This window comes from Kribbella sp. NBC_00382 (assembly GCF_036067295.1).
Lineage (GTDB): Bacteria > Actinomycetota > Actinomycetes > Propionibacteriales > Kribbellaceae > Kribbella.
On the sequence record NZ_CP107954.1, the window covers coordinates 450,463 to 506,139 of the forward strand.

Here is a 55,677-nt window from a genome sequence, read left to right on the forward strand (position 1 = left end):
GCGTGGTGGACGATCGTGGCGCCGGTGGCGGTCACATCGTCGAGCAGGTCCGCCGGCGGCTCACCGAAGATCCACACGCCGCGGCCGGGCTGGGCGATGGCGATCGGGCCGTGCCGGTAGTCCATGGCCGGGTAGGCCTCGGTCCAGGCCGACGCTGCCTCGCGCTGCTTCAGACCGGCCTCATGCGCCAGCCCAATGGTCCAGCGGGTGCCCAGGTACGTGACCTGATCCAGCTTGGCCAGCTCATCCACGTCGATCGTCAGGGCGACCTCGGCATCCGCGGCAGCCTGCGACAGGTCCTGCCCGAGCGATGCCCGCAGCAGCGCCAACGTGGTGGTCGCGAACCGGGTCTGTACTACGGACTGCTCGTCGGCGAAGTCGAGCATGATCGTGTGATCGGCCAGCTCCACGATCGGCGACCCCGGCGTCGCGGTGATCGCGATCGTCGGCAGCGACGTGTTGCGGATCAGGTCGAGCACCTCGGTGGTCGTACCGGACCGGCTGATCACCACGATGGCGTCGTACTCGCGGCCGGCCGGGAACTCCGAGCCGGCGAACGCGTCGGTCAGGCCCTGGCCGAGGTCCTCGCGCAGCGCGGCGTACGCCATCGCCATGAACCACGACGTGCCGCAGCCGACGGCGGCAACGCGCTGCCCGGCCGTGGGCAAAGCGCCACCGTACTGCGCGAAACCGGCGGACACCTGCCGCCACAGCTCGGGCTGAGTGGCGATCTCAGTGCTCACGAATGGCGTGTCGGTCATGTCGTCTCCGGAGATGTAATGGTCGAAACTGCTCGAACGTGATCGAATGGTGCCAACCGGCAGCCGTCCGGCTGACCGATTGTGTGAAGGAGGAGCCCCGGGTGAAGCGTTATGAACGCCTGAATACGTTGCTCGAATCGCTGGCGGAAAAGGGAGCGATCGATGTCGACGAGCTCGCGGAGCAGCTGCACGTCTCCGCGGCGACCATCCGGCGCGACCTGGACCACCTGGGAAAGCAGCAACTTCTGACCCGTACCCGCGGCGGCGCGGTCGCCAACGCGGTCTCCTACGACCTGCCGCTGCGCTACAAGACTGCGCGTTTCGCGTCGGAGAAGCAGCGGATCGCGCAAGCCGCGGCCACGCTGGTCCGGCGCGGCATGGTGATCGGGATGAACGGCGGAACCACGATCTCCGAGGTGGCGCGCACGCTGGCGACCCGGCCGGAGCTGTCCGCCGAGCACGGTGAGCCCGCCTTCACCCTCGTCACCAACGCGCTGAACATCGCCAACGAGCTGATCGTCCGCCCGCACGTCAAGATGGTGCTCACCGGCGGCGTCGCCCGGCCGCAGTCGTACGAGATGATCGGCCCGCTGTCGCACCGGATCCTGGCCGACCTGTCGCTGGACATCGCCTTCATCGGCGTCGACGGGATCGACGAGACCGGCGCCACCGCCCATCACGAGGGCGAGGCGAACATCAACCAGCTGATCGTCAGCCGGGCCGCCAAGGTGGTCGTGGTCGCCGACTCCAGCAAGCTCGGGCAGCGCGCGTTCGCCCGGATCTGCGAGCTGAGCGAGATCGACACGCTCGTCACCGACGCGCAGGCCGACGAGTCGCAGCTGTCGATCTTCAAGGAAGCCGGGATCGACGTCATCCGGTCCTGACATCTGTCCGCACCTCCCTCACTGGGTGATTCCTGCCTAGTCAACACGATCATATCTGCTCGTGGCTAGTAGTTACGAGCAGGAGTGCGCAGCGTCAGCGCGGGAGGCGCGGTTCAGGACATGCGGGACGCTAGGCTTCGCCGTAGATGAGTACCGCAATGGCATCGATCGAGGAGGGCATCATCGCCACGGGCATCGACCCCACGTCCTGGGCCTACGCCGAGGACTACACCGGTGAGGACGAAGTCGTCACGGGTGCACGGGCGAGCGCCGAGGACAGTGGCATCTCCTCGATCGGCCCCGGTGCCGCCTCCGCGCTGAGCATGCTCGCCGCCGCAGTGGGTGCGAAGGCAGTCGTCGAGATCGGTACCGGTACTGGCGTCTCCGGCCTGGCGCTGCTGCGCGGCATGCGCGCCGACGGCACGCTGACGACGGTCGACCTGGACGCGGAGAACCAGCGGCTGGCCCGCAAGACCTTCCTTGACGCCGGCGTGCCGTCCAACCGCTTCCGTCTGATCGCGGGCTCGGCCCTGGACGTCGTCACTCGGTTGACCGACGGCCACTACGACCTGGTCTTCTGCGACGCGGACAAGCGCGAGTACACGGCGTACCTGCACGAGGCACTCCGCCTGCTCCGCCCCGGCGGCGTCGTCGCCTTCGACAACGCCCTGCTCCGTGGCCGGGTCGCCGACCCGTCCCACCGCGACCCCGACACCACGGCCGTCCGCGACCTCATCCGGGCCATCCGCGACAACGACGACCTGACCTCAGCCCTGCTCCCCACCAGCGACGGCCTCCTGGCCGCCGTCAAGCGCGCCTGACACCTACTCCTGGGCCCAGCCGGCGAATCTGCTGATCTCGGCTGTGACGTGGGGCCAGGCGCTGCTCAGGGGGTCGATCAGTTCGTAGTGGCCGACGCCTTCTACCCGGACGAGTCTGGCGGTGGGGTGGGCGGCTGCGTAGGACTCCGAGACCTCGAGGGGCACTCTGGCGTCGGCAGTGCCGTGGATGATGGAGACCGGCATGATCGGGGCGGGCAGGTGGACCGGGTCCAGGTCGTTGCGGACACCGCCACCCAGGAAGTCCTGTACTGCGGTCTTGTCCAGCTCTAGTTGGTCGGCCATCAGCAGGTCGGCTACTGGAGCCAGGGCGACTACCCCGCGCATGCGGATCGGGTTGAAGGTCGCTGCGGCCCAGAGAGCCAGCTGGCCGCCGGCGGAGTGCCCGGCTAGTACGAAACCTGCAGTGAGGTCCATGAGGTCGGGCAGGCGGTCTAGGGCGTCGCGGACGTCGGTAGCGGTGGCGTCTGGGTTGCCGGGCTCGCGGCGGTAGTCGATCGACGCCACCGGCCAGCCCTCCTCAGCCAGCGCTTCGCCGAGCGGGCGCGCATGGGTCCGGTCGTACTCCGGGCGCCAGAACCCACCGTGCAGGAAGACGATCGCCGGCCGGTGATCCTTCGCATGCCAGACGTCGACCATCTGCTCGGGGTACTGGCCGTAGGCCAGCTCCTCGTCCGGATCACGGGCCTCGCGGGTCAGTACAGAGCGGTCCTCAGTCATCGAGACCTCCCAGCATGCGGTTCCCAGTCATCAGGGCCTCCCAGTTCGGTCCCCCAGGAAACGTACTGCGTTCTCTGACAGCAGCTTGACCTGCTGAGCCTCCGAGAGCCAGTCGGCCCGCCGGACGACCTCCCCGACGGGTCGCTCACCCAGTGGATACGGATAGTCACTACCGACCATCACGTGGTCCTCGCCGAGGGTATCGACCAGTAACCGCAAGGCCGATTGCTCAAACACGACGGTGTCGACGGAGAAGCGCCCGACGTAGTGGCTCGGCGGGTGCTGCGACTTGCCCCGTACTACGTCGCCGCGGCGCTGCCAGGCGTTCTCCACCCGGCCCAGCCAGAAGGCGAAACTCCCACCGCCGTGGGCGAAGCAGATCCGCAACGACTCGGGCAGCTCGTCGAAGGCGCCGCCGAGAATCATCGCCAGCAACGAAAGATGCGTCTCCGCAGGCATGCCGGTCAGCCAGCGCGCCATCCATCGGTCGAGGCGCGGGCCGCCCGGCATGTCCCACGGATGCACGAGCACCGGGGCGCCGACCTCGGCGCAATGCTTGAGAAAGGCAACGATCCCGGCGTCGTCGAGGTCCTTGTCGCCCACGTGGTTGCCGATCTCAACACCCACGTGCCCCGCAGCCAGACACCGATCCAGCTCCTCACACGCCGCATCCGGATCCTGCAACGGCACCTGACAGAACGGCACCAACCTGCTGTCACCGGCAAGCGTCTCGAGTGTCAAATCATTGAAGATCCGCGAAACCTTGACCGCCTGATCCGCCGGGCGCTCATACGCAAAGAACACCGGCGTAGGCGAAACCACCTGCAGATCGATGCCATCGGCATCCATATCCGCCCGGCGCGTCGCCGGATCCCAGGTCTGCGCCCCGATCGGCCGGAACTCGCTCTCCCCCACCATGATCATCGCGTCCCGCTCAGAATCCACCCGCAACCACGGCCACCCCTCACCCCCACAAGCTGAGGCGAGGTCCGGCCACCCCTTCGGCACGAGGTGCGTGTGCACATCCACCGCTCGCGTCATGCGCTCCGCTCCCCCACCGCGCGCATCGCCGCGCAGCGGCGATGCGCGCGGTTCTTTGCTTTTGGCATCAGGCCTTGCCGGGGTGAAGGGTTCCGCAGGATGGGCAGGTGCGGGCTTCTTCGCTTTCGTAGAAGGCTTTGAAGACCGGGGGGAGGTCTTCGACGATGTCGTTCACCTGGAGCTCGACCTCGTGCACGATCGCGTTGCAGTTGGCGCAGTACCAGCGGAACTTCTCCAGCGTGCCCTGTTCGCGGACTCGTTCGATCACCAGGCCGATCGAGTCCGCGTCGCGCTGGGGAGAGTGCGGCATGTTGCGCGGCAGCATCCACATCTCGCCCTCGTTGATGTCCACCCGGGCCGGCCCGTCGTCGGTCTGCACGTCGACGTGCATCGTGCCCTTGATCTGGTAGAAGAACTCCTCGTACGGATCGACGTGGAAGTCGTTGCGCTGGTTCGGGCCGCCGACCACCATCGTGATGAAGTCGTCGCCGGTCGGGAACATCTGCTTGTTGCCCACCGGCGGCTTGAGCAGGTGCTTGTTCTGCTCGACCCACTCGGGGAAGTTCGTCGACTCCAGGTTCGCCATCGTCTTCACCTCTCCTTGACCGCTGCGACTGCTTGGATCTCGATCAGTAGCTGGGGATGCGGCAGCTGATGCACCGCGACCGTCGTCCGGGCCGGCCCACCCTCGTCGAAGAACTCGCCGTAGACCTCGTTGTACCCACCGAAGTCGTTCATCGACACCAGGTACGTCGTCACGCTGACCACGTCCTCCAACCCGGCCCCGACCGCGCTCAGGATGTCCCGGATGTTCTCGAGCACAGCCCGCGTCTGCACCCGGATGTCCAGCGTCGTCGTCCCGAACTCATCCACCGACGCCCCGGCAATCGTATTGTCCGGCAGTCGACTGGATGTCCCCGATACAAACGCGAACCCGCCCGCCACCTTCACATGCGGGAACCGCCCGCGCGGCGTCGCCTTCCCCGCCACCACTTTCGCGTCGCTCACGACAACTCCACGCAGACGTTGGTCAGTTCCGAGTAGAAGTGCAGCGAGTGGTTGCCGCCCTCGCGCCCGATACCGGAGAGCTTGGTACCACCGAACGGCGTGCGCAGATCCCGCAGGAACCACGTGTTGACCCAGACGATCCCGACATCGAGCGCCGCCCCGGCCCGATGCGCCCGCCCGACGTCCCGCGTCCAGACCGTTGCCGCCAGCCCGTACTGCGAATCGTTGGCCAGGGCAAACGCTTCGTCCTCGGTGTCGAACGGGGCGATGTGGCAGATCGGACCGAAGATTTCCTCAGTGTTGGTGCGCGCCCCAGCGGGCAGCCCGGTCACCACGGTCGGTTGCACATAGCAACCGTTGTCGCGAGCGTCGCCGAAGGACGGAACACCGCCGCCGGTGAGCACTTCGGCGCCTTCGGCTCGCGCCAGGTCGTAGTACGAGAGAACCTTGTCGCGATGGGTCTTGGAGATCAGCGGCATGTTGACGGTGGCCTCGTCGGCGGGCCAGCCGAAGGTGAGTTCGGCGGCGCGGGCGGCGAGGCGGGTACTGAACTCCTCGAAGACCGGGCGTTCGACGTACAGGCGTTCGGTGCACAAGCAGACCTGGCCGCCGTTGGTGAAGACCGAGCGGACGGATCCCTCGACCGCCGCGTCCAGGTCGGCGTCAGCGAAGACCAGTCCGGCGTTCTTACCGCCCAGCTCGAAGGACACGGCCTTCACCCCGTCGGCTGCGACCTTGGCGATCGCGGAGCCTGTGGCGGACTCGCCGGTGAAGGTGATCGCGTCGACGCCCGGATGCTTGGTCAGAAACTCACCGGCCGAGGACGGCCCGAAGCCGTGCACAAGATTGAAAACCCCATCCGGTAATCCGGCAGCCGCCATCACCTCGGCGAGAACCGTCGCCGACGAGGGCGTCTCCTCCGAAGGCTTCACCACCACAGTGTTGCCACAGGCAAGCGCCGGCGCCACCTTCCAGGTGAGCAGCAGCAACGGCAGATTCCACGGCACGATGATCGCGACGACCCCCACCGGCTTCCGCACCGCGTAGTTCAACGCCCGCCGCCCATCAGCCAGCGTGGTCGTGAACGACTCGGTCGAAGCAGTAGTCGCAAAATCCGCGAACGACCGGAAGTTGGCCGCACCTCGCGGGATGTCGAGCGTCCGCGCCTGGCTGATCGACTTCCCGGTATCGCCCACCTCGGCAGCCACCAGATCGTCGAAGCGCCGCTCCAACTCATCAGCCACCCGCCGGAGCACCACCGCCCGCTCCTGCTCGCTCATCCGCCCCCAGGGCCCTTTCAAGGCAGCCCGAGCAGCGTCGACGGCGGCATCCACGGTCGAGGCATCAGCCTCGGAGACGTCGAAGATCTGCTCTCCGGTCACCGGACTGACTTTGGCGAACGTCGAGCCACCCTCGACAAAAGAGCCACCGACAAAATTCCGCAACAACCCAACAGACGACGGCTGCCCGGTCAGCAGGCCAGGCTGCCACAAATCACTCATCGCGAGCCCCGGCCGGAGCGGGCGATCCGGGCGGCGGCGCCGATCACGCCTGCGCCTAGGAGGACGGCGGCGGCCAGGAATTGGTGTTGGCGGTGGACTCTTTGCTGGACTTCGGCGTACGGGGTGGTGGAGAAGGAGACCAGTTCGTAGCGGGAGACGTAGCGGCCGGGGAGGGCTCGTTCCAGGGCATGTTCGATTTGTTTGCCGAGGCGGAAGACGGGTGAGGTGACCTTGTCTCGCATTTCTACGAAGTTGTCGAGAGCCATGGCCGCGATGGCCTCGGTGTTTTCTCGGCGGCGGTGTTCGTACAACGGCAGGGCTCTCGCCCAGGAGCCGCCGGTGTCGGCTAGGCAGCGGTCCAACTCGACTACGTCTTCGAAGGCGCAGTTGGCGCCCTGGCCGTAGAAGGGGACGATCGCGTGGGCTGCGTCGCCGATCAACGCGGTACGGCCGTGGGCTTGCCAGGGTTGGGCGTGGACGGTGCCGAGTACTCCGACCGGGTTCTGCAGGTAGTCGTCGACCAGTGAAGGTGCCAACGGCAACAAGTCGGGATAATGCGTACGGAAATGCGCCTCGATCGAGATGCGGTTGCTCAGGGCATCGAAATCGCCGGCCGGCCAGAAGAGCGTGCAGGTGAAGGAGCGATCCGGGTTCGGCAACGCGATCATCATCGACGTGCCGCGCGGCCAGATGTGCAACGCACCGGGATCCAAGGCGAACGAGCCATCCACCGCAGGGATGCTCAACTCCTTGTAGCCGTAGTCGAGGAAGTCCACCGACTCCCCCACAGCGCCTTCGGCCAGCAACTGCTCCCGTACTGCCGAGCCGGCCCCATCAGCACCCAGTACTACGTCCGCCGACACCTTCACCTTGCCGGTCGGCGTCTCGAAGACCATCGACCCGGTGCACGAATCCAGCTCCACCAGCCGATGCTCGAAGAACACCGAGACCCCGGGAGCCGCAGCCGCCGCGTCCAGCAGCGCGTTGTTCAGCGTCCCGCGGCTGATCGAGTTGATCGCCCGGTCCCCCGACGCGCTGTACTGGTGAAAGTCCAGCTCACCGGCGACGGGATGGATCATCCGCCCCTTCATCGGCAGCGCGTCGGCCATCACCGAATCGACCAGCCCGATCCGGCGCAACGCGTCCAGCCCGCGCTCGGAGATCGCCAGGTTGATCGACCGGCCCCGCTCGGGTTGCCCCGCTCGCGGGTCCGGGCGGCGTTCGTACAGGGCGACCGACAGCCCGCGCCGCGCCAGATAACACCCGAGCAGACTGCCCGCCAGGCCGGCACCGACGATGGCTACACGTTCAGTCATGCATTCTCCGGAACGGCTTGAGCCAGCGCCTCCACTGCACGCCAGCAGTCGTGGTACAGCGAATAAAGGGGTACGGGGGCAAGCCGCAGTACGTCGGGTTCGCGGGCGTCGGCGATCACGCCGTGGTCGAAGCGCAGCGTCTTGGCCAACGCGCCGGCCCGCAGCCCGCCGCCGATCCGCAGCGAGAGCTGAGCACCCCTTCGCGAAGGATCGGTCGGCGTGATCACCTGCAGAGGCCGTGTCGAGGTGATGCCGGCGAGCAGCTTCTCCAGGTACGCCGTCAACCGCAGGCTGCGCTCGCGGAGTACGGAGATGCCGACCTTGTCGAAGATCTCGAGCGAGGTCCGTACCGGGCTCATCGAGAAGATCGGCGGGTTGGACACCTGCCACGCGTCGGCCGACGCCGGCGGCCGCGACTCGGCAGCCATCTCGAACCGCGACGCCTCCTCTGTACTCCACCAGCCCTCGAACCGCGGCAGGCCACTGGCCAGATGCCGCTCGTGCACGAAGGCGCCGGCCAGCGCGCCCGGACCCGAGTTCAGGTACTTGTACGAGCACCAGGCGGCGAAGTCCACGTCCCACTCGTGCAGCGCCAGCGGCACGTTGCCGACGGCGTGCGCGAGATCCCACCCGACCACGGCACCCGCCGCACGACCGGCAGCGGTGATCGTCGGAATGTCCATCAGCTCGCCGGTCAGGTAGTTGACGCCGCCTAGCAGGACCAGGGCGACGTCCGGGGCTGACACGGCGGCGAGCACGTCTTCGGTGTGCAGTACGTCCTCGCCAGCTCGCGGGCTGAGACGGACCACCGCGTCATCAGGTGAGTAGCCGTGGAACGCGGCCTGCGAGCGTACGGCGTAGCTGTCCGACGGGAAGGCCGCGTCCTCGATGACGATCTTGAAGCGGTCTGCTGTCGGCCGGTAGAAGGAGACCATCAGCAGGTGCAGGTTGACCGTCAGCGAGTTCATCACGACGGTCTCGGTCGGCAACGCACCAACCAGCCGAGCAGCCGGCTCGGTCAGCAACCCGTGGTACGGCAACCACGGGCGCGAGGCGTCGTGGTGCCCCTCGACGCCCCAGCGTCCCCAGGAGTCGAGGTCCTCCATCAGCTCGACCCGGGTCGCCTTCGGCCGCAACCCGAGCGAGTTGCCGGCGAAGTACGCAACCTCCGGATAGCCCCCGGACTCCACCGGCGGAATGTCGAACAACTCCCGCCACCCCGGATCGCCCTCGTCGAGTGCGACCGCAGCAGCCTCGGCCTCCCCCGGATCCACAATCCAGTCCGGTTTCACCCAGTTCGGGGTCACGGTTCGATGACCGTGTCTTTTCCGATGGCTGTCACGCCGCCCTTGCTGACGGTGAAGCCGCGTTCGCGGTCACGGTCCGGGTCGATGCCGATCTCGACGCCGGCCGGCACGATCACGTTCTTGTCCAGGATGACGTTCTTCAGGACGGCGTTCGCGCCGATCTTGCAGTTGTCCATGATGACGGCGTTCTTGATGTTCGCGCCCGCGAGGACGATCACGTTGGCGCCGAGTACCGAGTGGTCGACGGTGGCGCCGGAGATGATCGAGCCGGCGCAGACGATCGACTCGCCGATGGTCGCGTTGTCGGTGAACTTGGCGCCGGGCAGCTGCGGGTGCGAGGTGAAGATCGGCCAGTCGGAGTTGTACAGGTTGAAGACCGGCTGGATCGAGACCAGGTCCATGTGCGCCTCGTGGTACGAGTCGAGCGAACCGACGTCGCGCCAGTACGACCGGTCCCGGTCGAGCGCGCCCGGTACGTCGTTGTCCTTGAAGTCGTAGACCCCGGCCTTGCCCTCGGCAACCAGCATCGGGACGATGTCGCCGCCCATGTCGTGCCGCGACGCCGGGTTGGCGGCGTCCTTGCGGAGCGCCTCCACCAGTACGTCGGTGCTGAACACGTAGTTGCCCATCGACGCGAAGGTCTCGTCCGGCGAGTCCGGCAGGCCGGGCGGGTCGGCCGGCTTCTCCAGGAACTCCGCGATCGTGTGGCCGTCCTCGGCGGTCTTGATCACGCCGAACTCGGACGCCTCGACGCGCGGGACCCGGATCCCGGCCACCGTCACGCCGTTGCCGCGCGCGATGTGGTCGGTCACCATCTGGGAGACGTCCATCCGGTACACGTGGTCCGCACCGAACACGACGATGATGTCGGGTTTGGCGTCGTTGATCAGGTTCATCGACTGGTAGATCGCGTCGGCGCTGCCCTGGTACCACTGCGGGCCGAGCCGTTGCTGGGCCGGCACACAGGTGACGTAGTTGCCGAGGAACGTCGACATTCGCCAGGTGATCGTGACGTGTCTGTCCAGCGAGTGCGACTTGTACTGCGTCAGCACGCACAAGCTGCGGATGCCTGCGTTGACCAGGTTGGACAGCACGAAGTCGATCAGGCGATAACTGCCCCCGAACGGCACGGCCGGTTTGGCCCGGTCCGCCGTGAGCGGCATCAGCCGCTTCCCCTCGCCACCGGCCAGCACGATTCCCAGAATTTTCGGTGCCTTCGCCATGTCCGCACCTTAGCTTTCCAAGACCCTTTGCATAAGACAGTTGAGTGTGTCGTGACACTAGGTGCATGCCGATGCTCGTCGAACCCACCACTGCTGTTCACCGATCTTTCCTCGAAGCTTGGGACGAGCTGAGGTCTTCGGAGGAGCGCTGGATGGGTGCGAGCGGGTTCCGCGAGCGCTGGAGCCGGGAGCGGGCCGAGGACCCCGCCGAGTTCGCGCGGATGGTCGAGGCGATCCGCGCGGACGCTGACGAGAGCGTTTCGCCGCCGCCCGATCTTGTGCACCAGACAACCCTCTGGTTCGTCGACGACGGCGTCGAGTGGCTCGGGCGGCTGGCCATCCGGCACACCCTGACGCCGCCGCTGCTCGAGCTCGGCGGACATATCGGGTACTGCGTACGCCCCTCCGCCCGGCGCCGCGGCCACGCCACCCAGATGCTGCACCAGTCCCTGCCGATCGCCGCCCGGCTCGGCATCGATCCCGCCCTGGTCACCTGCGACGCCGACAACGAGGCCTCCCGCAAGGTCATCCTCGCGGCCGGCGGCGAACAGGAAGACGAACGCCACGGCAAACTCCGCTTCTGGGTCGCCACCCGGATGTCGTGAAGCCCCCACCGCGACATTTCAGGGGTTAACCCCTGAAATGGTGGGTTGCCTGCCCAGGTTCTCGCTAGGCAACCCACCAGCTCAGGGGTTAACCCCTGAAATGTCGGGCTGCTGGGAGCGGGAGGTGAAGGGGTGGTGTGGCTTATGGTCGGGGGATGAAGATCGCGATCCTGACGCGTGAGTTTCCCCCCGACGTCTACGGCGGGGCTGGGGTGCATGTGGACTTCCTCGTCCGCGAGCTGCACAAGCTGCTCGACGTCGAGGTGCACTGCATGGGAGAACCACGGGCCGGCGCGATCGCGCACTCCGAGGACGATCCACGCATCCCGCACGCGAACGCGGCGCTGCGTATCCTCTCGACCGACCTGACCATGACGGCGTCTGTGGGCAGCGCTCAGCTCGTCCACTCGCACACTTGGTACGCGAACATGGCCGGGCACTGGGCCAAGCTCCTGTACGGCATCCCGCACGTGGTGACGGCCCACTCGCTGGAGCCGCTGCGCCCGTGGAAGGCCGAGCAGCTCGGCGGCGGGTACCGACTGTCGAGTTGGGCGGAGCGTACGGCGTACGAGGCTGCTGATGCCGTCGTCGCGGTCAGCAACTCCACCCGGGACGACATCCTCGCCAGCTACCCGGCGATCGACCCGGCCAAGGTGCACATCATCACCAACGGCATCGACTCGGACTTCTACCACCCGGACCCGTCGACGGCAGTGCTCGAGCGCCTCGGCGTCGACCTCAGCCGGCCGTACGTGACGTTCGTCGGCCGGATCACCCGCCAGAAGGGTGTACCGCACCTGCTGCGCGCCGGGATGCAGCTCGACCCGTCAGTGCAGCTCGTACTGCTGGCAGGCGCGGCCGATACCCCCGAGCTGAAGGCCGAGACCGACGCCCTCGTCGACGAGCTCAAGGCCACCCGCGACGGCGTCTTCATCGTCTCGGAGATGCTGCCGCGCCACGAGGTCCGCCAGGTGCTCACTCACGCGCTCGCGTTCTGCTGCCCGTCGGTGTACGAACCGCTCGGCATCGTCAACCTCGAGGCGATGGCGTGCGAGACCGCCGTCGTCGCCAGCGCGGTCGGCGGCATCCCCGACGTGGTCGTCGACGGCGAGACCGGCACCTTGGTCCCGTACGACGAGAACGACCCCATCACCTTCGAACGCCAACTGGCCGAAGGCATCAACGACCTGGTCGCCAACCCCGGTAAAGCCGAGGCGATGGGCAAGGCCGGCCGCACCCGAGCCATCGCCGACTTCGGCTGGGACGCCGTCGCCAACCGCACCGTCGAGCTGTACCAATCGCTGATCTAGAGAGCGGACCGCCAGCACACACCAACCCGGCAAGAACTGCGTGCCGGCGGCAGCGCTGAGCGTGAGCCAGCTGAGGTCGGCGAGGTTGGTGTGTGGCGGGCGTCCGGGTCTTAGCCGATTCCGGCGGTCGGTGCTTCGCCTGTCAGCCAGGTGGTGAGCAGGCGGGCGCCGGCGCCGGTGGCGCCCAGGGAGTACTCGTACTCGTCGCGCGGTGATTCGGCGATGCTCGACAGGTCGAGGTGGGCCCAGGGCAGGCCGCCGGTGAAGGCCTTCAGGAAGAGGGCGGCGGTGATCGAGCCCGGTCCCTTCGAGCTGTTCACCGAGTCGGCGATCGGGGTCGAGATCAGGTCGGTGTAGACGTCCGGCAGCGGCATCCGCCACAGCCGCTCGCCCGACACCTCACCCGCGCCGGCCAGCTGCGCCGCGAGCCCGTCGTCGGTGGCGAACAGTCCGCCGTACAGCATCGAGCCGAGCGACACCTTGATCGCGCCGGTCAATGTCGCGATGTCGACGATCGCGTCGGGCTTCAACTCGTTGACCGCATAGGCGAGCCCGTCGGCGAGTACCAGCCGTCCTTCGGCGTCGGTGTTCTTGACCTCGGTCGTCCGGCCGCCGTAGTGCCGGATCACGTCGTCCGGCCGGTACGCCGTGCCCGACGGCATGTTCTCGGCCGAGCAGATCAGCCCGGTGACCTTGACCTGGGCACCCAGCTCGCGCAGGGCCGACATCGTCGCGATCACCGAGCCGCCCCCGGTCATGTCGCGCTTCATCGACACCATGCCCTCGCGCGGCTTCAGCGACAGGCCGCCGGTGTCATAGGTGATGCCCTTGCCCACCAGGACGACGTACGGGGTGTTCTTCGTCGCGCCGGCCGGCGTGTAGTCGAGGCGGATGAAGCGCGGCGGCCGGGTCGAGCCCTTGCCGACCGCGAGGATGCCGCCGAAGCCGTCGGCGGCGAGCTGCTTCTCGTCCCACACCTTGACCTCGAGGCCGGTCTGCGCGGCGAGCTCGGTCGCGCGGGCGGCCATCCAGGCCGGGTCCTTCTCGTTCGAGGGGGTGGTGGCGAACTCGCGTGCCAGCCACCCGGTCCGGCCGATGACCAGGCCGCGCTGGACCACGGCGGCGCGGTCGAGGTCGGTACCGTCCGTCAGCACCACCCGCTCGACCAGCGGCTTGCCCACGTCGACCGTCTTGCGGGTGAACGTGAACGACCCGAGCGCGATCCCCTCGGCGAACGCCTGGAGCCCCTCGTCGTCGATGCCCTCAGCAACGACCGTGGTCAGCTCGTCCTTGCCCCGGCCGAACCGCGCGATCGCCGCACCGGCGTGTCGCAGCTCCGCCGCGGTGCCGTCGCCGGCGCCGACCAGCAGCACCTCGGTGACCTCACCGGTCAGCAGCGGGTACGCCGCGGTCGCTCCCGCCGCCGCGCTGAACCCTGTCGCGCGCTGCGCCTCGAGCAGCCGGTCGAGGTCAACCCCGAGCCGCTCACCAGCCTCCTTGGCCGCGGCCGGCAGACCCGCCTGGCCGGCCACGATCACCCAGGTCCGCGACCCGTGCACGGGGAGCCCCGGCTGCCAGACGACGGCAGGCAGAGTCGGGAAGCTGTTGCGGGCGCTGCTGCGGCGAGCCACCTTGGTCGTCCTCACTGTTTTGATCAAAGGAAAGTGTCGATGTCACCGTAACGACCCCGGCCGGTGCCGGAAACGGCACCCACCGGGGTCGTGGAGTTATGGATGCACTCACCTGGAGCACACCGGAGAATCGGATCAGCCGACAACGGCTTTGAGCGCGTTCCCCAGCTCGGTCGCCTCATCGGCGTTCAGCTCGACGACGAGCCGACCGCCGCCCTCGAGCGGAACCCGCATCACGATGCCCCGGCCCTCCTTGGTGACCTCGAGCGGACCATCGCCCGTCCGCGGCTTCATCGCCGCCATGCGCGCACCCCTTCCCTCATTGGATACTGCCCTCTTCGGTGTTGAGCGACGACACCACGCGGGCCCTCCGTCGCCGGTGCCCGTGCGGTGATGCGCCGTCGGCGCGCATCGCAAAGTGTGTATCTCGACCCATTATCCCCGATCCTGGGCCAGAGCCGTGCACCATACGGCAGACTCAGGTCTCGTGCATGCCCGTTCAGCCCTCTTCGACCTGTACGGCGACCACCTGCGCGCGCGTGGAGCGCAAGCACCGGTGGCCGCTCTGGTCCGGCTGCTTGCCCCACTGGGTGTACATCCACCGGCGGTCCGGACCGCCGTGTCGCGGATGGTCCGGCAGGGCTGGCTGGAACCGGTACGGATCGACGGGCAGCCCGGTTACGCGTTGACGTCCCGGGCGCGTCGCCGCCTCGACGACGCCGCGGTCCGGATCTACCGAACCGAGGCCGACGGCAACCTTCCGCCGGACGGTGAGAGCCACCCCGCCGACCCACCGGGCGGGTGGGACGGGCACTGGCATCTGGGCATCCTGCGCGAGGTCCCGAACGCCCGCCGGCGCGAGCAGCTGGCGAGCCAATTCGCCTTCCTGGGTTGGGCTCCGCTGTCCGACGCGGCCTGGGTCGGCCTGCGCAACGACGCCGAGGTGGACCAGATCCTCGGCCTGGAAGGGATCGCCGCCGACCGGTTCCGGGCGCCGATCGACGACGACGCGGCCGAGTTCGCCCGCCGGGTCTGGAAGCTGGACGAGCTCGGCGCGTCGTACGACTCCTGGCTGAAGGACGCGAAGGCGCTGGTCGACAGCGCCGGCGACGACCTCACCGACGAGCAGGCGTTCGCCGTCCGGTCGGAACTGCTGCACGAATGGCGCAAGTTCCTGTTCCTCGATCCCGGCCTGCCGGCCGAGCTGCTGCCCACCGATTGGGCCGGTACCAGGGCGGCCGCGTTCTTCGACTTCCACGCCACCCGGCTGGGCCACGCGGCCGGGCGTTTCGTGGACAACTGCCTGACCGTTCACTGATCTTCTTCACCGAGTGTTGGGAGCCCGCAACGATGAGTGACTCTGTTCTGTACGACGTGGCCGAGGGCGTCGCGACGATCACCCTGAACCGGCCGGACGCGATGAACGCGTTCGACACCCCGACCAAGGTGGCGCTGCGGGACACGGTCCAGGCGGCCGCGGCGGACGACGCCGTCCGGTGTGTCGTGCTGACCGGCACCGGCCGTGCCTTCGGCGTCGGGCAGGACCTGAAGGAGCACATCCGGCTGCTCGCGGCGAACGACACGGACGCGCTGTGGAGCACGGTCCCCGACCACTACGCGCCGATCGCGCTGGCGCTGGCCGAGATGCCGAAGCCGGTGATCGCCTCGGTCAACGGGGTCGCCGCCGGGGCCGGCGCGTCGATGGCGTTCGCCTGCGACTTCCGGGTGGTGGCCGAGACGGCGGGCTTCAACTTCGCGTTCGCCGGGATCGCGCTGAGCTGCGACACCGGCATCTCGTGGACGCTGCCCCGGCTGATCGGGACGGCGCGTGCTACCGAGTTGCTTTACTTCCCGCGGACGATCCCGGCCGCTGAGGCGCTCACGCTCGGGCTGGCGACTTCCGTAGTACCGGCTGAGGAGCTCGTTTCGGCGACGGCCGAGCTGGCGACGAAGCTCGCCAATGGGCCGACCGTCGCGTACGGATCGATCCGGCAGTCGATCGCGTACTCCGCGACGCACACGCTGGCCGAGTCGCTCGCCTTCGAGGGCGGCAAGATGCAGCTCACCGGCGACACCGAGGACCACCGCAACGCGGTCGCGTCCTTCGTCGCGAAGGAGAAGCCGACCTTTCACGGCAAGTAGTCCCCGCACGTACCGCGGCCCGGAAACCCACCTGGGGTTTCCGGGCCGAGGCGCTGTTCAGCTGAAGATCAGCGGATGGTCTGGAAGGTGCTCAGACCGGTCTTGCCGTTGGCCCACAGCTGGTTGACCCGGTTGCGCTCGTTCGTGTTCGGGTAGGCGTTGGTGCAGGACGTGCCGGGGCCGCCACCGGACATCAGCTCGCTGCACGGACCGGAGTAGTGGTCCGGCAGGCCGAGCACGTGGCCGGTCTCGTGGGCGACGATCCGGGTCTTGTTGTACTGCTGCGCCTGGGCGAAGTCGATGAAGATGTAGCCCCGGCCGTGGCCGTTGGTGGACGCGTAGGACCCGCGCGGGTCGTTGCCCTGTGTGTAGTAGAAGTCGTACGAGCCGCTGGTGACCTGCTGCAGCTTGACGTTGGCGACCGACGAGTTCCAGATCGACGTCGACTGCGAGATCTGGCTCGAGAACGACGACGCGTTGTTCCGGTACCGGACGGTGACCGCGGCGAGCTTGTTGCCGCTCTTGGCCTGCTTGGCCGTCGCGGACTTCATCACCGCGTCGTAGAACGCCTTGTTGGCGGCCGCTTCGGCCGGCGAACCGGCGTAGGTCGAGACGGTGGTCGCCTCGGCGCGCTCGGGGGCGGGAGCGGCGGTCGCCTGGCCGGCCGCGGCAGCGGAGAAGCCGAGGGCGGCGGTGGCCAGAACGGCCAGGGAGGAGAGGAGCTTGCGATGGGGCATGGGCGGGCCTCATTCGTTTCTGGGGCGGAGAGCGATCCGTGGACTACCGAACGCGACTGACCCAGAAGAGATACCAAGTGGCGGCATTTTCCGCACCAGGACGGTAAATAACCGAGGGTATTCCTGCACCCACCCTTGGTTATTCCTGAAAAGCCTCCGGGTAACCCGGCGTTTGAGACCGCTCACAGAATCTCAGCGGTAAAGGGTGGCGGCGATCCGGGCGAGCGAGCGGATGGGCGGGGTTCGGTTGGTACTCGACCAGGCGAGCACGAGATGGCTGGGTTGGCGATCGCTGAGCGGCACGATGGTCAGGCCCGGCGGAAGGTCGTGCCCGAGCGGCGCGATGCCCACGGTGCCGTTCCAGAGCACGGACTGCATGCATTCGTGAACCGTCCGCACGATGGGGCCGCCGCGGCTGTCTCCGCGATGGCGGTCGGCGTCGCGGAGACGGTCGGTGGCACGCGCGCCGATCGGCTCGCCGGTCCAGTAGGCGCGCCAGCGGGGGTCGGCGCCTTCGGGGAGGCGGAACCAGGGGCGGTCGGCCAGGTCGGCCAGGGTGAGCGACTCACGGTCGGCCAGGGGGTCGTCGGTTCGTAGGACTGCGCCGACCGGGTCGGAGCGCAGGACCTGTGTTGCGATGCCAGTGTCGTCGAAGGGCGAGCGGGTGATGGCGACATCCACCAGGCCGGTGCGCAGGCCGATGGTCGGGTCGGTGAAGTCGGCCTCGTGGATTCGCACGGTGATACCGGGGTGCTGTTCGCGGAAGGCGGCGATGAGGTCGGGGCCGGCCTGCTCGACACTGTCGCCGAGCGTGCCGATGGTGATCGTGTCGGCGCCCGCGGCGATGGCGACTCTCGATCTCAGTTGGTCGAGCTGCTTGAGGAGGAGTCGCGTTTCGTCGTACAGGGCGCTGCCTGCGGGAGTGAGTGTGACGCCTGCCGGGGAGCGGGTCAGCAGGACGGCGCCGAGGTCGGTCTCGAGTTGTTTGATGGCGCGGCTCAGCGGCGGCTGGGTCATCGCCAGCCGTGCGGCGGCGCGGCCGAAGTGGAGTTCCTCGGCGACGGCGACGAAGTAGTTGAGGGTCCGCAGGTCCATCACCAGCGACGATACCCGGAAGGTATCGGGGCATCCGGACTGGACTTGGACGACGGCCGCTCCCCCGCGCTGAACTGAACGGGACGCGAAAGGAGTCCTGAATGGACCTGCACGACCTGGAGTTGCCCGAGCCGATCGTCGATGTCGCCGGGGCGCGGGAGATCGGCCGCGATCTGGTGGTGATCCCGGACCGGAGTGTGCCGCTCGTCCCCAACATCGGCGTGATCGGCGGTACGGAGGCGGTGCTCGTCGTGGACACCGGGATGGGGCCGCGGAACGCGGAGCAGGTGCTGGAGTTCGCGCTCGAGTACGCCGCCGGGCGACGCCTGTACCTGACCACGACGCACTTCCACCCCGAGCACGCGTTCGGCGCCGCGGTCTTCGCGGGCGAGGCGAAATACCTGGTCAACCAGGCCCAGGCGGACGACCTGGCGGTCAAGGGACCTGGGTACCTCGAGATGTTCCGTGGATTGGGCGAGACCGTCGCGCAGGCGCTGACAGGTGTCGAGCTGGTCCGGCCGGACACCGTCTACTCCAACAGCTACGCCCTGGATCTCGGTGGGCGGGTGGTCGAGTTGCGGGCTACTGGCCGCGCTCACAGCAAGGGCGATCAAGTGGTGAGCGTGGATGACGTGCTCTTCACTGGCGACCTGGTCGAGGCGGGGCAGTTCGCGATCTTCCCGTGGTTCCCACCGCATGATGTCGACGTGTCGGGGACCCGGTGGTTGGCGGTGATGCAGAGGCTGGCCGATGCCGAGTCGGTGCGGACCGTCGTACCGGGGCATGGTGAGGTCGGTGGCGCTCAGCTGCTGGCTGATACTCGCGACTACCTCGAACTGCTCCGGGACGAGACCTGGCGCCGGCGCGACTCGTCCATGGACGAGGAGACGATCGTCGCCGAGGTCACCGACGTGATGCTACGACGTCATCCCGACTGGACCGGCCAGGACTGGATCGCCTCAGGCGTTCACTGCCTCTGCGCGGACCACGGCTAGCGGGCGATGCAGTCCGCCAGGTGGTCGTTGACGATGCCGGTGGCCTGCATCAGGGCGTAGCTGGTGGTCGGGCCGATGAAGACGAACCCCTTCTTCTTCAGGGCTTTGGCCATCGCGATCGACTCCGGCGTGGTGGCCGGGACGTCGCCCATCGCCTTCGGCGCCGGGCGATCGGCGGGCTGGAACGACCAGAGCAGCTCGGTCAGCTCGCCGGGCTCCAGCGCGAGCAGGGCGCGGGCGTTGGTGATGGTGGCGTTGATCTTCAGCCGGTTGCGGACGATCCCCGGATCGCCCATCAGGCGGTCGAAGTCCTTCTCGCCGTACTCCGCGATCCGCTCCGGGTCGAACTGGTCGAAGGCTTTGCGGAAGTTCTCCCGCTTCCGCAGGATCGTGATCCAGGACAGGCCGGACTGGAACCCCTCGAGCGTCATCCGCTCGTACAGGCCGTGGTCGTCGCGGATCGTCTTGCCCCACTCGTCGTCGTGGTACGCGATGTACTCCGGCGCGGAGGTGGCCCAGCTGCAGCGGGGTTGCCCGTCGGGGCCGATCACGGTCATCGCGCGACCACCGCGGCGAGGCGCTTGAGCGAGATGCGCATCATCAGCTCGAAGGCGGGGCGGATCAGCGGCCAGGCGGTACGGCCGTTCCAGTCCATCAGCGCGTCCCAGGCGGCCTGCGGGTCGAGAGGCAGGTCGATGGCGGCTTCGGCGTGGCAGGACATCAGTTGGGTCGCTGGACGGCGCTCACATCGGGTGCGGCGCTGTGCCGGCCGCGCGACTGACCATCCGCATCGGTCTCGTCCTCGTCGTCGTCAGCATCGGAGTCTGGGTCGGCCTCAGCGGGCGGGGTGGCGGCGGCGTTCTCGGCGAGGACCTCTTCGGAGTACTCGGGAGGGGGCTCTTTCGCCGTGAACCAGGACTCCGGTTCGGCTTCCTCCGTGGTGTGGACGAGCTCCTGCAGCATCGGCGGAAGCGGCACCGGAGCCTGCGGCTGGCCGTCGAGCGCAGACGCCGGCTCCTCCTCGAACCAAGACTCAGCCGGTACGTCGTCAGCCGCCGGCGCAGCAGGTGCCTCCGTGCTGGCCGCTGCGGTGGGTTCAGCAGGTGCCTCGGCGGTGGTTGCCGCTGGGGTTGCCTCTGGCTCGGAGGCAGCTGCGGGCTGCTCAGCGGGCTGCGCTGGGACCGCGGCTTGTTCGGAGGTGGGGAAGTCGCCGCCTACGAGGATGGGCTTGTTGTAGCCGGTGTCGTCGAAGTCGGCGGGCTGGTAGTCGGCGCGGGCGGTGAAGCCGGCGCCTTCCGGGCCGTGGATGATCGGGCTGACGGCTCGCTCGAGGTCGGCGATCCGGCGGTCCCGTTCGGCCACCTCGCGGGCGACCCGTTCGAGCAGGGTGTCGACCTCGTCCATCCGGTAACCCCGCAGGCCGACGCCGAAGCGGGCCGTCTCGAGGTCGTCGGCGGTGAGCGCTTGCCGCGCCGGCACCGTCATATCCGGCCGGTCGTCGTACGCCGGGGCCATCGCGCCCCACCGTCCGGAGGCAACGACGGCAACAGCCCCGATCAGGAGCACGACAATCAGCCCGAAGAACCACATCACGTGACCGATCGTGCCATGCCGACGGACAACCCCGCACAACCACGGGCCGGTCGCCGGTTGTCAACCCCCAGTTTCACCCGCGGCACCAGCCGGGCCGACCCACGAATCAGCTGCCGTCCGAGCCGAGCCGACGGGTCTCGCGGCGCTCCCGGGCCTCGGGGCTGTCGGCCTCGGCGACGTCGCGGGCGGCGGCCGCGGCAGCCTCCTCAGCGGCCGCGTCGGCCATCTCGCCGGCCTTCACGATGTAGCTGATCGCCTCGTCCACGTCGTCGGTGATGGTGAACATCTCCAGGTCCGCCGCCGAGATCTTGCCGTCGGCAAGCATCGTCTCGCGCAGCCAGTCGGCCAGCCCGCTCCAGTACGACGTCCCGAACAGCACCACCGGGAACGACGTCACCTTACGCGTCTGCGCCAGCGTCAGCGCCTCGAACAGCTCGTCCAGGGTGCCGAACCCGCCCGGCATCACGACGAACCCCTGCGCGTACTTCACGAACATCGTCTTGCGGGTGAAGAAGTACCGGAAGTTCATCCCGATGTCGACCCACTCGTTCAGCCCGTTCTCGAACGGCAGCTCGATGCCGAGCCCGACCGACATCCCGCCGGCCTCGGAGGCGCCCTTGTTCGCCGCCTCCATCACACCCGGCCCGCCACCGGTGATCACCGCGTACCCGGCCCCGACGAGCTTGCGCCCGAACTGCTCGGCCGCCGCGTACATCGGGTCCTCGGGCTTGGTCCGCGCCGATCCGAACACGCTGATGGCCGGCCCGAGCTCGGCCAGCATCCCGAAGCCCTCGATGAACTCCGACTGGATCCGCAGCACCCGCCACGGGTCGGTGTGCACCCAGTCCGTCGGCCCGCGGCTGTCCAGCAGCCGCTGCTCGGAGGTCGAGTGCTGCACCTGGTTGCGGCGCATCACGACAGGCCCCCGCTGCTGCGAGCCCTGCGGACGGTCGGGGTGGATCGATGGTTCGGTCATATGTCCAGATTAGTGGGCGCCCGCACCAGAGACCGGTCGAAACCCTACGACGTCAACCAAGTCCTCAACCGTTGTTCACACTGCTCGATCTCCGCCTCGGGCACGAACTCGTCCTGCTTGTGCGCGTACAACGGGTCGCCCGGCCCGTAGTTCACGGCAGGCACCCCGAGCGTCGTGAACCGCGCGACATCGGTCCAGCCGAACTTCGGCTGCGGCTCACCCCCGACCACCTGCAGGAACGCGGCCGCCGCCGGCCGCTCCAGCCCCGGCAGTCCGCCCGGCGCGGAGTCGGTCACCACCACGTCGTACCCGGCGAAGACCTCACGCACATGCGCCTCAGCCTCGGCCTCCGACCGGCTCGGCGCGAACCGATAGTTCACCGACACCGTGCACAGATCCGGTACTACGTTCCCCGCGACACCGCCGCTGATCGCGACCGCGTTGAGCCCCTCGCGGTACTCCAGCCCGTCGATCGGCACCCGCCGCGGCTCGTACGCCGCCAGCCGGTTGAGGATCTCCCCGGCCGCGTGGATCGCGTTCTTGCCCATCCACGAACGAGCCGAGTGGGCCCGCTCGCCACGCGTCGTCACGTCGACCCGCATCGTGCCCTGGCAGCCGGCCTCGACGACTGCGTTCGACGGCTCCATCACGACCGCGAACACACCCTCCAGCAGCTCGGGATGCGTCTGGGTCAGCTTGAACAGCCCGTTGCGCTCCGACTCGATCTCTTCGCAGTCGTAGAAGACATACGTGATGTCGCGGTTCGGCTCGGTCAGCGTCGCGGCCAGCCGGAGTCCGACCGCGACACCGCCCTTCATGTCGCAGGCGCCGAGCCCGTGGATCAGCCCGTCCGCGCGGCGAGCCGGCAGGTTGTCGTTCAGCGGGACGGTGTCCAGGTGCCCGGCGACGACGATCCGCTCCGCACGCCCCAGCTCGGTCCGCGCGACGACGGTGTTGCCGTGCCGCGAGACGGTCAGATGCGCGTATCCCGACAGCGCCGACTCGACCGCATCGGCCAGCTCCTCCTCGGTGCCGCTGACCGACGAGATGTCGACCAGGGCGGTACAGAGGTCCGGGCCGGACAGGGACAGATCAAGCTTCGCCATCAGAATCCTCGGTCGCTGGTGGAAGGAACACACAGAACTCGTTGCCCTCGGGATCGGCGCAGACGTGCCAGCCGATCGTGTCGTCCTTGGGCCGCAGCAGTGTCGCACCTGCGGCCAGGATCGCGTCGAGGTCGTCCGCTGTGATGTCCCAGTGGATCCGGTTCTTCACCGTCTTCGGCTCCGGCACCGGGTTGAAAACCCAGTACTTGAACGGCAGCCCGGGCACGTCCTCCAGCCAGTACCAGGGCTTGTCCGGCTGATGCCCGACCTCGCCACCGACCACGCCGGCCCACCAGCGCGCCTGTGCCCCCGGGTCGGCCGAGTCCACCACCAGCTCCATCAACCGGTACTCCGTAGCCTTCTCGCGCACGAATCCGCAGAACTCGCCGCCTTCGGGATCGGCCAGTACGGCCCAGTGCTGCTGCTCCGAGATCGGGCTCAGCACCGTCGCCCCGGCGCGCTCCAGTTCCTCGATCGAGGTCGTGTGCACGTCCAGATGAACCCGCTGCTTGACCGTCCGCGGCTCCGCCACCCGATTGAGCCAGATCGTCTTCTCCGGCCGGTTCCCGACCAGCACCTCCGGATTGTCCGCGGGCGAGGTCAGGCCGAGCAGCCGGCCCCAGAACGACGTCATCACACTCGGGGACCCCACGTCGATACACAGGTCCTTGAATCGCCCCAGGCTCATAGATCCGAGGCTAATGCTTGTCCCGCGTGCTTTCGCTGATAGTGACGATTGACGCGCTCACGGTTGCCGCAGGACGGGGAGCACCAGGTCTGGCGCGGGTCGTCCTGGAGGAAGTACTTGACGCAGCGAGCCGCCGGGCAGGCTCGGAGCCGGAGCCGCTCAGGTCCGGCGAGGAAGTCGATCCCCGAGCGGCCGATGGCGCCCACGAGGAGATCCAGCGGGTCGGATGACTCAGGAGACCACCGCGTCACAGGCTCGCCTTCCTCAGGCCAGTCGAGGTGAGCGGTCCCGAGCTTGTCGGCGGCCTCGTTCAACCTCCTCAGGGCCGCGGCCGGATCGAGCAACCTGCTGGCATCGGCCTTGCTCGGCAGCGCCGGGCTGACGGCCCGGGCAAACAACGAACGCACCGCCCGCCGTACGCCGACCAACTGCTCCCGGACGCCGTCGTCGACCACGAGCAGCGAGGCATCAAACGACCGCCCCAGAACCTCCCCCACCAGCGAGGCATTCGCCTGAACCCACGCCTCCGCCAGCTCCACCGTCGCCAGGCCGTCCGCGACGCCACCCTGGCCGTCATGCCGGATGGTCGCAGCTATCTCGAAGGCGAGTGGACCCACGATCCGCATACTATCGCCTCTAACGGCAAAATTAGATCTACCATTAGGCGGATGCATGAGCAACCTCCGGACCCGGCTGCGCGCGGTACCGACACTGACCGGCAAGCCACCGGCTTTCGATCCGGCGCAGACGCCGGGCGAGCCGCACGGGTTGTTCGTCGACTGGCTGACGACCGCGATCGACAACGGCGTACCGGAGCCTTGTGCGACCACGCTGTCCACGGTCGACGAGACCGGGCGTCCGTCGGGGCGGATCCTGATTCTCAAGAACGTGGACGAGCGGGGCTGGCAGTTCGCGAGCAGCGCGGGCAGCCGCAAGGGGCGCGAACTGGCGACGCACCCGCTGGCCGCGTTGACGTTCTACTGGGTGCCGCTCGGTCGTCAGGTGCGGATCACCGGTACTGCGACGCCCGCCGACCCGGCCGAATCCCTGGCTGACCTGATGGCGCGCCCGCCGTCGGCCCGCACGCAGGCCGACTGGACTCTCTACACGCTGGACGCCGACGAGGTGGAGTTCTGGCAGGCCGACCCTGATCGCAACCATTTGCGCCTGCGCTACGACCGGTCATCCGACGGCGCTTGGACGAAGGGCCTGTTGTGAAGCCTCCGATCGAAGCGTCGGTCAACCGACTCAACGCCCTCCTCGTCAACCTCGACGAGCAAGCTGTCCGGGCGCCGTCGGGGCTGCCGGGGTGGTCGCGTGGGCATGTGCTGACGCATCTTGCGAACTTCAGCGAGGCGATGACGCGTCAGGTCGAGGAGGCACTGGCCAGCCGGCTGGTCGAGATGTACGACGGTGGCCGTCCGGCTCGCGATGCCGCGATCGAGGCGGGTGCCGGCCGGTCCGCTGACGAGCTGACGAATCACGTGGCGACGGCGAGCGCCGGGTTGCTGGCCGCTTGGGGCAAGGTCGACGACTGGTCGCGCCCGGTGCTGCATCGCAACAGCGATCTGGCTGCGACCGTCTACGCCGGCTGGCGGGAGTACGAAGTACACACTGTCGATCTCGCGCTGGAGTCCACGTCCGACGACTGGTCCGAGGAGTTCTGCCTGCATCTGCTCGACTTCCTCCGGCCGCGGACGCCCGACGGAGTCCACCTGGTTCTGGACTCGGGCGACATGCGCTGGGAGAACGGCACCGGTGAAGACCTCGTCCTCACCGGCAAGCTGACGGATCTCACCGCCTGGTTCGCCGGACGGCCACATTCGGTCGTCGGCGACCTTCCCGACCTCAACCCCTGGCCCTGACAATCGGAACCGTGGATCCAGAGCTGCGCGCGGCACTCGCCGCCGACCGGGCCGGTACGGCGGAACGGATCGCCGCGCTCACCGCCGACCTGGAGACGATCATGGAGGCGTCCCGCCTGGTCGCCACCGACGACGAGCACGATCCGGAGGGCTCGACGATCGCCTTCGAACGCTCCCAGACGACGACCTTCCTCGACGACGCCCGCAAACACCTCGCGGATCTCGACAGCGCTCTCCAGCGGCTCGAGGCCGATGACTACGGGTACTGCGAGGTCTGCGGCGATGCGATCGCGGCCGACCGGTTGATAGCCCGGCCGGCCGCGCGCACCTGCATCGGCTGTGCGACCTGATCAGCCGACCGTCAGGCACTCACTTCAGTCCGGTGGTCTTCATCGCGTCGACCAGGCGTTTCTGGCCGGCGACGAAGACGACGACGGTCGGGATCGCGGCGATGACCGCGGCGGCGAGGATCAGGTTCCAGGCTGAGGCGTACTGGCCTTGCATGCCGGCGATACCGAGCTGGATCACGCGGAGGTCGGGGTTGCGGGTGATGGTGAGCGGCCAGAGGAAGGCGTCCCAGTTGGCGAGGAAGAACAAGACGGACAGGCTGGCGAGGACCGGGCGGCTCAGCGGCAGGATGACGCTCCAGTACCGCCGCCAGTAGCCGCAGCCGTCGAGGTCGGCCGCTTCCTCCAGCTCCCGTGGGATGTTGAGGTAGTACTGGCGGAGCAGGAAAATGCCGAAGGCATGGAAGATGCTCGGCACGATCAGCCCGGCGTCACTGTCGAGCAGGCCGAGTTGCTTGGCCACCAGGAAGAGCGGCACGAGGATCACCGGCAGCGAGACGAGCAGCGTCGACATGATGCCGGAGAAGATGATCCCGCGCCCGGGGAAACGTAACCGGGCAAGGGCGTAGGCCGCCATCGAGTGGAAGAACAACGCGACTACGGTGACGATGACCGAGACGATCGCGCTGTTCAGCAGGAAGCGCGGCAACGGGATCTTCAGCAGCCCGTACTGGAGATTGTCGAGCGTCCAGGTCGACGGCCAGGAGAGCCAGTACGTGAGCCAGGATCGGGAAGAACCTAGTCCTCATCGAAGCGGCCTCCTCGGGTGACGGCGAACATCACGCCGGTACAGAGGATGAGCAGCCCGACAACCACGGTCGTCAGCGCCGCGGCGTACCCCATGTTGTTGAAGGTGAACGCCTGCTCGTAGATGTAGATGACAACCGTGCTCGTCGCCCGCGCCGGCCCGCCCTTGGTCAGCACGTAGACGAGGTCGAACGCCTGCAGCCCGGTCACCGCGCCGATCGTCGAGTTGACCACGACGAAGAAGCTGGTCGGCCGGAGCAGCGGCCAGATGACATACCGGAACCGCTGCCACGCACTCGCACCGTCGATCTCCGAGGCATCTTCGAGTTCCTTCGGTACATCCTTCAGGCCGGCCAGGAAGACCAGCATCTGGTACACAGTTGGCGCAGGCGACGCCTTTTGCGGGTCACTCGCCGCTTCCCTGGCCACCGGCACGACGCTGGCCGACGCAGTACGCCTCGCCAATGCCGCAGGTGCTCTGGCTACAACGATGGACGGCGCAGCCACCTCCTGCCCCGACCGCTCTGCAGCCGTGGCCTTGCTGGACTCGTGAGATCCTGGTGCCGTCCGGACGGCGGGTAGGCATCCAGCGGGGAGCGAGTATGACGACGATCTACGACGTCGCGCGTAGATCTGGCGTATCGCCGGCCACCGTGTCGCGGGTTCTCAGTGGCCGCCGGAACGTGGACCCGGAGCTGTCCGAGAAGGTTCGCGCGGCGGTGGCGGAGCTCGGCTACCGGCCGAATGGGGTCGCGCGGAACCTGCGCCGGGCCAGCACCAACCTGTGGGCCGTCGTCATCTCCGACATCGAGAACCCGTTCTTCACCTCGCTCGTCCGCGGGCTCGAGGACGTCGCGCAGACCGAGGGCTATCACGTCGTACTGTGCAACTCCGACGAGGATCCGGCCAAGGAAGCGGCGTACGCCTCCGCGGTACTGACCGAGCAGATGGCCGGCGTCGTAATCTCCCCGACCTCCACCGCCGAGGGCGTCGAACTGCTCAGCGGCGCTAAGACTCCCATGGTCCTGATAGACCGTCGGGTCGAAGGCGTCGAGGCCGACACCGTTCTGGTCGACAACGAACACGGCGCCGCTGAAGGCGTGAAGCATCTGATCGACGGCGGCTACCGCCGGATCGCCTGCATCACCGGCCCGCGCCGGGTCAGTACCGCGATGGACCGCCTGGCCGGCTACCGCTCGGCCCTCCGAACCGCAGGTATCCCCTACGACAAGGACCTGGTCCGCCACGCCGACTTCCGCGAGGCGGGCGGATTCGCCGCGATGGAAACCTTGCTCGACCAGCCCGAACCCCCCGAAGCCCTCTTCGTCGCCAACAACCTAATGACCGTCGGCGCCCTCGAATGCCTGGCAAAACGAGGCCTCCGAGCCCCCGACGACATCGCCGTAGTCGGCTTCGACGACATCCCCTGGGCCGACCTGGTAGTCCCCTCCCTCACCACAGTCGCCCAACCCACCTACGAACTAGGCCGCACCGCAGGCCAACTCCTCAAAGACCGAATAGCCACCCCCGGCCGCCCACCCTCCACAGTCACCCTCCGCACAGAACTCCACATCCGAGCCACCTCAGCCCCCAAGAAATCCTGACCTCCCCTGCTATTCTCAGTTCTACGAGGCCTTCGATGGCCGCGGAGAGAACGCCAGGTCTGCTGCCAGACCCTCCCGGTACCCCCGGGCTGCGGCGCTCCGGACCATCGAAGGCCTCGTCGCTCGTCAGAGCCCCTCGCCAGGCCACCACGGGTACGCCTCCATCAACCCCGGGACGGCTATCACCCGCAGCCCATGCCCCCAGCTCTCCCCCTCGCACCTGCGGATCTGATGCCTGATCGCCAGCAAATGATGATGCTCGAACCCACCGAACTCATCCGCCTCCAACGCCGCCCGCAGCATCCCGGCGTACTGGTCAGCAGCCTGCAACCCATCCAGTTGACCCGCACCCAGGAACCTCGGCTTGCTGCACAATAGCTCCCACAGCTCTGCGTCGACCGCACCAGCACGCAGCTTCTCGAAGTACGCCAGGGTGTGCTCGTGTGGGAATCCTCGGACATGCCCGAAGGTCACCACCACGTCGCGGCGACCCCCAGGCCAGGCATTCGCCGTCAGCAAGATCCCCTCGAGGATCAACCCCGCAACGTAGTTGTAGAAGGCAACTTGATCGCCTCGCATCGGGTCACCCGCCGACAGAGCCGCCTTCTCGACGAGCACGAAGTTGACCACCACCCCTTCCACCGCCGCGAGCCGGCCGGCCACGAACTGCCTCCGGGGAAACCTTTTGACGTGCTCGGTCCAGTGCAGTGGCTTCCCCACCGGCACCGAGAGCCGCTGACGACACGCCTCAATCGCCCTGCGCAATGACGGATCATCCTCGTCGCCGATCACCACCGCGACCATCGCGAAGTACCGTGAAGCTTTCCCGGAGGTTCCGCGGTCGCCGGTCTCGTCGATGTAGGCACGAACCAGCGGCCGCTCGAAATACATGCCGAGGACCCTACGCATCAGCCGCGCCCTGGCGAGCGCTTGAACTCGCACCTGTGGATATCTGCCCTCGATCATCCCCAGGCTGCCCCGTACTACTTGCTAGTTGCTGCGTACTTGCGGCGGGGGTCGTACTTGGGGACCCAGTGGGCTAGCCAGGTGGCGCCGAGGGTGGTTAGGGCGCCGAGGGTTAGGGCGGCTGCAGCTAAGGGGGCTGTGAAGGTTATGGCGGAGATGAGGAGGGGGCCTAGGACGCTGCCGGATTCGGCGGTGAAGGTCCAGCCGGAGAGGAACTGGGCTCTCAGTGCGGGTGGGGAGGCGTCGGCGCCCAGGGTTTTGACGATGCCGGAGCCTAGGCCGTTGCCGATGGCCATCAAGGTGGCTACTGCTAGTACGCCGTACAGGGCGGTGGTCAGGGGGAGAGTGAGCATCCCTACACCTAGTAGGACGGTGGAGGGGACGGCGATCCAGACTCTGCCGAAGCGATCCATCACCAGTCCGGCGGGGTAGAAGAGCAGCATCTCGATGCCGTTGGTGATGCCGAAGACGATCGAGGTGTCGGTGGCGGAGAGGCCTACATGCTCGCCCCACAAGGGGATCAGGCTGGTGCGGGCTGCTCGTGCGACGGCGATGATGAAGACGCCGGTGCCTAGCGTCAGGAAGATGCGGCGGTTGTCCCAGAGGACCTTCTTGATCGGTTGTGATTCGGCGGGTTGCGCTTGGCCGGCCGGCTCGTGGGAGAGCAGCAGCAGTACTGCGGCGCCGAGCGAGCCGGCGATGCCGACGGCGTACGCGGCGGCGATGCCCCACCAGTGGCCTGCCGCGGCGCCGAGGAACGGCCCGATGAACAAGCCGATCCGGCTCACTCCGCCGAGTGTCGACAACGCTCTGGCCCGCAACTCGATCGGGACCACCTCGGTGACGTAGGACTGGCGGGCGAGGCTGAACACCGCACCCGCCAGGCCCGCTCCCAGCAACGCGACACCGAGTACGGCGACACTGCCGGCCAGCCACGCCGCGAGCCACGCCATTGCACTGACGATTGCCGCTAGCAACAAAGCCCGCCGCTCACCGACCCGGACCACCAGCGCCCCGGCCGGTAACGAGCCGGCGAACTGACCGATCCCCAGTACGCCGACCAGGAACGCCGCCACCCCGACCGACCCACCCAGCTCCCGGGCGGAGAGCGCGACGATCGGCAGCACAGCGCCCTGGCCGACCGCGTTCAGCACGGTCGGCCCGAATGCCGGCACCGCCACCCGCCACAGACTGAACCGCTCGCTCACCGCGCCAGGCCCTTCAACTCGTTTATCTCGACATCAAGATACACGACTTGAAGATAACCCGGTCAACCTTTTGACTCGGACAGTTTCGTCTCCGCGTAGATCGTCATCGCGTCCCGCAGGTACTCCACGACGCTGTCGTCACCGCCGCCGATGGTCTGCCGGAAGCGCTCGTCGTCGACGTACATCTGACCGAGGGCCTTGTAGGCCTCGTGGTTCGGGGTCCAGAAGAGGCTGGTTACTTCGTAGTGGAGCTGGATCAGTTCTTGGACTGTTGGGTCGCGCACGTCTTTTCCTTGGGCCTTCAGGGCTGCGATTTCTCGGTGGACGCGTTGCTGGCCGGTGCGGGCGAGGTCGGCGTCTTGTTCGGTCCAGTTGCGCATACGTTCGTAGCTGGCGTCGACCTGGTCGTCGCCCCAGCGTTCGCGGGCCTCGGCCTCGTAGGGGTTGTGTTCGAAGCCCTCGAAGACCTGGTCGGGGTTCATCTCTTCTCCTTCGCGGAGGTTGGTGATGGTGGCGTCGACGGTGCGGATCAGTTGGGCCAGGCGCAGTTGCTCGCGTTGGAGCCATTGCTTGTGGCGGCCTAGTACTTCGATCGTGCTCGCGCTGCTCTGGCGTTCGAGGACCTCGGCGACCACGTCCAGGCTGAGGCCGAGGTCTCGTAGCAGGAGGATCTGCTGCAAGCGGAGCAGCTGTTCCTGCTCGTAGTACCGGCGGCCGTTCGGCGCGGTGCGGGCCGGGATCAGCAAGCCGATCGCGTGGTAGTGCCGCAGCGTCCGCGAGGTGACACCCGATTCGCGCGCCACCTCGGCGATCGACCAGGCCACGTCGCTACACCGTCCCTCCACCATCATGCGGCCGGTCCTTCCGGCCACGAAGACGACGCTAGGTGCTACCGCTACGTCAACTTCAAGCCTATTAATGCGGCGGCGGAGGCGGAGTGTTGCCGGCTCGGATCCACTCGACACAGGCCCGCGCCGACTCCTCAGCCGGCCGCACCACGAGGCCCGCCGCGAGTGCCTTGCGGTTGTCGAGCTGGAAAAGGCCGTCGTGGGTCAAGTGAAAGCGGTCCTCAGACGGATCCCAATCAACCGGCAGACTCCCCGGTACTACGGAACGCCACGCCTCAGCCAACGCGCTCATCGTCGTCGACTCACTCACAGCGTTGAACGCCCCGCCCCGACCGTCAACGCTCAAGCGCACCAGGAACGCGGCCAAGTCGCGTGCGTCGAGGTACTGAATCGGCTGCTCGGGCCGAGCCGCACACTCAAGCGCCTTCCCCGTAGCCAACGCCTCACCCCAATTGCCGAAGTCAGGGTTGTACGGCCCGACCACGAAGCCCGATCGCACCGCCGACATCCGCTCCCCGAACGCCACGGCCAGCAGGCCCTCAGCCTTCGCCTTCGACACCTCGTAGATGTCCATCGAGAACTCATCCTCAACCGCCCCCGACGGCCAAGGCTGCAGTGCGGCGTCCTCGGTCATCCCCGGCGTCGTCCTGCTCGCGTAGACCCCGATGGTCGACATGAAGGTGTAGTGGCCGACACGACCACTCAGCACCTCGATGCTCCGGCGGAGGTCATGCACCAGGAACCCGGACATGTCGATCACCGCATCCCACTCCCCCGTCGCCAGCGCGACCGGATCGGACCGCTTGCCGACGAGCTTCTCGACAGAAGGAAAGAGACCCGGATTGGTCAGCCTACGATTGAACAGCGTCACCTGATGGCCGTCCGCCAGCGCCACCTCGACCACATGCCGCCCGAGGTTCTTCGTCCCACCGAGCACCAGCAGCTTCATCGCAGATCCTTCGTGACGTCATCAAGCTCGGCCAGCAACGGTTCGATCCACTCACTGGAGGACGGCACCGTCCGCACGCCTTCCTCGACGACCCAGGTGAGCGCGCGGAGGATGAAGGCGATCCCTCCCGCCGTCAGCTGCCGCTGGACGAGCGACGGATCGGTGCCCGCAGCATCGATGTAGCGAGCAACGATCGGTTCAGCTTGGTGGCCGACGGCAACGGCGTCGCGAACCAGCGTGTAGAGATCACTCAGATGCGGCGCGACATAGGCGAGCGGCCAGTCCACGATCGTCCACCGGGTGCCGTCGGTGACCAGGTTCTTCGGAACATAGTCGCCGTGGACAACGCGGGCCGGTGTTGCCTCATGCAACTGGTCGAGCGCGGCGACGCCCAGGGAAAACAGGCGCTCGGCAAGCTCAGGGCCGACCGGGCTTCGGCGTACCAGCTCAACCAGCTGCCGCGAGGTGAACTCGCTCGCAACATCGACCGGCTTGGATCGCACCTCGGCCAGCAGCTCAGCCGCAGCCAGGAAGCCCGACGCAGAGGGCTCCTGCTCCAGATTCACCCGCCCGACGTCGGCCAGGACGAGTAGTACCGCGTCAGAGGTCTCCGCGCTGTGGATCAATCGAGGCGCGGGCAACTGGAGCGGTACGACGAACCGCCGGTACGCCGCACCCTCGCTCGTCTGTGCGTCGCTCCCCCGCTTGACGATCACACTGCGCAGTCCGTACGACAGCCGCCACACCTCCGACGAACCCCACTCGCGCAGCACCTCGCCCTTGAGCTCACCGACCGCCGGCGCTTGCGTCGCAGCAACAACAGGTCCGGCGATCAGGTCCAGCCAAGCGGGCAGCATCCAGCCATCCTGACAAGCCGAGCTGCACCTTCCAAACGAGTTTCAGCTAATCGCCGCAAGCATCCGGTCCACGATCCGGCGGGCAACCCGCTCAGGATCCAGATCCGTCACGATCCGGTGCGGACCACCTTCCTCGACGGTGAAGCGCGTCAGCCCGTCCTCCTCCACCACGATCCGCCCGGTGGCGAACGAGAACAACTCCGGCTCCACCATCATCACCACAGCCGCCGGATCGTGCGGCACATTGAAGTCCTGCTGCCGATAAGCCCAGTACTGCCGAATCTCACCGCCAAGCAACTCCCCCAAAGCCCCCGCGCCCTCCAGCTCAGCCACCATCCCCGCATCGAGCCGCAACCGCGTCGTCTGCTCGAGCCCGATCACCGTCGCCGGTACGCCGGACCCGAACACCACCGCAGCAGCCGCCACATCGCACTTGATGTTGTGCTCCACCTTCCCCGCCGTGAAGTCACCACCCATCAAGAAGAGCTGCCCGATCCCGTGCCCAGCCACCTCGACCGCCGCAGCCACATTGGTCAACGGCCCGATCGCCAGCACCGTCGAGGACCCGGCCAGCAACGCGATCGGATCGCCGCCATCGACCTCCTCCTGCTCGAGATCAGGCATCAGCCCGCCCTCATGCCCGGCCCAGAAGACTTCCCGCCCGGACCGAGGCTCGCCACGCCCAGGCACGACCGGACCAAGGTCAAGGCCGGCGACGCGGGCGAGCCTGGCGACCATACGGGCTCGCAGCAGCACATCGCCGTACACGGTCGTCACCCCGGCGAGGGCGAGTTCCGGTGAGCCGAGGATGGCGGTGAGCGCCAGGACGTCGTCGACATCGGTGCCGATGTCGGTGTCCAGGACGAGCGAGGTCGGCACGGGGGATCCTTCCGAAGTCGGAGACAGCAGGCTATCGACTGGCAAGACCGGTGGTCGGCCGCTGACCGGGCGTCTGGCAGGCTTTGGGGTATGACTGAGAACGCCACTCGCGCCTGGGGCTTCGGCCTCGCCACCGTCACCGCCTCGGGCAGTGTGCTCGATGTCTGGTACCCGGCCCCCGAACTGGGCGAGGCGCCCGAGGGTGCGAAGGCGCCGGCCGAGCTGATCGCTGCCGAGGGCAACGACGATCTCCGCCAGGTACGCCGTACTGTCGTGAAGGCCGCGATCGCGCTCGACGAGGCCCCCGCCGACGTCGCCGACGCGTACCTGCGGCTGCACCTGCTCTCGCACCGGCTGGTCCGTCCGCACGGCCTGAACCTGGACGGCATTTTCGCCGCCCTGCCGAACAACGCCTGGACCTCGCACGGCCCGGTCCCGGTCGAGGAGATCGAGCACGTACGGCTGCGGGCCCGTGCCGCCGGGATGCACCTGTCAGTGACGAGTGTGGACAAGTTCCCGCGGATGACGGACTACGTCGTACCGTCCGGGGTGCGGATCGGCGACGCGGACCGGGTCCGGCTCGGCGCGCACCTGGCGTCCGGGACGACGGTCATGCACGAGGGCTTCGTGAACTTCAACGCCGGCACGCTCGGTACCTCGATGGTCGAGGGCCGGATCGTGGCGGGTGTCGTGGTCGACGACGGCAGCGACATCGGCGCCGGCGCGTCGATCATGGGCACCCTGTCGGGCGGCGGCAAGTCCGTCATCTCGATCGGCAAGCGCTGCCTGCTCGGCGCCAACGGTGGTACCGGGATCTCGCTGGGCGACGACTGCGTGGTCGAGGCGGGCCTCTACGTGACCGCCGGTACGAAGGTCACGCTCCCCGACGGCACCGTGGTGAAGGCACGCGAACTGTCCGGTCAGCCCGGACTGCTCTACCTGCGCAACTCCGTCACCGGCGCGGTCGAGGCACGGCCCCGCAAGGGCGAGGGCATCACGCTGAACGAAGCCCTGCACGCCAACGCGTGACGAATCACGCCAACCAACACGAGGGGCAACACGTCATACAGAGCGTGACCTATCTCCCGGAACCAGTTCACCGCTGTCGGACGTTGGGACCGGTATGCCGATGAACCGGGGCGCCTTGGTCGCAGTGGGAGCAGTGGGTGCCTTCGCCGTCGCTGTCGGTGTGGGGATCCACTGGGTCAGCGGTAAGGACTTCGGCCCGCTGCTGCCGCCACGCGAGCAGTGCGAGGCAACAGTCAGTACCGGGTCCGTAGTACTGGATCTGGAGCAGGCGGAGTCGGCGGCGATCATCGTGGGCGTCGCCGTACGCCGTGGGCTGCCGCCGCGGGCTGCGACGGTTGCCCTGGCTACGGCGTACCAGGAGTCCGGACTGCGGAACCTGGCTCACGGGGACCGGGACTCGCTCGGGTTGTTCCAGCAGCGGCCGTCGCAGGGGTGGGGGACGGTCAAGCAGGTGCAGGACCCGCACTACGCGGCCGGCAAGTTCTACGACGCCCTGGTGAAGGTGCCGAACTACCAGAAGCTCGCAGTGACGGTCGCTGCCGACCGGGTGCAGCGCAGCGCCTTCCCGAACGCCTATGCGGACCATGAGGCGGATGCACGGATCCTGGCGTCCGCGCTGACCGGGCAGTCGAAGGCCGCGCTCGCCTGCACGGTCAACACCGAGTCGATGCCGGCCGAGACGATGGGCAAGAACGGCCTGACGCCCCGCGCCGAGAAGGTCCGCAAGGACCTGGTCACGACCTTCGGCAAGCTCCCCACCGGCGGCTACGAGCCAGGTGGCGTGACGACCGGCCACATGGAGGGCTCGGCGCACTACGAGGGCCGGGCCGTCGACATCTTCGTGAAGCCCATCTCGGCGGCCAACACGGTCAAGGGCTGGGCGATGGCGCAGTACCTGGTCTCCCGTGCCGACCACCTGGGCATCCGCACGGTCATCTTCAGCGACAAGATCTGGACCGCAGGCGGCAAGTCCGACGACGGCTGGCGCGACTACACCGCCCCCGACCGCCCCGGCAACAAAGACACCCTCCGCCACCTGGACCACGTCCACGTGGACGTCATCGACCAGTAGTTGCGACCTTGAACACCAAAGGGCGACCTCGGACAGGAAATAACGTGTCCGAGGTCGCCGCTAGGTGTTCAAGGTGCTGACTTCTGGTCAGCTGGGGCGGGCGAGTTCTACTCGTCGTGCTCCTGCGGGGGCAGCGCGGCGATGAACGGGTGGTCCTTGTCGATCTTGCCCATCTTGGAGGCGCCGCCCGGCGAGCCGAGGTCGTTGAAGAAGTCGACGTTGGCGGTGTAATAGTCCTTCCACTGCTCCGGGGTGTCGTCCTCGTAGTAGATCGCCTCTACCGGGCAGACCGGCTCGCACGCTCCGCAGTCGACACACTCGTCGGGGTGGATGTAAAGCATCCGGTTGCCCTCGTAGATGCAGTCGACCGGACACTCCTCGACACAGGCGAGGTCCTTGAGGTCAACACACGGCTGCGCGATGACGTAGGTCACTGGTACTCCTCCTATAGCCAGCAGGCGCAGCGGACTGGGTGCTGCGGTGCGGTGTTCCCGATGCTCATATGGTGGTGCGGCTACCTAGTATCACGGTAGTACCAGCCCCACTCTGCCAGGAGTCCGCATCGTGTCAGGCCTGAATGCCCGTGATATCGGCCACCGTGTCGTGGTCCGCCACCGGCTTCCGGGCGGCCAGTCGACCGATGTGATCGGGGTCCTGCAGGCATACGACTCGGGTTGGCTAGTGGTCCGGCACTCCGACAGTACGCTGCACCGGGTCAGTTTGCAGGATGTCTCAGCAGCCAAGCGGATCCCGCCGATGCCACTGCGCCCGGTGGACGTCGAGCAACTCTTCCTCACCACCGCCCTCGGCCGCCCCGCGGTAGAGACCTCGTACGTCGGCCAGTGGCTCCTGCGAGCCTCCGACGGCTGGACTGGGCGCGCCAACTCCCTCCTGCCTGCAGGTGACCCGGAGATGCCCGTCTCGGAGGCTCTCAAGCAGGCTGAGGCGTTCTACACCGACCGGGGCCTGCAGCCGCTGGCCCTGGTACGTCTGGAGAGCCCTGCGGCCCAGGAGCTCGGCCAGCTGGGCTGGGTCGACGCCCGGCCGGAGCAGGCCGACGTACAGGTCATGCACACGACGCTGGAGCTGGTGAATGCCGCTCCGGACTACGAGGTGACCATCAGCGACAGGCCAGACGCAGCCTGGTACGAGGCTGCCTTCGACGGCACTCCACCGGCAGCGGCGCCAGCTGTGATGGAGGGCGCCCCCAAGGCTGCCTTCGCCTCTGTGGAGCTTGACGGCCGGGTCGTCGCGGTAGGGCGCGGCTCGATGACTGGCCACTGGCTGGGTGTGGACGCTGTGCGGGTCGACCCGGAGTACAGGAGGCGTGGGCTCGCCACAGCCATCCTGCAGGGGCTTGCACGCTGGTCTGGGCAGCTCGGCGGCCGCCGCAGCTACTTGGAGGTCGTGGAGGACAACAAACCGGCCATGACGACCTACACCAACCTCGGGTACGCCACGGCCTACCGCTATCGCTACCTAACGAACCAACCGTCGAGCTGACGCAGCCCCCGCCAGTGCCAGCCCGGCAAACCCAGCCAGTACTACGGTCAGCGCGTGCACAGGCCCTGCGATCCCGGCGTAGACCGCGCCGCCCACCGCCACCCCTAACGCACCGGACAGCTGTGCATTGGTAGCGATGACTCCGGACGCATCAGCCGCGTACTGCGTAGGCGTAGCCGACGTGACAGCCCCGATGAGCGTGTTGGAGCTGAACCCCAGCCCCAAGCCACCAACGCCGAGCAACACGAACAGCAGCGGCCCAGCCATACCTCCCAGCAGCAAGTAGGCGAGCACCGCCAGGTAGCCCGCAGCCAGGATCAGGCAGCCGATCACCGGCATCCAGCGGAAGCTCTCCGGCAGCCGAGGCAGGATCGGCCCGGCCAGCCCGAAGGCGGCCACCCACACCACCATGGCGAACCCCGAGTAGGCCGGGCCCTTCCCCAGCCCCTCCTGGAGATACAACGCCAGCACGAACAGCAGGCCGAAGTAGGTGGCCGTGGTCAGCGCATGAGCGAGCAGCCCGGCCCGCACGGCCGGCGTGCGGAGTAGAGGGCGAGCGATCAGAGGCCGACCGCCACGGGCGGCTGTGCGCCGCTCCCCAAGCTCGAACAGGACTGCAAGCGGCACGCTGCAGGTCAGACACAGCCAGGACCACCAAGGCCAGCCGCGTTCGGAGCCCAGCAACAGCGGCACGATCACCAGGAGCACGGTGACCGACAGCGTGAGCACACCGCGCAGATCGATCGCCCGAGGCTGCCCGCCAGCGTCAGCCCCAGAGTCGGCGCCGTCTGCCTCGGCATCGGCATCGGCCGGGAGGCGGCGCCGGGCCACAAGCACCAGTGCGACACCAAGAGGCACGTTGATCAAGAAGATCGGTCGCCACGCAGTACCGAACAGGTCGGCCGCGATCAGCAGCCCACCGAGTACTTGCCCAGCCACTGCTCCCCCGGACAGCGCGATGGAGAAGTACCCGAGCGCCTTCACCCGGTCGCGGCCGGCGAAGTACAGCTGGATCCCGCTCAGCACCTGCGGCACCATCAGCGCGGCCCCGGCTCCCTGGACGAACCGCGCCACCGTCAGCGAGTAGACCTCCGGCGCCAGCCCACAAGCCAGCGATGCGACCGTGAACACCTGCAGGCCGAGCAGGAACACCCGGCGATACCCCCACGACGACCCGAGCCGCGCACCCGTGATCAGCAATACAGCGAACGCGACCACGTACCCGGAGACCACCAGCGCGACCTGTCCCTCCGAGGCACCCAGCGTCGCGCCGATCGAGGGAGCGGCGATGTTGGCGACCGCCGTGTCCACGTTGGCCATGAACTGACCGGTCAGCAGGATCGCGAGGATCGCCGTCCGGCCGCGCGTCCGGGTGAGTGTCTGCATGGGGATGGAACGTGTCGCGACAGCTCTGTGTGAGGGCGGACAGTCGGTAGGGTCGGCACATGACTGAGCAGGTGCGACCGGAGTACGCAGGGGACTACGAGGGCACGGTGCACGTCGAGTACACGCCGCACCCCGACGACGGCGTCGCCGATCCGGGCGAGGTCGTCTGGACCTGGGTGCCGTTCGAGGAGGACCACCAGCGCGGCAAGGACCGGCCGGTACTGGTCGTCGGCTCGGACGGCCCGTTGCTGCTCGCGTTGATCCTGACCAGCAAGGACCATGACCGCGACGCCGCCGACGAGGCGCGCTGGGGCCGGGTCTGGCTCGATATCGGCAGCGGGCCGTGGGACAAGGCCGGCCGCAACAGCGAAGTACGGATCGATCGTGTACTACGGATCGACCCGGCCGAGGTCCGCCGCGAAGGCGCGGCGATCGGCGAGGACATCTTCAACGACGTCGCAGCCCACTTGCACGAGCTGCACCGCGCCTGAAGTCGGCCAGCCAAGCAAAAGGGCCGCCCCCAAAGCACGGGGACGGCCCAGAGGATGCTCAGCTAGGCGGCCGGGTGGTTGTGGGACCTGACGGCTTGGTCATTCCCGGCGGACCAGGAGTGGTGGGCGTCACCGGCGGCGTACCAGGCTTGGGGCCGCAGTGGATCTTGTCGGCCGCGTTGTAGTTCGTGGTGAACGACTCGGTCTTGACCCGGGCGCCGTTCTTCGCGAAGTACCGGTAGATCTTGATGTCGAAGCCACCGGTCGGCGCCTGCGGCCGGCAGTTCGCGGCGGTGTCCCAGACCTCGCCCGGCGCGCGGAAGTTGGTCCGCTCCGACTTGCCCGCGGTGATGTCCCAGACCTTGGTGCCCCAGATCTTCACCGTCAGGGTGCCCTGCCCACCGGGCTTGGCGGCGGTGAAGATGGTCTGCACGAAGATCCCGTGACCGGAGTCGTTGAGGAACTTGAGGTCGACCGACGGCCAGGCCACGGTCGCCTCGCGGCCGACCGGGTAGCGGTCGATGTAGACGCTGTGCGCCTTGTGCTGGACGTCCTTCAGGCCGGCGAAGAAGGCCGCGTTGAAGGTGGTGGTGGCCGACTGCGAGACGCCGCCGCCGAGGTCCAGGACGAACTTGCCGCCGCTGATGATGTTGCCGTCGGTGAAGCCGTTCTCGCGGGTCCGCTCGCCGACGATCTTGTTCAGGCTGAACATCTCGTTCGGCTTGAGCAGGGTGCCGTTGATCTTGCGGGCGGCGGTGCCGATGTTGACGTTGCGGTACTCGGCGTAGGGGAAGTGCGTGGTGAACTCCCCCATCACCTCCTTGACCCCGAGCGCGGTCGCGGCCTCGGTGGTGACCTTGGCCTTGGAGTGCGCCAGGCCGACCGAGGCGGTGCGCTGACCGGCCGGCTTCGGCAGGATCTCGAGGATCGCCGGTACCACCTTGTCGCGGGCGACCACCATGCCGTCGACGGCGGGGATCACCTTGACCTTGCCGTTCACGATCCCGATCGTCGCGTCCTTCGGCAGCGTCTCCAGCGTCTTGAACCGCTCGGCGAACAGCGGCTCGAGCAGCTTGGCGTTCAGGCTCGGCGTGAAACCGCCGTCCTTGGCGACCAGGGTCAGCGCGGGCGCGAGCTCCTCGGGCTGCAGGTCGGCGCTCTTGTCGCCGACGGTCAGCCGGACCGGGCCGGACATCGCCGGTACGGCGTACTCGGTCATCGCCTTGTCGATGGCCTCGGTACCGGCCTTCGGCTTGGTCACGCTGACCTGGAGGTCCTTGGGGTTGCCGTCCGACGGGAAGCCGGAGACGACGGTCTCGGTGGCTTTGTCGTTGTCCAGCTGCAGCCCGTCGGCGGACGGGTGCTGGACCGCCTTGGCCTTGACGAAGGTGATCGTGCCCTCGGTGGCCGGCCGGTTGACCTGCTTGGCCAGCGTCTCGACGGCCGCCTTGAGCTTGGTCTCGTCCTTGGCGACCACCGGCTGGATCGCGTCGCCGCCGGTCATCGCCCGCCAGATCCGGGCCGGGCTCAGGCTGCGCCCGGCACCCGCCGCGGCGACGGTGGCGTCGACGTCCAGCGTCAGACCGGCATCGGCGGGCTTCACCGCGAAGGTCGACTCACCGGCCTTGACCTTGATCGGCAGCACCAGGCGGTCCTTCAGCCCGGCCTGCAGTTTCGCCTTCGCGTCGCCCTCGGACAGGCCACCGAGTGGAATGCCGAGTACTGTCGTGTCCCCCGGTACCTTGTCGCCGGTCAGCGCGAACGCCAGACCGTAAACGACGACGAGCACCCCGAACCCCGCCGCGGCGATGATCCCCGCGAGCTGTTTTCTCCCCACCGGACAGAGTCCTCCTGCTCGTAACCATGTAACAGCAACGGCACAGACTACAGGACGGGGCAGACCTATCTGCCCTTCAGTGCCCGGTATCCGCCCGCGTAGTAGATCAGTGCGGAGGGGTCATCCGGGTCGCCGGCGCCCAGGCTCAGGACCTCGCCGACGACGATCGTGTGGTCGCCGCCGGGATAGGTCGCCCAGGTCCGGCACTCCAGCCAGGAGAGCGCTCCCTCGATCAGCGTGCAGCCCGTCTTCGGCCCGGTCTGGGTGGCGATCCCGTCGAACTGCCGGTACAGGTCCCGGCCCGACTTGGCGAACCGCTCGCAGATCTCGCGATGGGTGTCCGAAAGTACCGAGACCGCCCAGTACCCGCACTCCAGTACTGCGTCGTGCATCCGGACCCCGTGATCCACGCAGACCAGGACCAGCGGCGGATCCAGCGAGACCGAGGTGAACGCGTTGGCGGTCATCGCGTGCGCGACCCCGTCCTGCAGGGTGCTCATGATCGTGATCCCGGACGCGAACCGGCCCATCGCCGTACGGAACTCCCCGGAATCGATGCTGCCGCCGGGGTCCGTTGTCACTCCAGCACTCTAAGACCCAGCGAAGGTTGACGCCTCAACTCACGGTGTGGAACCTGTCACTGCCTCGCCAGCAACTGTCTGGCGTGCGCCGACTGAGGGCTCCCCTGACTCTCGTAGAAGCGCAAGGCGGCTTGCCACTCGACCCGTGCCTCGTCCACCCGGCCGAGCGCGGCCAGGGTCTGCCCCATCCGAAGCCGCACGTTCGCCTCCCGGTCCTGCGCCTCGACGTCCAGCGCCAGCTTCAGCGCATCCTGCTGGGACTCCAGCGCGTCCTCATAGCGCCCGAGCTCGAACCACACCGCACCGAGATGATCGAGTACCTCCGCCACTCCGCCGTCCGACCCGAGGGCGCGATGGATCACCTCGGCCTGCTGCAACGCGTCGACCGCCTCGTCGTACCGGCCGGTCGTCCGATAGGCCTCGGCGATCGTCAGCTGCATGGCAGCCACCCGGACCGGCCGGTCCGTCCGCCGGATCACGCCGATCGTCGACTCGAAGGCGGCCCGCTGCGTCTCGAACTCGCCTTCCTTCCCGGCGATCTGGCCGAGGATCAACCGCGAATAGGCCTCCAGGCTCTCGTGACCGAGCCGGATCGCCTGCTCCATCGAGTCCTGCGCGGCCACCCGGCCTTCGTCGAGCCGGTCTGCCTGTTCGAGCATGTGCGCCAGGTTCATCAGGCTCTTGGCCTCGTACTCCGCCTCGCCCAGCTCCGCGGCCAGCCGCCGAGCCGTGGCCAGGTGATCCGCGCCGCCGGCGAAGTCGCCCAGCTCGGCCTGCGCCAGTCCCAGGTCGAAATGGATCATGAACGCGCCCTGCGGGTCCGATCGCTCGTCGACCACACCGACCGCGAACTCGTTGAGCTGCTTCCACTCCAGCCATCGCCGATGGTGCCGGCACGCGAGGCTCGCACCGACCGCGATCCGGATGACCCGCTCGCGTTCAGCAGCTGATCCGGTCGCCGCGGCCTGTGCGGTCAGGACCAGGCTGTTGCGATCCGCCTCGAACTCCTCGAGGGCGCTCTCCAGATCAGGCAGGTCCATCGCGCCCGCCACCCAGGCCGGGTCGTGCCACTTGTCCCGCACCGGCGACTGGGGATCCAGCTCATCCGAGCGCCAGAGCATCGCGACGTACTGGTCAAGTACCCGGAGCCTCAGCGCGGCTCGGTCCTCCTCGGACGTCATCGACAGAGCGAGATCGTGCCCAACAGCCCGGATCAGGTCATGGATCCGGTACCGCCGCAGTGCCGGCGTCTCGAGCAGATTGACGTCAACCAGGTGCTCGAGTGCCGTCTCGACCTCGATCGCCGGCAGACCGAGAGCAGCCGCGGCAACCCGCAGAGAGAAGTCGTCACCGGGGAGCAGGGAGATCAGCGGGAGTGCCCTGGCGGCCGTCTGGTCGACCTTGCGAGTACTGGCCGCCAGCGCCTCGATGGAGACGCCGAGACTCGACCGCACGCCGAGACCTGTCGACGACAGCACTCCAAGCTTCGACTGCTCATCGGTCAGCGCGGCCGCCAGTTGCGCCAAGGACAGCTCCGGCCGGTCAGCCAGGTAGGTGCCAGCGATCCGCAGAGCCAGTGGCAGGCGCCCGCACAGCCGCACGACCTCAGCGGCTGCAGTGGGCTCTTGCTCTGTCCTGTGCTCAGCCACTGAGCCCAGTAGCCGCACCCCCTCGGCCTCGGACAGCAGGTCGAGGGGTAGGTGCCTGGCTCCGTCCAGCCCGCTCAACCGTCGCCTACTGGTGACCAGCGTGACCGTCTCCGCAGTACCGGGCAGCAGCGGCCCGACTTGGCTAGCACTGGCCGCGTTGTCGAGCATGAGCAGCACCCGCCGCCCGGCCAGCATCGACCGGTACCGCGCCGAAGCAGCCGCCAACTCGTCCGGTACGTCGCGTACGCCGAGGGTCCACAGGAGCCGGCCCAGCGCCTCCAGCGGTGGGACCGGATCGCCGCCGTGCCCGCGCAGATCGACGTACAGCTGGCCGTCGGGGAAGGCATCAGCGGTCTGCTGCGCAGCACGAACCGCCAGCGAGGTCTTGCCGATGCCACCCATCCCGGCGATCGCCACCAGCACAGCTCCGCCGGCAGCGGCGGGAGCAGCCGTCAACGCACCGACCAGCTCGTCGAGCGCCTGCTCCCGTCCCACGAAGTCCGCGAGATCCGGCGGCAACTGCCGCGGCACAATCTGCGACGCAGGCCTTTGCGCAGCCTGCACCAGCAGATCCTGCTCGCCTGCCGGCAACCCGAGCGCACCGGCCAACTGCTCGATCGTGCTGGGCCGCGGATACCGCCGCCGCCCGTTCTCCAGCGCCCGGATCGCCTCGACACTCAACGCGGCCCGCTCGGCCAACGCCTCTCGACTCAACCCGGCCGCAGCCCGATGCGTCCGCAACAACCCGCCCAGCCGGGTGCCCATGTCCCGAGATCCTAGCCTTCAATGAGCAGGGCAGGCTCCTGGATCAGAGCCCGGCGAACAGGTCTGTTTCGACCCCGCTGGGGCCGGGGGCCGCGGTGCCCTTGACCAGGCGGTAGGCCTCGTCGCCGAAGATCTCGTTGCCGTTGTTGTTCGACAGGGCGAAGAACGGGCCGTCGACGGTGATCTGGGTGGCGTGCGCCTTCATCGCGTTCATCTTGCGGTCGATGAACTCGCCGGCCGGGATGACACAGTCGACCAGCCGGTCCGGGGTGATCATCGCCGGCATCGGGCCGTCCGGGTCCATCCCCTCGAAGGTGGTGGTGTCACCAGCCTCGCGGAGCTTGCGCAGGCTCTCCCGCATGGTCGTCTCGCCGATCGTCGGCCAGTAGATCTTCGCGATCTCCCAGGCCTCGCCCAGGTCCTCCCGGTACGACGGCGCCGCGGCGAGCGCGGCCGCGTAGGTCGCCACCCGGTGCGCCTGGATGTGGTCGGGGTGACCGTAATTGCCCCATTGGTCGTAAGTGACCAGAACCTGCGGGCGGATCTCCCGGATGACCGGGACCAGGTCGTTCGCCGCGGCCAGCAGGTCGGCCTTCCAGAAGCTGTCCGGCCGGGTGTCCGGCGGGACGTCCGCGTTGCCCTCGGCGTTGTAGATCATCCCGGTGTCCCGGTACTTGCCCGGGCCGCCGAGGAACCGGTGGTCGGTGACGCCCAGCTCGGCCATCGCGGCGGCCAGCTCGCCGATCCGGTGCTTGCCCAGCTCGTCGGTCTGGTCGGCGGCCAGATGCGCCAGCTCCGGGACGAGGACCTCGCCCTCCTCACCGAGGGTGCAGGTCACCAGCGTGACCTGCGCGCCCTCGGCGACATACCGCGCCATCGTCGCGCCGTTGTTGATCGTCTCGTCGTCAGGATGCGCGTGGACCAGCAGCAGGCGCCGGTCGGGAAGCTCACTCATACCGCCAGCCTACGTGGGCCGACGGACAGTCTCCCGGTGCCGTTTATCCGAACCGGCGGACCAGCAAGCAGCCTGCCTGGAAGCGCGACCGGGCGCCGAGTCCGGCGATCAGCGCGCTGATCTCGGCCCGGACGGTGCGCAGCGAGAGCCCGAGCTGGCGGGCGATCGCGGCGTCCTTCGCGCCCGTGGCCATCAGCCGGCCGATGGTGACCTGGCGGCTGGTGAGCTCGTTGGCCGCGGTCGCCGTCTTGCGGTGCGACCCCAGCTCGTAGACCTCACAGACGACCTCCGGTGCGAAATCCTCGCGACGCACCGCAGGAACAGCCTGGTAAACCGACATCCACATCTCCTCCCCAGTCGTCGTGCGAGTTCAATTCTCGGCTGGCCCAGACCGGGTCACCAGGTACAACCCATACAGTTCACCCATACAAATGGGTCTTGACCGAAAGTGGCGATCGGGAGGTACTGGCGTGGACTCGCAGTTCGCGGCGCTGCTCCGGCGGCACCGGGCGGCCGCCGGGCTGACCCAGGAGGAGCTGTCCGAGGGCTCCGGGGTGAGCGTCCAGGCAATCAGCACCCTCGAGCGCGGGACCCGGCGCTACCCCCAGCTGAGCACGGTCGACGCACTGGCCGAGGCGCTCCACCTGGACGCCGACCAGGCGGCCGCGCTGGCCGCCGCCGCCTCCCGCCGCGGCAAGTCCGAGAAGGCGGCGCCGAAGCCGTCCCTAGCGGCCTCACCCAGGCAGCTGCCGTTCGCCAGCGGCGACTTCACCGGCCGGGTCCGGGAGATGGAGCTGCTCACGAAGTACCTGACCACCTCCAAGGGCGTCAGCGTGACCGCCATCACCGGCATGGGCGGGATCGGCAAGACCACACTGGCCATCCACACGGCTCACCAGGTCGCAGAGCACTTCCCGGACGGCCAGCTGTACCTGGACCTGCGCGGCTTCGGCATCGGCCCACCCCTGGAGCCGCTGGACGCCCTGACCTACCTACTGGAGGACCTGGGCGAGACACCACCCGTCGACCTCGCCACAGCAACCGCCCGCTTTCGTACTGCGCTCGCCGGCCGCCGCCTGGCATTAGTGCTCGACAACGCCTCCGACCAGGAGCAGGTCCGGCCCCTCCTCCCGGGGTCGGGCGGCTGCGCGGTCATCGTGACGAGCAGGCGCAGCATGGCCGGTCTGGGTGGCCGCCAGTTCCAGTTGGGCGAGCCACCGCTGGAGGAGTCCATCGAGATGCTCCGGCGGATCTCAGAGCGGCCGGACGCGCCAGAGGACGAGTGTGCCGAGGTGGTGCGGCAGTGCGGTGGGCTCCCGCTGGCCATTCGGATGGCGGGCGCCCGGCTGGCATCCCGGCCGACCTGGCCGGTGGCTCACCTTGCCGAGCGACTTGCAGACGGCAGGCGCCGGCTCGACGAGCTCCAGCTGGACGATTCCGGCGTACGGGCGACGCTGGTGCTGTCGATCGAGCAGTTGGCGGGTAGTGACGACCCGATCGACGTACAGGCCGTCACGATGTTCGCGCTGCTCGGGTTGTCGGACTCGGTCGATCTCACGTCGGCGCTGGCTGCTGCTCTGTCGGACAGTCCCGAGCCGGAGGCTGTCGTCGTACTGGAGCGGCTGGTGGACGTGCACCTGCTCGCTACGCCCGGGCCCGGACGGTACCGGTTGCACGACCTTGTACGGGTGGCCGCGCGCGAGTTGGCGGAGCAGATGCTCACCGAGCAGGACAAGGCGGCGGCAACCACCAGGTGGATCAGGCGAGTCTCCGCTGTGGTCTGGAAGGCCAGTGAGTTCGCCGGGCACGGGGTGACCCGCGACGGCTGGCTCGACAAGGACTGGCTGACCGGTGCTCAAGACCTCTCCAGCCAGGACGACGTACTCAACTGGCTGGACAACGAGCGGGCCAACCTGGTCGGCATCGTGCAGCAGGCCGCAGTGGACCAGCCCAGCCTCGCAGTACAGCTGGCGATCGGCCTCAACGTGTACTACGCAGTCCGCCGGGCCTGGCTCGAATGGCTACAGGCCAACGAGGCCGTACTGCGCCTGGTCAGCGGCGGACCCGACCGTATCGCCGAAGGCCTCATCCTGCACGACCTCGGCGCCGCCCATGCCGAGCTCGGCCAGTACGAGCAGGCCGTCGCTCCCCTGCGCCGGGCAGTCGACACTGCGGATGCCTCCGGCGACGGCAACCTCCAGGCACTCTGCTTGAGCAGCCTCAGCCACGTACTGGAACGCACCGGCCGCACCACCGACGGCATCCCGTACGCCGAGCGCGCCCGCGAGATCGGATTGCGCCTGGGCATCCCGCCACGGGCCGCCTGGGCCTGCCTGGCACTCGGCATGCTGTACCTCAAGACAGGGATGCCGGTGGCCGCCCGACGGCACTTCGACGAGGCGATGGAGCTCCTGATCGAGCCCGGCCTGGAGAAGTACCGCGGCATGATCGCGCAGAACGTCGGCGTCGCGTACCGCGAGGCCGGTCAGTACGACGTGGCCGGCGAATCCCTGCGCGAGAGCCTGGAGCTCTACCGCACAGCAGGCGCCGCGATCCCGGAGGCCGAGGTGCTGAACGAGCTCGGCCGCCTACGCCTGGCTGAGGGCCGGTACGACGACGCCATCGCCGCCCAGAGCGAAGGCCTGGCCATCGCCGGCCAGTACGGCGACTGGCTGGTCGAGGCCGACATCCGCAAGAGCCTGGGCGAGGTCCACCACGCGCAGGGCCACCTTCCGGAGGCGCGCCGCGAGTGGCGCATCGCCCTGTCGATCCACGAGCAGCACGACGCCCACGGCGCCACCGCCCTGCAGCAACTCCTCCGCACCACCTGACCGAGCGGGCAGGTCCACGGAACGGCGAAGGAGGCGGTCCCCCGAAGGGAACCGCCTCCTCGTCACCTAGCTAGGTGAGGGGTCCTGCTTGCTGAATCAGCTGGTCGGCTTCTTCAGGCCGATCTGGGTGAGGTCCAGGATTCCACCGGTGTTCGGGTCGGCCACCGCGTCGGCGATGTTCGATCCGGTGACGTACACGTTGAGGTCCTGAACGGTCGGCACCAGCGGCGCCGTCTTCATGATCTCGGTGTACAGGTCGGAGTAGCCCTGCTCCATCTTGGGCTTGTCCGTCTCCTTGGACAGCTCGGCCATCTTGTCCCAGCCCGCGTTGCTGCGAGCGTAGTTGTTCTGCGCGGCCTTGTTCGGGGCCGTCAGGTCCGGTCCGAAGACCGGCGGGACGATGGTGGCCAGGGTCGCCCAGTCGAAGCACCAGCCGGCGGTGATCAGATCGGTCGCCGACGTGTCCTGCTGCTGGGTCGAGTAGTAGTTGTCGCCCGGGATCTTGCGGATGTCGATGTTGATGCCGACAGCCTTCCAGGAAGCCTGCGCGGCCTCGGCGGCCTTGGTCGCCAGACCCGAGTCGGCCGTGCCCAGCGTCAGCTTCTCACCCTTGTAGCCGGACTCGGCCAGCGCGGCCTTCGCCTTGGCCTGGTCGCCCTCGGGCGGCGAGTTGAAGAAGCTTTCCTTCGTGTAGCCCTGGAGGTCCTGCGGGATGATCGAGTCGACCACCGCGGCCAGCCGCTCGCCACCACGGGCGTCGCGGTAGCTGGTCCGGTCCAGACCGTAGTACAGCGCCTCGCGCAGCTTCTGGTTCTTCAGCAGCGGCTTCTGCTCGTTGAAGGCGATGTAACGACGGCAGATGTCGGTACCGGTGACGACCCGGTCCTTGACGTTCGGCTGGTTGGTCTTGGCGATGTTCTCCGGCTGCACACCGGCGAAGCTGACCGAGTTCTTGTCCGCCGCACCGTCGGCGAACAGCCGCTGGTCGACGGTCGCCTCGGCGTCACCGAACTTGAAGACGAACTTGTCCGGCAGCGCGTTGCGCAGCGGGTCGGTCTTCTGGTCCCAGTTGGTGTTGCGAACCAGCGTCAGCGACTTCTTGCGGACGTAGGACTCGATCTTGTACGGACCGCTCGCGACCGGGTGGTTGTCGTAGGCCGTGTGGGTGTCCTTGGCCTTCGGGACCGGCGACCAGATCTTCATGCTGGCCGCGCCCTCGAAGGTGGCGACCGGCTGGTTCAGCTTGAGGATGACGGTCTTCTCGTCCGGCACCTCGATGGCGGTGCAGCCCTTGCCACCGTTGTTGTTGTTCACGTACGGGCCCTTGTAGCCGGGGCAGTCGAGGTAGTTGTGCGCGTACGGCGCACCCTCGGCCATGTCCGCCGCGAAGGACCGCTCGGCGCCGTACTTGATGTCGGCGGCAACGATCGGCGTACCGTCCTCGTACTTCAGCCCGTCCTTCAGCTTGAAGGTCCAGGTCTTGAAGTCGGTCGACGCCTCGTAGCTGGCCGCGAGGTCGTTCTCCAGAACGATCTTCTTGGTCTTGGCGTCGTAGCGGTAGTCGACCAGCGTCCGGGTGATCAGCTTGCCGATCATGCCGGAGTCGGTGACGAAGTTACGCGCCGGGTCCAAGTGCTCGACGTCGTTGACGTGGTAAACCGTGACGGTGCCCCCCTTGGCCCCGGCGGTGCCGCTGTCTGCAGTGGACTTGCTGCCGGCGTCATCGTTCCCGCCGCCGCAAGCAGTCGCCAGCAGGGCCACGGAGGCCCCAGCTGCAACTACCTGTCCTACTCGTTTGGCGTACTTCATAGCCAGTAATTCCTTCCTTGTCATGACGTTCCACGCCGGGTCGCGGCGGCCGGATAGGTCATCTGGCGTCACAATTCGCGGTTATCAACTCACGGATTCACAAGTGGTGCAACGAGCTTGCGGCTCGGTGACCAGATCGTGATTGGTTCATTGCCATCGATAGACTTATGGTGACTCTGCGCAACGTTCAGATCACATCGCGCTCCTCGGGGAAGTGGCAGGCGGCCTGGTGATCCGGTGCGCCGATCTGCATCAGCGGCGGCTCCTGCTCGGCGCAGATGTCCTGCGCTTTCCAGCAACGTGTCCGGAATCGGCACCCGGACGGAGGATTCAGCGGGCTCGGGACGTCACCGGTGAGCCGGATCCGCTCCCGGTGGGCCACCGCGTCGGGGTCCGCTTCCGGTACCGCCGACAGCAGCGCGTGGGTGTACGGGTGCCGGGCGTGGTTGTACAACTCGTCACGCTCAGCGATCTCGACGACCTTGCCGAGGTACATCACCGCGACCCGGTCCGAGATGTGCCGGATCACCGACAGGTCGTGCGCGATGAACATGTAGGCGAGCTCGAACTCGTCCTGCAGGTCCTCCAGCAGGTTCACGATCTGCGCCTGGATCGAGACGTCGAGCGCGGAGACCGGCTCGTCGCAGACGATCAGCTTGGGCCGCAGCGCGAGCGCCCGGGCCACCCCGATCCGCTGCCGCTGGCCACCGGAGAACTCGTGCGGGTACCGGTTGTAGTGCTCCGGGTTGAGCCCGACCCGCTCCATCAGCGCCTGGACGGCCTTCTTGGTGCCGCCCTCGCTTTTCACGCCCTGGATCTCGAACGGCGCCGCGATGATCGTGCCGATCGTCTGCCGCGGGTTCAGCGACGAGAACGGGTCCTGGAAGATCATCTGGACCTGACGCCGGAACGGGCGCATCTTCTGCCGGCTCAGGTGGGTGATGTCCGAACCCTCGAACCGGATCGTGCCACCGGTCGGCTCGTCCAGCCGGGTCACCAGCCGGCCCGTGGTCGTCTTGCCGCAGCCCGACTCACCGACCACGCCGAGCGTCTCGCCGGAGCGGATCGTGAAGTCGACCCCGTCGACCGCCTTGACCGCGCCGGTCTGCCGCTGGAACACGATGCCCCGGGTGACCGGGAAGTACCGCTGCAGACCCTTGACCTCGAGCAGCGCCTCGCCCTGCTCCGGCCGGACGACCTCTTCGGCCGACGTCGACGTACTCACGATCGCTCCTCAAACTTGTCGGCCGGCATCACAGCAACGGCTTGATCTGCTCGGTGAACAGGGTGCTGCGCTTGGCGTGCTCGATGTGGCACCGGACCCGGTGCTCCTCGGTACCGACCTGCAGCAGCTCCGGCACCTCGCCGGTGCAGGAGTGACCCTCGACGTACTGCTGGAAGTCGCAGCGCGGCTGGAACGGGCACCCCTTGGGCAGGTTGATCAGCGACGGAGGAGTACCCCGGATGGCCTTGAGCCGGTGATCGCCACCGCGGTTGACCCGCGGGATCGAGCCGAGCAGACCCCAGGTGTAGGGCATCTCGGGCCGGTAGAAGATGTCGCGGACCGGGCCGGACTCGACCACCCGGCCGCCGTACATGACCACCACGTCCTGCGCCATCTGGGCGACGACGCCGAGGTCGTGGGTGATGATCACGATCGCGGAGTTGAACTCCTTCTGCAGGTCCTGCATCAGATCCAGGATCTGCGCCTGGACGGTGACGTCCAGCGCGGTGGTCGGCTCGTCCGCGATCAGCAGCTGCGGGTCGCACATCAGCGCCATCGCGATCATCGCGCGCTGCCGCATACCGCCGGAGAACTGGTGCGGGTAGTCGTAGAACCGCTTGTCCGGCGACGGGATGCCGACCCGGTCGAGCAGGTCGACCGCGCGCTTCTTGGCGACCGCCTTGGTCACGTCGTTGTGCACCCGGTAGGCCTCGACCAGCTGGTCGCCGACCCGGTAGAACGGGTGCATCGCCGACAGCGGGTCCTGGAAGATCATCGCCACCTGCTGGCCGCGCAGCCGGCGGATCTCCGGGATGGACATGTCCACCAGTTCGGCGCCGTCCAGCCAGATCTCGCCGGTCACCTTGGCCCGGCTGCCCTTGTGCAGGCCCATGATCGCCAGGCTCGACACACTCTTGCCGGAGCCGGACTCGCCGACGATGCCCAGCGTCTTGCCACGCTCGAGGGTGAAGCTCAGTCCGTTCACGGCCTTCACCAGGCCGTCGTCGGTCGGGAAGTGCACCTGCAGGTCCTTGAGCTCAAGGAACGGCTTGCCGGTACGGTCCGCAGAAGCTGTGGTTGTCACAGTCTCGGTCACTTGTCGTCTCCTCGACGGGTCAGGACAACCGCACGCGCGGGTCGATGAAGGCGTACAGGACGTCGACGATCACATTGGCGAGGACGACGAAGATCGCGGCGAACAGGACCACGCCCATGATCGAGGGCAGGTCGTTGCCGAGCACCGAGTCGATCGAGAACTTGCCCAGGCCGGTGATGCTGAAGACCTGTTCGGTGATCACCGCGCCGCCGAGCAGACCACCGAGGTCCAGGCCGAAGATCGTCACGATCGGCGTCAGCGCGGACCGCAGACCGTGCTTGAAGATGACGGTCCCCTCCCCCAGACCCTTGGCCCGGGCGGTCCGGATGTAGTCCTCGTTCATCGTGTCGATCATGTTGGCCCGGGTGATCCGGGTGTAGAGCGCGGCATAGACCAGCGCCAGCGTCGCCCACGGCAGGATGTAGAACTGCAGCCACTTGAACGGGCCGACGGTGAACAACGCCGCATTGGCGGTGTCCGGGAACGGCAGCCATTTGAGCTTGACGATGAACAGGAACAACAGCAGGTAACCGAACACGATGGTCGGGAACGAGACCCCGAACAAGGCCAGCCCGACGCTCAGCTTGTCCAGCCACTTGCCCTTCCGCAGGGCGGCCAGCAGACCGAGCAGGACGCCGCCGATCAGCCAGATGATCGCGGCCCCGACAGCCAGCCACAGGGTCGGCGGGAACGCGTCGGAGATCGAGGTCCAGACCGGGATGCCGTTCTGGTACGACTCACCGAAGCACGGCCAGGCGCAGTTGTGCTCGCTGCCGGCGGTACCGATGTCGCGGCCGCCCGGGTTGACCAGGCCCTTCATGTACGTGCCGTACTGGACGATCAGCGGGTCGTCGAACCCGTAGGTCTCGTTGACGGTCTGGATCGTCGCGGTGTCGCAGTTCTTGCCGCAGATCAGCAGGGCGGGGTTCGCCGGCGTGATCCAGAACAGGAAGAACGTGATGGCAGAGATCACCCACAGGATGAGGACCGTCTGCAGCAGCCGGCGGATCAGATAGCGGCCCATGGGTCAGCTCCTCCCGGCACGCGGGTCGAGGGCGTCACGCACGGAGTCACCGAGCAGGTTGAACGCCAGAACGGTGATGAACAGCGCCATGCCCGGGAAGAACAGGTACAGCGGGTTGCTCTCGATCCACTGCGAGGCGTCGCTGATCATCCGGCCCCACGAGCTGGTGGGCTCCTTGATACCGACACCGAGGAAGGACAGCGCGGCCTCCGCGGTGATGTTGCTCGGGATCAGCAGCGTCGTGTAGACGAGCAGCGTCGGCAGCATGTTCGGCAGGATCTGCTTGAAGATCACGTACATCGGGCCGGCGCCGAGCGACCGGGCCGCCTCGACGAACTCACGTTCGCGCAGCGAGAGCGTCTGCCCTCGGACGATCCGGGCCAGATAGGCCCAGCCGAAGAACCCGAGGACGAACATCAGCACGCCTAATCGGAGCCGGTTGTCGTCGGGTATCCCGAACAGGGCCTGGCCGCGGTCGGCGACCACCGGCGTCAGCGCCATGATGAACAGCAGCGACGGGAAGCTCAGCATGATGTCCATCAGCCGGCTCAGCACGGTGTCGATCCAGCCACCGAAGTAGCCGGAGACCATGCCGATCACGGTGCCGAGCACGATCGCGATGATCGTGCCACCGAGCGCGACCAGCAGGGAGACCCGGGTGCCGTAGACCAGCCGGGAGAACACGTCGCGGCCGTTCTGCGGCTCGACCCCGAGCCAGTGCTCGCTGCTCGAGCCACTGCCGAACAGACCGCCGATCGGGATGCTGCCGTCGCGCGTGTTCAGCAGCGGCGTGCCGTCCTTGTTCAGCTTGTTGAACTGGTCCGGCGGGAAGCCGTTGATCTTCACGATCAGCGGCGCGAAGATCGCCACCGCGATGATCAGGAGGATGATGACCGCGCTGATCATGGCGATCTTGTCTTTCTTCAGCCGGGCCCAGGCGATCTGCCCTAGGGACCGGCCCTCGATCTGCTTGGCCTCAGGTGTCTCGGCCAAGCCGTCTGCCGGAAGACCGCCGTCTGGAGACAGGTCTTCGGAAACCCCCAGCGTCATCGCTGTTGCCTACCCTTCCCCTTGAATCGCACGTCGTCACCCCGACGGTCGAGTTGCCGGGAACCCTACGGATCTCGCAGTGTGGACGCCACCGGGCACTCACCGATGTCACGGAATCGTGACGGATTAGTGCCACGGTTACCGGGGTATTCAGTGCCACCCGCACTTATGTGCCGTTTTCGACTACTTGGCGTAGAGCGGGAAGGAACGGACGGTCAGCCGGCAGCCAATCCAGCTGCGCCAACTCGGCCGTGCCGACCCATCGGATCGCGCTGTGTTCGGACAAAACCGGTTCACCACGAATCAGGGCCGCAGCGTACACGCGCAACTGGTAACGATCTCCGATGGGCTGGGCCGGACCGAGCGAGACTCCTGGCTCGATCTCAACACCCAGTTCCTCGCGTAGTTCCCTGATCGCGGCCTGCGCGTCGGTCTCCCCCGGCTCGACCTTGCCGCCGGGGAACTCCCATCCGCCGTCCGGCCCGGGGCGCAGCGCCGCCAGTACCAAGCCGTCCCGGATCACGGCCACTCCGACAACGACCTGCGGCTCACTCATAGACACGCACTCTCCCAGAACTTGTCGGTACCTCCGTGGATGATGGCCGGGTGCCGCTACAGAACAGAGTGCTGCCGACCCAGGAGATCGTGGCCGACGCCGGCCGCGGCCTGCTGATGGGCAACCGCGGCACCATTCACCATCCCGACCGCACCCTCGGCACCACCCGCTGGCGGTCGAAGGCCTGGATCTGCTGCGTCCTGGATTGGAAAGGCGTCCAGCGCGACCCGATGCCACCCGGCCGCTGGACCGCACTGTTCTTCTTCGACGAAGCAGTCGCCCTCGCGGCCGGCCATCGCCCGTGTGCCTATTGCCGCCGCCGCGACTACCTCCTGTACGCCGGTGCATGGGCCGCCGGCCGTGGTCTGCCCGAGCGTCCGCGGGCCACCGCGATGGACGCCCAGCTCCATCTCGAACGGGTCGAGCCGCGAACCCGCAGGCAACGGACGACGATCGCCGAGCTCGACGAGCTGCCCGACGGCGCGATGATCCGGTTCGACGGCCGGCCTGCGCTGGTACTGGACTCCCAGCTGCTCGGTTGGTCGTGGGAGGGATACAACACACCGGTCCGGCCGGCCGGGCTGCGGGAGGTCGAGGTGCTGACGCCGCCCGCGAATCTCCTTGTACTGAAGGCCGGATTCGCCCCTTTACTCCACCCGACCGCCATCGGCAACTGAGGTGAACCTAACTAGGAACACGCCGTACCGAGGGGTCTTCCGTTGTGCGCCGCGCGAGGGCAAAGTGTGCCCATACTTACAGCGACAAAACCATCACTGGAGTCGGTATGGGTGACGGCAACAGCACCGTGGCAGCGGTGCAGCGCGCGCTCGAAGCGCTACACGCCAGCGTCGGCAATCTCAGCCAGGAGTACGGTGACACCCTCGGCGTTCGCCGATTGGTGTCGGACGTGGCCAGGCTGAGCGACGACCTGGCCGAGCTCGGCCCTCCCGACCCTCATCACAGACCCGGACCCGTTCCGGAGGAACTCGAGGAGATCCCCGACGTGGAATACGACGCGTCCATGTGGACCGACGCGGAGCATGAAGGCTTCGGCGCACCCGACCGGCGC

Annotated in this window: 60 protein-coding genes (2 of these 60 cut by a window edge); 19 read left to right on the plus strand and 41 right to left on the minus strand. The window is 67.7% G+C overall.

What is annotated here, in order from left to right; genetic code table 11:
- On the minus strand, positions 1-761 hold the 5' portion of the coding sequence (locus OHA70_RS02170; RefSeq protein WP_328327913.1) for an SIS domain-containing protein. The gene continues 121 nt to the left of window position 1, outside the view; 761 of the gene's 882 nt are visible here — the first part of the coding sequence; it begins with the start codon at positions 759-761; its stop codon lies off the left edge, out of view.
- 101 nt (positions 762-862) lie between these two features.
- Here OHA70_RS02170 and OHA70_RS02175 point away from each other — a divergent pair, with 101 nt between their 5' ends.
- Both OHA70_RS02175 and OHA70_RS02180 read left to right on the plus strand, forming a co-directional pair.
- A complete protein-coding gene (locus OHA70_RS02175; protein WP_328327915.1) occupies positions 863-1,645 on the plus strand; it encodes a DeoR/GlpR family DNA-binding transcription regulator in 783 nt (260 codons plus the stop codon).
- Between the two features lie 146 nt (positions 1,646-1,791).
- Positions 1,792-2,466 carry an O-methyltransferase gene (locus OHA70_RS02180; protein WP_328327916.1) on the plus strand — a complete coding sequence of 225 codons (675 nt, stop codon included), beginning with the start codon at positions 1,792-1,794 and terminating at the stop codon, positions 2,464-2,466.
- A gap of 3 nt (positions 2,467-2,469) precedes the next feature.
- On the opposite strand, the gene OHA70_RS02185 is transcribed toward OHA70_RS02180, so the two are convergent.
- From OHA70_RS02185 to glgC, 8 genes are all read right to left on the minus strand, one after another.
- Entirely contained in the window at positions 2,470-3,204 is a 735-nt protein-coding gene (locus OHA70_RS02185) for an alpha/beta hydrolase family protein (protein WP_328327918.1), read from the minus strand.
- Positions 3,205-3,234: 30 nt separating this feature from the next.
- Complete coding sequence (locus OHA70_RS02190; RefSeq protein ID WP_328327920.1) at positions 3,235-4,245, minus strand: amidohydrolase family protein; 1,011 nt, start codon at positions 4,243-4,245, stop codon at positions 3,235-3,237.
- Positions 4,246-4,312: 67 nt separating this feature from the next.
- On the minus strand, positions 4,313-4,831 hold the full coding sequence (locus OHA70_RS02195) for a 3-hydroxyanthranilate 3,4-dioxygenase (RefSeq protein WP_328327922.1): 519 nt from the start codon (positions 4,829-4,831) through the stop codon (positions 4,313-4,315).
- Positions 4,832-4,836: 5 nt separating this feature from the next.
- Complete coding sequence (locus OHA70_RS02200) at positions 4,837-5,253, minus strand: RidA family protein (protein WP_328327924.1); 417 nt, start codon at positions 5,251-5,253, stop codon at positions 4,837-4,839.
- The gene (locus OHA70_RS02205; protein ID WP_328327926.1) at positions 5,250-6,755 is read right to left on the minus strand and encodes a 2-hydroxymuconic semialdehyde dehydrogenase; all 1,506 of its coding nucleotides are present in this window, start codon (positions 6,753-6,755) and stop codon (positions 5,250-5,252) included. Before OHA70_RS02205 ends, OHA70_RS02200 begins: the two co-directional genes overlap by 4 nt.
- Positions 6,752-8,071 (minus strand): FAD-dependent oxidoreductase, encoded by a 1,320-nt coding sequence (locus OHA70_RS02210; protein ID WP_328327928.1) that lies wholly within the window; start codon positions 8,069-8,071, stop codon positions 6,752-6,754. Before OHA70_RS02210 ends, OHA70_RS02205 begins: the two co-directional genes overlap by 4 nt.
- Entirely contained in the window at positions 8,068-9,378 is a 1,311-nt protein-coding gene (kynU, locus tag OHA70_RS02215) for a kynureninase (RefSeq protein ID WP_328327930.1), read from the minus strand. The genes OHA70_RS02210 and kynU overlap by 4 nt, the downstream gene beginning before the upstream one ends.
- A complete protein-coding gene (gene glgC, locus OHA70_RS02220) occupies positions 9,375-10,601 on the minus strand; it encodes a glucose-1-phosphate adenylyltransferase (RefSeq protein ID WP_328327932.1) in 1,227 nt (408 codons plus the stop codon). Before glgC ends, kynU begins: the two co-directional genes overlap by 4 nt.
- 152 nt (positions 10,602-10,753) lie before the next feature.
- Between glgC and OHA70_RS02225 the strand changes: the two genes are divergently transcribed.
- Together OHA70_RS02225 and glgA are read left to right on the plus strand one after the other, a co-directional pair.
- The gene (locus OHA70_RS02225) at positions 10,754-11,206 is read left to right on the plus strand and encodes a GNAT family N-acetyltransferase (RefSeq protein WP_328327934.1); all 453 of its coding nucleotides are present in this window, start codon (positions 10,754-10,756) and stop codon (positions 11,204-11,206) included.
- A gap of 155 nt (positions 11,207-11,361) precedes the next feature.
- On the plus strand, positions 11,362-12,516 hold the full coding sequence (gene glgA / locus OHA70_RS02230; protein ID WP_328327936.1) for a glycogen synthase: 1,155 nt from the start codon (positions 11,362-11,364) through the stop codon (positions 12,514-12,516).
- Positions 12,517-12,626: 110 nt separating this feature from the next.
- Here the strand turns inward: glgA and OHA70_RS02235 are convergent, their stop codons facing one another.
- Positions 12,627-14,162 (minus strand): leucyl aminopeptidase family protein, encoded by a 1,536-nt coding sequence (locus OHA70_RS02235; RefSeq protein ID WP_328327938.1) that lies wholly within the window; start codon positions 14,160-14,162, stop codon positions 12,627-12,629.
- Positions 14,163-14,282: 120 nt separating this feature from the next.
- Positions 14,283-14,450, minus strand: coding sequence for a DUF3117 domain-containing protein (locus OHA70_RS02240; protein ID WP_012923066.1), 168 nt, complete (start codon positions 14,448-14,450; stop codon positions 14,283-14,285).
- A gap of 184 nt (positions 14,451-14,634) precedes the next feature.
- Here OHA70_RS02240 and OHA70_RS02245 point away from each other — a divergent pair, with 184 nt between their 5' ends.
- Positions 14,635-15,465 (plus strand): PaaX family transcriptional regulator, encoded by an 831-nt coding sequence (locus tag OHA70_RS02245; RefSeq protein ID WP_328327940.1) that lies wholly within the window; start codon positions 14,635-14,637, stop codon positions 15,463-15,465.
- Positions 15,466-15,497: 32 nt separating this feature from the next.
- Positions 15,498-16,289, plus strand: a complete 792-nt coding sequence (locus OHA70_RS02250) for an enoyl-CoA hydratase/isomerase family protein (RefSeq protein WP_328327942.1) — start codon at positions 15,498-15,500, stop codon at positions 16,287-16,289.
- A gap of 68 nt (positions 16,290-16,357) precedes the next feature.
- On the opposite strand, the gene snpA is transcribed toward OHA70_RS02250, so the two are convergent.
- Together snpA and OHA70_RS02260 are read right to left on the minus strand one after the other, a co-directional pair.
- Positions 16,358-17,026 carry a snapalysin gene (snpA, locus tag OHA70_RS02255; protein WP_328327944.1) on the minus strand — a complete coding sequence of 223 codons (669 nt, stop codon included), beginning with the start codon at positions 17,024-17,026 and terminating at the stop codon, positions 16,358-16,360.
- Positions 17,027-17,218: 192 nt separating this feature from the next.
- Positions 17,219-18,121: a LysR substrate-binding domain-containing protein gene (locus OHA70_RS02260; RefSeq protein ID WP_328327946.1), complete on the minus strand. Its 903-nt coding sequence runs from the start codon at positions 18,119-18,121 to the stop codon at positions 17,219-17,221.
- 101 nt (positions 18,122-18,222) lie between these two features.
- Here OHA70_RS02260 and OHA70_RS02265 point away from each other — a divergent pair, with 101 nt between their 5' ends.
- On the plus strand, positions 18,223-19,116 hold the full coding sequence (locus tag OHA70_RS02265) for an MBL fold metallo-hydrolase (RefSeq protein ID WP_328327948.1): 894 nt from the start codon (positions 18,223-18,225) through the stop codon (positions 19,114-19,116).
- Here the strand turns inward: OHA70_RS02265 and OHA70_RS02270 are convergent.
- The 7 genes from OHA70_RS02270 to OHA70_RS02300 form a co-directional block, all read right to left on the minus strand.
- Positions 19,113-19,673, minus strand: a complete 561-nt coding sequence (locus tag OHA70_RS02270; RefSeq protein WP_328327950.1) for a DNA-3-methyladenine glycosylase I — start codon at positions 19,671-19,673, stop codon at positions 19,113-19,115. The two genes, OHA70_RS02265 and OHA70_RS02270, sit on opposite strands and share 4 nt — an antisense overlap.
- The gene (locus tag OHA70_RS02275; protein WP_328327952.1) at positions 19,670-19,837 is read right to left on the minus strand and encodes a hypothetical protein; all 168 of its coding nucleotides are present in this window, start codon (positions 19,835-19,837) and stop codon (positions 19,670-19,672) included. The genes OHA70_RS02270 and OHA70_RS02275 overlap by 4 nt, the downstream gene beginning before the upstream one ends.
- Positions 19,837-20,706 (minus strand): DivIVA domain-containing protein, encoded by an 870-nt coding sequence (locus OHA70_RS02280; protein WP_328335022.1) that lies wholly within the window; start codon positions 20,704-20,706, stop codon positions 19,837-19,839. The genes OHA70_RS02275 and OHA70_RS02280 overlap by 1 nt, the downstream gene beginning before the upstream one ends.
- 109 nt (positions 20,707-20,815) lie before the next feature.
- Entirely contained in the window at positions 20,816-21,685 is an 870-nt protein-coding gene (locus OHA70_RS02285) for a TIGR00730 family Rossman fold protein (protein ID WP_328327954.1), read from the minus strand.
- Between the two features lie 44 nt (positions 21,686-21,729).
- Positions 21,730-22,791: a succinyl-diaminopimelate desuccinylase gene (dapE, locus tag OHA70_RS02290; RefSeq protein ID WP_328327956.1), complete on the minus strand. Its 1,062-nt coding sequence runs from the start codon at positions 22,789-22,791 to the stop codon at positions 21,730-21,732.
- The gene (locus OHA70_RS02295; protein ID WP_328327958.1) at positions 22,778-23,479 is read right to left on the minus strand and encodes a VOC family protein; all 702 of its coding nucleotides are present in this window, start codon (positions 23,477-23,479) and stop codon (positions 22,778-22,780) included. Before OHA70_RS02295 ends, dapE begins: the two co-directional genes overlap by 14 nt.
- Positions 23,476-24,096 (minus strand): CGNR zinc finger domain-containing protein, encoded by a 621-nt coding sequence (locus OHA70_RS02300; RefSeq protein WP_442913866.1) that lies wholly within the window; start codon positions 24,094-24,096, stop codon positions 23,476-23,478. Before OHA70_RS02300 ends, OHA70_RS02295 begins: the two co-directional genes overlap by 4 nt.
- 55 nt (positions 24,097-24,151) lie before the next feature.
- On the opposite strand from OHA70_RS02300, the gene OHA70_RS02305 reads away from it, so the two are divergent.
- Genes OHA70_RS02305 through OHA70_RS02315 form a run of 3 tightly spaced genes read left to right on the plus strand, consistent with a single transcriptional unit; the run spans position 24,152 to position 25,694 of the window.
- Positions 24,152-24,697, plus strand: coding sequence for a pyridoxine/pyridoxamine 5'-phosphate oxidase (locus OHA70_RS02305; protein ID WP_328327962.1), 546 nt, complete (start codon positions 24,152-24,154; stop codon positions 24,695-24,697).
- Positions 24,694-25,344: a maleylpyruvate isomerase family mycothiol-dependent enzyme gene (locus tag OHA70_RS02310; RefSeq protein WP_328327964.1), complete on the plus strand. Its 651-nt coding sequence runs from the start codon at positions 24,694-24,696 to the stop codon at positions 25,342-25,344. The genes OHA70_RS02305 and OHA70_RS02310 overlap by 4 nt, the downstream gene beginning before the upstream one ends.
- Positions 25,345-25,355: 11 nt before the next feature.
- On the plus strand, positions 25,356-25,694 hold the full coding sequence (locus OHA70_RS02315; protein ID WP_328327966.1) for a TraR/DksA family transcriptional regulator: 339 nt from the start codon (positions 25,356-25,358) through the stop codon (positions 25,692-25,694).
- 19 nt (positions 25,695-25,713) lie between these two features.
- Here the strand turns inward: OHA70_RS02315 and OHA70_RS02320 are convergent, their stop codons facing one another.
- Positions 25,714-26,340, minus strand: a complete 627-nt coding sequence (locus OHA70_RS02320; RefSeq protein WP_328327968.1) for a carbohydrate ABC transporter permease — start codon at positions 26,338-26,340, stop codon at positions 25,714-25,716.
- An 89-nt stretch (positions 26,341-26,429) separates the two neighbouring features.
- Entirely contained in the window at positions 26,430-26,807 is a 378-nt protein-coding gene (locus OHA70_RS02325) for a carbohydrate ABC transporter permease (protein ID WP_328327970.1), read from the minus strand.
- Here OHA70_RS02325 and OHA70_RS02330 point away from each other — a divergent pair.
- Both OHA70_RS02330 and OHA70_RS02335 read left to right on the plus strand, forming a co-directional pair.
- Complete coding sequence (locus OHA70_RS02330; RefSeq protein WP_328327972.1) at positions 26,707-26,991, plus strand: PfkB family carbohydrate kinase; 285 nt, start codon at positions 26,707-26,709, stop codon at positions 26,989-26,991. The genes OHA70_RS02325 and OHA70_RS02330 overlap by 101 nt on opposite strands.
- Before the next feature lie 49 nt (positions 26,992-27,040).
- The gene (locus tag OHA70_RS02335; RefSeq protein ID WP_328327974.1) at positions 27,041-28,042 is read left to right on the plus strand and encodes a LacI family DNA-binding transcriptional regulator; all 1,002 of its coding nucleotides are present in this window, start codon (positions 27,041-27,043) and stop codon (positions 28,040-28,042) included.
- A 126-nt stretch (positions 28,043-28,168) separates the two neighbouring features.
- Here OHA70_RS02335 and OHA70_RS02340 read toward each other — a convergent pair whose 3' ends face one another.
- From OHA70_RS02340 to OHA70_RS02365, 6 genes are all read right to left on the minus strand, one after another.
- Complete coding sequence (locus OHA70_RS02340) at positions 28,169-28,951, minus strand: DUF3800 domain-containing protein (protein WP_328327976.1); 783 nt, start codon at positions 28,949-28,951, stop codon at positions 28,169-28,171.
- Positions 28,952-29,025: 74 nt separating this feature from the next.
- Positions 29,026-30,216, minus strand: coding sequence for an MFS transporter (locus tag OHA70_RS02345; RefSeq protein ID WP_328327978.1), 1,191 nt, complete (start codon positions 30,214-30,216; stop codon positions 29,026-29,028).
- 62 nt (positions 30,217-30,278) lie between these two features.
- Entirely contained in the window at positions 30,279-31,088 is an 810-nt protein-coding gene (locus tag OHA70_RS02350; protein ID WP_328327980.1) for a MerR family transcriptional regulator, read from the minus strand.
- A 43-nt stretch (positions 31,089-31,131) separates the two neighbouring features.
- The gene (locus OHA70_RS02355; protein ID WP_328327982.1) at positions 31,132-32,013 is read right to left on the minus strand and encodes an NAD-dependent dehydratase; all 882 of its coding nucleotides are present in this window, start codon (positions 32,011-32,013) and stop codon (positions 31,132-31,134) included.
- A complete protein-coding gene (locus OHA70_RS02360; protein WP_328327984.1) occupies positions 32,010-32,870 on the minus strand; it encodes a phosphotransferase family protein in 861 nt (286 codons plus the stop codon). Before OHA70_RS02360 ends, OHA70_RS02355 begins: the two co-directional genes overlap by 4 nt.
- Before the next feature lie 42 nt (positions 32,871-32,912).
- Positions 32,913-33,749, minus strand: coding sequence for a nucleoside hydrolase (locus OHA70_RS02365; protein ID WP_328327986.1), 837 nt, complete (start codon positions 33,747-33,749; stop codon positions 32,913-32,915).
- A gap of 90 nt (positions 33,750-33,839) precedes the next feature.
- On the opposite strand from OHA70_RS02365, the gene dapD reads away from it, so the two are divergent.
- Positions 33,840-34,778, plus strand: a complete 939-nt coding sequence (gene dapD, locus OHA70_RS02370) for a 2,3,4,5-tetrahydropyridine-2,6-dicarboxylate N-succinyltransferase (RefSeq protein ID WP_328327988.1) — start codon at positions 33,840-33,842, stop codon at positions 34,776-34,778.
- Positions 34,779-34,872: 94 nt separating this feature from the next.
- The gene (locus OHA70_RS02375) at positions 34,873-35,850 is read left to right on the plus strand and encodes a hypothetical protein (protein ID WP_328327990.1); all 978 of its coding nucleotides are present in this window, start codon (positions 34,873-34,875) and stop codon (positions 35,848-35,850) included.
- 107 nt (positions 35,851-35,957) lie between these two features.
- On the opposite strand, the gene fdxA is transcribed toward OHA70_RS02375, so the two are convergent.
- Positions 35,958-36,284 carry a ferredoxin gene (fdxA, locus tag OHA70_RS02380; RefSeq protein WP_131285641.1) on the minus strand — a complete coding sequence of 109 codons (327 nt, stop codon included), beginning with the start codon at positions 36,282-36,284 and terminating at the stop codon, positions 35,958-35,960.
- A 130-nt stretch (positions 36,285-36,414) separates the two neighbouring features.
- Between fdxA and OHA70_RS02385 the strand changes: the two genes are divergently transcribed.
- Complete coding sequence (locus OHA70_RS02385) at positions 36,415-37,353, plus strand: GNAT family N-acetyltransferase (protein ID WP_328327995.1); 939 nt, start codon at positions 36,415-36,417, stop codon at positions 37,351-37,353.
- Here the strand turns inward: OHA70_RS02385 and OHA70_RS02390 are convergent.
- On the minus strand, positions 37,330-38,739 hold the full coding sequence (locus OHA70_RS02390) for an MFS transporter (protein WP_328327997.1): 1,410 nt from the start codon (positions 38,737-38,739) through the stop codon (positions 37,330-37,332). The genes OHA70_RS02385 and OHA70_RS02390 overlap by 24 nt on opposite strands.
- Positions 38,740-38,798: 59 nt before the next feature.
- On the opposite strand from OHA70_RS02390, the gene OHA70_RS02395 reads away from it, so the two are divergent.
- On the plus strand, positions 38,799-39,230 hold the full coding sequence (locus OHA70_RS02395) for a type II toxin-antitoxin system PemK/MazF family toxin (protein ID WP_328327999.1): 432 nt from the start codon (positions 38,799-38,801) through the stop codon (positions 39,228-39,230).
- Between the two features lie 58 nt (positions 39,231-39,288).
- On the opposite strand, the gene OHA70_RS02400 is transcribed toward OHA70_RS02395, so the two are convergent.
- The 5 genes from OHA70_RS02400 to OHA70_RS02420 form a co-directional block, all read right to left on the minus strand.
- Positions 39,289-41,067 (minus strand): VanW family protein, encoded by a 1,779-nt coding sequence (locus tag OHA70_RS02400; RefSeq protein ID WP_328328001.1) that lies wholly within the window; start codon positions 41,065-41,067, stop codon positions 39,289-39,291.
- Positions 41,068-41,132: 65 nt separating this feature from the next.
- Positions 41,133-41,648 (minus strand): flavin reductase family protein, encoded by a 516-nt coding sequence (locus tag OHA70_RS02405; RefSeq protein WP_328328003.1) that lies wholly within the window; start codon positions 41,646-41,648, stop codon positions 41,133-41,135.
- A gap of 56 nt (positions 41,649-41,704) precedes the next feature.
- Positions 41,705-44,062, minus strand: coding sequence for a tetratricopeptide repeat protein (locus OHA70_RS02410; RefSeq protein WP_328328005.1), 2,358 nt, complete (start codon positions 44,060-44,062; stop codon positions 41,705-41,707).
- A gap of 43 nt (positions 44,063-44,105) precedes the next feature.
- The gene (gene mshB / locus OHA70_RS02415; protein WP_328328007.1) at positions 44,106-45,017 is read right to left on the minus strand and encodes an N-acetyl-1-D-myo-inositol-2-amino-2-deoxy-alpha-D-glucopyranoside deacetylase; all 912 of its coding nucleotides are present in this window, start codon (positions 45,015-45,017) and stop codon (positions 44,106-44,108) included.
- A gap of 43 nt (positions 45,018-45,060) precedes the next feature.
- Entirely contained in the window at positions 45,061-45,357 is a 297-nt protein-coding gene (locus OHA70_RS02420) for a response regulator transcription factor (protein WP_328328009.1), read from the minus strand.
- Positions 45,358-45,487: 130 nt separating this feature from the next.
- Here OHA70_RS02420 and OHA70_RS02425 point away from each other — a divergent pair, with 130 nt between their 5' ends.
- A complete protein-coding gene (locus OHA70_RS02425) occupies positions 45,488-47,848 on the plus strand; it encodes an ATP-binding protein (protein ID WP_328328011.1) in 2,361 nt (786 codons plus the stop codon).
- Between the two features lie 96 nt (positions 47,849-47,944).
- Here OHA70_RS02425 and OHA70_RS02430 read toward each other — a convergent pair whose 3' ends face one another.
- From OHA70_RS02430 to OHA70_RS02455, 6 genes are all read right to left on the minus strand, one after another.
- Positions 47,945-49,657: an ABC transporter substrate-binding protein gene (locus tag OHA70_RS02430; RefSeq protein ID WP_328328013.1), complete on the minus strand. Its 1,713-nt coding sequence runs from the start codon at positions 49,655-49,657 to the stop codon at positions 47,945-47,947.
- A gap of 187 nt (positions 49,658-49,844) precedes the next feature.
- Positions 49,845-50,882: an ABC transporter ATP-binding protein gene (locus OHA70_RS02435; protein WP_328328015.1), complete on the minus strand. Its 1,038-nt coding sequence runs from the start codon at positions 50,880-50,882 to the stop codon at positions 49,845-49,847.
- 28 nt (positions 50,883-50,910) lie between these two features.
- Positions 50,911-51,978, minus strand: a complete 1,068-nt coding sequence (locus OHA70_RS02440) for an ABC transporter ATP-binding protein (protein WP_328328017.1) — start codon at positions 51,976-51,978, stop codon at positions 50,911-50,913.
- A gap of 19 nt (positions 51,979-51,997) precedes the next feature.
- Positions 51,998-53,002, minus strand: a complete 1,005-nt coding sequence (locus OHA70_RS02445) for an ABC transporter permease (protein WP_328328019.1) — start codon at positions 53,000-53,002, stop codon at positions 51,998-52,000.
- Between the two features lie 3 nt (positions 53,003-53,005).
- Positions 53,006-54,052, minus strand: coding sequence for an ABC transporter permease (locus OHA70_RS02450; RefSeq protein WP_328328021.1), 1,047 nt, complete (start codon positions 54,050-54,052; stop codon positions 53,006-53,008).
- Positions 54,053-54,218: 166 nt separating this feature from the next.
- Positions 54,219-54,608: a (deoxy)nucleoside triphosphate pyrophosphohydrolase gene (locus tag OHA70_RS02455; protein WP_328328023.1), complete on the minus strand. Its 390-nt coding sequence runs from the start codon at positions 54,606-54,608 to the stop codon at positions 54,219-54,221.
- A 50-nt stretch (positions 54,609-54,658) separates the two neighbouring features.
- Between OHA70_RS02455 and OHA70_RS02460 the strand changes: the two genes are divergently transcribed.
- Both OHA70_RS02460 and OHA70_RS02465 read left to right on the plus strand, forming a co-directional pair.
- A complete protein-coding gene (locus OHA70_RS02460) occupies positions 54,659-55,285 on the plus strand; it encodes a hypothetical protein (RefSeq protein ID WP_328328025.1) in 627 nt (208 codons plus the stop codon).
- Between the two features lie 107 nt (positions 55,286-55,392).
- Positions 55,393-55,677, plus strand: partial view of a hypothetical protein gene (locus tag OHA70_RS02465; protein WP_328328027.1) — the 5' portion only. 9 nt of this gene lie beyond the right edge of the window; 285 of the gene's 294 nt are visible here — the first part of the coding sequence; it begins with the start codon at positions 55,393-55,395; the stop codon falls past the right edge of the window.

Coding starts and splice junctions, on each gene's coding strand:
- OHA70_RS02180 (WP_328327916.1), top strand. CDS start 1,792: ATGAGTACCGCAATGGCATCGATCGAGGAGGGCATCATCGCCACGGGC.
- OHA70_RS02185 (WP_328327918.1), bottom strand. CDS start 3,204: ATGACTGAGGACCGCTCTGTACTGACCCGCGAGGCCCGTGATCCGGAC.
- OHA70_RS02190 (WP_328327920.1), bottom strand. CDS start 4,245: ATGACGCGAGCGGTGGATGTGCACACGCACCTCGTGCCGAAGGGGTGG.
- OHA70_RS02195 (WP_328327922.1), bottom strand. CDS start 4,831: ATGGCGAACCTGGAGTCGACGAACTTCCCCGAGTGGGTCGAGCAGAAC.
- OHA70_RS02205 (WP_328327926.1), bottom strand. CDS start 6,755: ATGAGTGATTTGTGGCAGCCTGGCCTGCTGACCGGGCAGCCGTCGTCT.
- OHA70_RS02210 (WP_328327928.1), bottom strand. CDS start 8,071: ATGACTGAACGTGTAGCCATCGTCGGTGCCGGCCTGGCGGGCAGTCTG.
- glgC (WP_328327932.1), bottom strand. CDS start 10,601: ATGGCGAAGGCACCGAAAATTCTGGGAATCGTGCTGGCCGGTGGCGAG.
- OHA70_RS02225 (WP_328327934.1), top strand. CDS start 10,754: ATGGGTGCGAGCGGGTTCCGCGAGCGCTGGAGCCGGGAGCGGGCCGAG.
- glgA (WP_328327936.1), top strand. CDS start 11,362: ATGAAGATCGCGATCCTGACGCGTGAGTTTCCCCCCGACGTCTACGGC.
- OHA70_RS02240 (WP_012923066.1), bottom strand. CDS start 14,450: ATGGCGGCGATGAAGCCGCGGACGGGCGATGGTCCGCTCGAGGTCACC.
- OHA70_RS02250 (WP_328327942.1), top strand. CDS start 15,498: ATGAGTGACTCTGTTCTGTACGACGTGGCCGAGGGCGTCGCGACGATC.
- snpA (WP_328327944.1), bottom strand. CDS start 17,026: ATGCCCCATCGCAAGCTCCTCTCCTCCCTGGCCGTTCTGGCCACCGCC.
- OHA70_RS02260 (WP_328327946.1), bottom strand. CDS start 18,121: ATGGACCTGCGGACCCTCAACTACTTCGTCGCCGTCGCCGAGGAACTC.
- OHA70_RS02265 (WP_328327948.1), top strand. CDS start 18,223: ATGGACCTGCACGACCTGGAGTTGCCCGAGCCGATCGTCGATGTCGCC.
- OHA70_RS02270 (WP_328327950.1), bottom strand. CDS start 19,673: ATGACCGTGATCGGCCCCGACGGGCAACCCCGCTGCAGCTGGGCCACC.
- OHA70_RS02275 (WP_328327952.1), bottom strand. CDS start 19,837: ATGTCCTGCCACGCCGAAGCCGCCATCGACCTGCCTCTCGACCCGCAG.
- OHA70_RS02280 (WP_328335022.1), bottom strand. CDS start 20,706: ATGTGGTTCTTCGGGCTGATTGTCGTGCTCCTGATCGGGGCTGTTGCC.
- OHA70_RS02285 (WP_328327954.1), bottom strand. CDS start 21,685: ATGACCGAACCATCGATCCACCCCGACCGTCCGCAGGGCTCGCAGCAG.
- dapE (WP_328327956.1), bottom strand. CDS start 22,791: ATGGCGAAGCTTGATCTGTCCCTGTCCGGCCCGGACCTCTGTACCGCC.
- OHA70_RS02295 (WP_328327958.1), bottom strand. CDS start 23,479: ATGAGCCTGGGGCGATTCAAGGACCTGTGTATCGACGTGGGGTCCCCG.
- OHA70_RS02305 (WP_328327962.1), top strand. CDS start 24,152: ATGAGCAACCTCCGGACCCGGCTGCGCGCGGTACCGACACTGACCGGC.
- OHA70_RS02330 (WP_328327972.1), top strand. CDS start 26,707: ATGACATACCGGAACCGCTGCCACGCACTCGCACCGTCGATCTCCGAG.
- OHA70_RS02325 (WP_328327970.1), bottom strand. CDS start 26,807: ATGCTGGTCTTCCTGGCCGGCCTGAAGGATGTACCGAAGGAACTCGAA.
- OHA70_RS02335 (WP_328327974.1), top strand. CDS start 27,041: ATGACGACGATCTACGACGTCGCGCGTAGATCTGGCGTATCGCCGGCC.
- OHA70_RS02340 (WP_328327976.1), bottom strand. CDS start 28,951: ATGCGTAGGGTCCTCGGCATGTATTTCGAGCGGCCGCTGGTTCGTGCC.
- OHA70_RS02355 (WP_328327982.1), bottom strand. CDS start 32,013: ATGAAGCTGCTGGTGCTCGGTGGGACGAAGAACCTCGGGCGGCATGTG.
- OHA70_RS02360 (WP_328327984.1), bottom strand. CDS start 32,870: ATGCTGCCCGCTTGGCTGGACCTGATCGCCGGACCTGTTGTTGCTGCG.
- dapD (WP_328327988.1), top strand. CDS start 33,840: ATGACTGAGAACGCCACTCGCGCCTGGGGCTTCGGCCTCGCCACCGTC.
- OHA70_RS02375 (WP_328327990.1), top strand. CDS start 34,873: ATGCCGATGAACCGGGGCGCCTTGGTCGCAGTGGGAGCAGTGGGTGCC.
- OHA70_RS02390 (WP_328327997.1), bottom strand. CDS start 38,739: ATGCAGACACTCACCCGGACGCGCGGCCGGACGGCGATCCTCGCGATC.
- OHA70_RS02395 (WP_328327999.1), top strand. CDS start 38,799: ATGACTGAGCAGGTGCGACCGGAGTACGCAGGGGACTACGAGGGCACG.
- OHA70_RS02410 (WP_328328005.1), bottom strand. CDS start 44,062: ATGGGCACCCGGCTGGGCGGGTTGTTGCGGACGCATCGGGCTGCGGCC.
- mshB (WP_328328007.1), bottom strand. CDS start 45,017: ATGAGTGAGCTTCCCGACCGGCGCCTGCTGCTGGTCCACGCGCATCCT.
- OHA70_RS02420 (WP_328328009.1), bottom strand. CDS start 45,357: ATGTCGGTTTACCAGGCTGTTCCTGCGGTGCGTCGCGAGGATTTCGCA.
- OHA70_RS02430 (WP_328328013.1), bottom strand. CDS start 49,657: ATGAAGTACGCCAAACGAGTAGGACAGGTAGTTGCAGCTGGGGCCTCC.
- OHA70_RS02445 (WP_328328019.1), bottom strand. CDS start 53,002: ATGGGCCGCTATCTGATCCGCCGGCTGCTGCAGACGGTCCTCATCCTG.
- OHA70_RS02450 (WP_328328021.1), bottom strand. CDS start 54,052: ATGACGCTGGGGGTTTCCGAAGACCTGTCTCCAGACGGCGGTCTTCCG.
- OHA70_RS02455 (WP_328328023.1), bottom strand. CDS start 54,608: ATGAGTGAGCCGCAGGTCGTTGTCGGAGTGGCCGTGATCCGGGACGGC.